The organism is Sphingobacterium sp. HSC-15S19 (genome assembly GCF_050433745.1).
GTDB classification, from domain to species: domain Bacteria; phylum Bacteroidota; class Bacteroidia; order Sphingobacteriales; family Sphingobacteriaceae; genus Sphingobacterium; species Sphingobacterium siyangense.
Genome location: NZ_JBNPWQ010000019.1, coordinates 57,672 through 114,978, shown reverse-complemented (window position 1 = coordinate 114,978; position 57,307 = coordinate 57,672). Strand labels below are relative to the sequence as shown.

Below are 57,307 nucleotides of genomic sequence, written 5' to 3'. Positions count from 1 at the left end.
GATCACTTTAGCGGCTTACAAACATAGAGGACTTAAAACATCCGCTATTGCTTACTATGATGTCGATTACACCTTGTCTTTTTTGTTTAAAGATGGAAAAATAAGAATTAATAGTCCAACTTTTAATGCTCAAATTATGAACTACAACGGCACTTGGAATAAAATGGACGTGAAAAAATTTTATTTCAAAGGTAACGGTAATCCCAAAAGGGAGAAAAGCCATCAATTCGTAAACGCGTACTTTAATGGGCTGATCAAATCCATTCTTGAAAAATCCGCCAATATTGATAATTGGTAGATGAATTTACCAAAATAAGTTGTTCGTATATACGCTTATCCTGGTATTTTTGCTTAACTGTTATTTTCAAATCGAATAGACCAATTAACTATATTTAAGTTTCCCTACACATTCCCTGGGTATCACATTAAAGGCGTCTTGGCACGGCGGATCGCCCGAGACATAGGATAAAAAAGATCCAATATTTCCATAAGGGGCTATAACTGTATTGACAAGAGTATTTAAGCACCCTTGTCAATCGTTAAGGGAGCCTTTTTGGCTAGGCGTCCCTATAGTTAAATGATATTAAATTCCAGCTTCTTTATCGGTAAAAATCTGGACTCCTGCTTTCTTTTCAATTAACTGTAGCGGATATAGTTCAGGATTATATACACCATTAAGAACTTCATTCAAAGCGCTTCTCTTGGATTTACCAAAGGTAACAATCAGAATATTTTCAGCTTTATTGATAATAGGTTCAGTCAAAGTAATTCTGAACATTGCCTGTGGCTTTAGATAGTAGGCGTCAACCCATTTTTCTTTTTCTTGTAAGATCTTTTCTCCTGGAAACAGAGAAGCTGTGTGGCCATCATCACCCATTCCTAAAAGGATGAAATCAAAAATACCTTCAGCTCTCAAAACATTTCTGATTTGGGCTTCGTATGCTTTAGCGTAATTTTCAGGCTCAATTCCCTCTTTATACATGGGGAAAATCTGATTTTTATTGACCGGAACCTTATTCAAAAGTACTTCCAAAGTCATCTTAAAATTACTTTTCTCATCTTCAAGAGAAACCCATCTTTCATCTACCCAAAAAAAATGGATTTTGTTCCAAATTATTTTATCTGCATATTCAGGAGTAGCTAATAAACTAAAAATAGCTTTCGGTGAAGAGCCACCACTCAACGCGACCACAAATTTATCATGCTTCTGAATCGCTTTTTTCGAAAGCTCAACAAATGTATCTGCTGCTTCTTTATATAAAGCATCCAGATTATTAAATATCGTAATATTCATTCTCTTTTCATTAGATTTTAAACCCACTGATGTCCCTGCCGCTCTACCAGTGCATCACTGTCATCAGGGCCCCAGTTTCCTGAAGCATAATTTGGGAAAGATGGGTCTTTGGTTTTTTCCCAGGTTTCCTGAATCGTTTTTATCACATCCCAAGCTTCTTCTACCTGATCAGAGCGCATAAACAGTGTAAGGTCTCCCACAAGGGCTTCCAATAAAAGAGTTTCATAAGCTTCGGGAGTATCGGTCTGACAGGCAAAATTATCGAAAATCATCTCCACAGGTTTAAGCTCTAAAGACAAGCCTGGTTTTTTAGACATAAACTGCAATCTGATGTCCATTTGTGGCTGGATATTAATAACCAATCGGTTTGCCGACAGAAGCGAGGTGCTTTCTGAAAACGTAGAATTTGGAAGTGGCTTAAACTGAATCGTTATATAAGAATGCTTTTCTTTCATCTTCTTACCGGTACGAACATAAAAAGGAACATCCTCCCATCTTTCATTATCCAGATAAAACTTAATAGCGACAAATGTTTCCGTATTGGAATCATGAGCAATTCCCTCTTCCTGGCGATAGCCATTTACTTTTACCCCATTTACTTTGCCTCGTCCGTACTGTCCTCTTACCGCATAATGATCTACTTTTTCGGGAGAAATCCTACGGATGGATTTTAAAACATCAACTTTACGATCCCTGATCTCACCCGATTCAAGTGAAGCCGGAGGTTCCATAGCAACCATACAAAGAATTTGCAAAAGATGGTTCTGAATCATATCGCGCAAAGCTCCTGTCTGCTCATAAAAACTGGCTCTTGTTTCCACACCTACTTCTTCGGCGACCGTAATCTGTACCGATTCTATATGTCTGTGATTCCAAAGAGGTTCAAAAATTGAATTTCCGAACCTGAACGCCAAAATATTCTGAACGGTTTCTTTACCTAAATAATGATCGATACGATAAATCTGTTCTTCCTGGAACGTTTGTGAAAGAAGGTTATTTAGCTCAATGGCAGATTCTTTATTGTGACCAAAAGGTTTTTCGATAATAATTCGATCTGTTGCAGGATCAGATGCTATTGACGTATTTTTAAGATGATTTGAAATTACAGATACAAAGTTTGGTGCAATGGACAAATAGAAAAGTCTGTTGCCTCTCATTCCGTACACCTTATCAAAATTTTCCAGTTTCTGATATAAATTCCGATAAGAGCTTTCTTCATCAAGCTGATGCTGAAAATAGCAGATGTGAGCCTGAAAACCAGCCCAATCTTCCTTGATTACAGCCTTCCGGGAAAAACTCTCTATATTTTCTTTAATATAAGCCCTGAATTTTTCATCCGTATTTTCGGCTCTTCCTAAAGCTAAGATATTAAACCCCTTTGGCATTCTGCCATCGATATATAAATTGTAGAAGGCAGGAAAAAGCTTTCTTTTTGCCAAATCCCCTGTTGCACCAAAAATAACGATCGTTGTTGGATGCAGGATTGTATTGTCACTCATTGTTGAATTCAGTTATTTGGGTTTTGCCATGACGTATGAAAGACTCCTTCTCTGTCAGTTCTTTGGTAAGTGTGTGCACCAAAATAATCACGCTGAGCCTGAAGCAGGTTTACAGGTAAAGATGCTGTGGTATAAGCTTCGAAATACCCTAGAGCCGACTGAATTCCTAAGCTTGGAATTCCGTTTGATACAGCAAAAGCCGCTGTTTTTCTTAATGAAGAAATTTTATCTTTTACAATTTCTGAAATTTCCTGATCCAATAAAATATTAGATAAGTTCTCGTATTTTGAATAAGCCAGATAAAATTTCTCCAATAAAACCGAACGAATGATACATCCACCTCTCCATATTTTAACAACATCTTTTAACGGAATTTCAAACTGATATTCTTCCGAAGCTTTTACCAATAATGCCAATCCTTGCGCATAACTGATTAAAGTAGATAAATACAAAGCATCCCCCACCTCTTTGATGAACAATTCTGTGCTTTCAAGAGTTTTTACTTCTTCTTTAGCATATAATTGCGAAGCTTTCACGCGCTCATCTTTGTAAGCGGATAAAATTCTTGATGTGACCGCAATATCGATGGTTGGAATAGACACCCCAACTTCCATAGCCTCCTGGGAGGTCCATTTTCCGGTTCCTTTTGCTCCTGCTTTATCTAAAATCTTGTCGACAAGAAAACCGTCGGTTACATCATCTTTTTGCTGGAAAATATCTCTTGTTATTTCAATAAGGAAAGAATTCATCTCGCCTTCATTCCATCTTTTGAAAACTTCATGCAATTGGTTATTGTTAAGATTAGCTCCTTTTCTCAGTAAATCGTATGCTTCACTGATTAATTGCATGATGGCATATTCTATACCGTTGTGAACCATTTTAACGTAATTCCCTGCAGCTCCTTTTCCCATATAAGCGGTGCAGGGCTCCCCCTTTACTTTTGCTGAAATAACTTCCAGCATAGGCTTCACTAAATTGAAAACTTCCAAATCTCCACCCGGCATAATACTCGGTCCTCTTCTTGCGCCCTGCTCTCCTCCAGAAACACCCATTCCCATAAAATGAAGGTTTTTAGAAGCTAAATCAGCTATACGTCTCTCGGTATCTTTGAAATAAGAATTTCCCGCATCAACGACAATATCATTTGGACTCAGAAGCGGTGTTATGCTTTCAAGAACAGCATCAACCGGTTTACCTGCAGGAACCATCAAAATAACTTTTCGCGGACTGTCTAAACTCAACACAAATTCATCTAGAGAAACAGTTCCAACAACCTTTGTACCTGAAGCAACTCCTTTACGAAGTTCAATTACCTTTTCTTCATCTAAATCGAATCCTACGACAGAAAAACCATTATCTGCAATATTGTAAAGCAGATTTCTTCCCATTACACCCAGACCAATGACCCCGTAATTATACTTTTCCATTCTTACTTAAAGTTTAGTTTATGCATCAAATTTACTGAAATGCATGCCAGCAAAAAAATTATCTAAAATTTTCTTTCAATTCTGACTTAGTTATCATCAACTGGAAAATATCATTAGTTATTTGGTTACGAGCTTCCAATATAAAAGAAGAGCGCCTTAAACAAGGCTAGTCAATACAAGTCTTAACATATCCGAATTCAAAATTATTTTATCAGGTATCGCATCAAAGCCCACATTTTCATCAACTTCTGAGAATCCTATTTGATTAGGTTCAAATTGAAAAACGTAGAATTTTTTATTAAACCAAACATCAAGCATTATTGAACCAGATGAAAACTTCATATATTCATACTTTAAATTATTCTTTTTCAAGAACTCAATCGTATTGTTGAACATCATTAAGTAATTCTCCATTTCTATTTCCTTGTTAAAAAAGTTCCCCTGAATTTCGAAGAAAAATACTGAACCCACCAGCTGATTTGATTTCAATCCTGTGTCCTATTGTCAATGCTGTAACGGAACCATTGGCATGATAAGTTACTAACTTATCATCTAAAATACCATACATTCTAACATTAGACCCCGATTCATAGTCCCATGCTGATCTCTAATCCGGTTTGGGGCACAAAGTGGGATGCTTATTTTTCTTTTATGCTGGATGTCCAGTTCAGTCATATGTAAAATCCGAAAATTTCAAAACTTCAATTTTTGCACAAGCAAAGGAAATAGCAGTGGGATTTGATGATGGCGAGTTAACGATAATAAAATCTCAATAACTATGGATCTTATCACAGTTGTTTATCGCGAAAGAGTTGATTGAAAAAAGAAGGAAAAAATACCAGATAAAGAAGGGCAGATAAAACTCATGATCTATTAATAAAAACATCAAAAAGAACAAGAATGATAACGAATATTCCTAGAGCAATTGGTCGGGTATACCAATATGAAGGTTGTCCGAACCTTTTCATAATAAGTCCAACAATAATGCTAAAAATGGCTAGAAACAAGCCCGATGCTTGATTATCATTCATACGCTAAAAATAAGTAAAAGAATTGACACGCTAGGTCCTAAATCAATTCCTAACTTTACTTGAAAAAAGAGCCCCGTTATAAGGAACATAACTGGAATCCCTAGTTTTTATTTACACATTTCGCGGGACAGTCCCGAAAAAAATGAAAAAGTTTTTTACTTGGTTAATGTATGTCGCTGCTTTTTTTTCTGGAATTATTATATTGTTGTTTATTTATTTGTCTGTTGACCCATTTCGTAAACAAAAACAAAGAAAACTTTATTATAAAAGGATCGAAGAAATAAAAAAACGTAGGAATCTTTACTGACAATCATAGTTTAAAAGCTCTACATCTTCTGCGCCAAAGGCCCATCTTTAGTGACCAGACTAGACCAACCGGGAAAAGACCCTACGGTTAGCTTTGCGATCAATCTGGACGCTAGAAATATATTGGCCACCGTTTCTTCCCCCAAATCCCAGGTTACCTCGACAGGTGAAATCGCATCAAATGCTTCAAGGTTTTCTTTGACAAACTCCGCAGGATTTAAAAACGGTAGATTCTCCCTTTTATGCCATTCAGATTCTCTGGGAGTAGGAACGCTATTGTATAACCAAATATCTCCAACTATTCTTTCCTCATTCAATAAGTATGCATAACAAACCTTATCGTCATCTTCGATAAGTACGGCGAATTCTGGATGATCGTTTGATACATATTTTGTTAAACTTCCCATAAAATAGCTAATTTAAAACAACGAAGTCTGTGCCGTATCACTCCGCAATGGCGGCAATCCCTCCCATATCGAAAGCTTCATAACCTTGACTTGTTCAAAGAGATTGTTCAGCATAGCGCTAAGATAACATTTATATCAGAAAAAAGGCTGGATGGAGCCAGCCCTGATAAAGATCTTATCCTATTTTAAACACTAAACCAGGCAATTGTGTTCCATGGAAAAACTATGCTTAAAATTATATCTTGGATTCATGCAATGGTTTTACAACTTCAATACGCTCTCCATCGGCCGGAATAAATGTCTTGTGCAGCAATCCCTCTTTCTCCAATCTTTGCTTTAACTCAAGGCGTGTGGTAGGACAATGGTTGATGGCTTCCATGTGATTTGCCAATACTTTTCCTGGCGCATCACGGATAAACTTTACAATATCGTCCATTGTCATCAATAGTGGTCTGCCGAAATCGAATTGTGCCGAACCGCAAGCTAGCACAGATACGTCGGGCTTGTAGGTAGCCAACACCTTTTTTACGTCATCGGTATAAATGGTATCTGCACTTATATATACCGATTCATCATCGGATGACTGCCATACGAATCCATACACATGCCCCATTGGTTTTCTTACCCAGCCATAGCCATGAACTGCAGGTGTCGCAGTAAGTTTGCCTTTCAGAAACGAGATTGTCTCCCAATAATCAATCGCTTGCAGGACATTTAATCCCCATTTTTTTAATTGGCGGGCGTGGTTTTCACCGCACAGGACGGGAATTTTACGGCTACGCAAAAACTCGATTCCTACCGCATCGATATGGTCGGGATGCAGGTGTGTAATCAGGCAATAATCGATTTTCTGCAACAGTTTTTCGCTTTCAATGGGTAAATCAACCAAAGGGTTGCGACGGGGTTTGAAACGGAAAAGGGTTAGCGGAACAAATGTCTTTGACTTTCCCAATAAAGGATCAACCAATATAAAGTTGTCGTCCGATTCGATAATAATAGTGGCATTACGTATTTGATGTATTGTCATAGTGATAACGTATTTAAATTCCTAAATTAGCTGGTAAATTTCGGTACAACCTTCGGCTAACGAAAGATATTTACCCAGAGGTTTCCCGGTTACAAAATTGTTACCTAATGAATTATAAGGAATTTGAAAACTGTTCCGTAAATCTTTTTTTCAGAATATTTTCCGGGAAATGGAAACCCCTGATCCTCCATCATTTTTTTTATACGGGTGATGAACGCTTCATTGAATTGTGGCGTAAAATGCCCAAGGTTTCCAAAAAAGTATTATTAGAACAACTAAAAGAAATGGAAAACGATGGAATTGTGGTTCGAAAACAAGTGAACACCTTTCCTCCGGAAGTATATTATGGCTTATCTGAAACGGGTAAAAGCCTAGAGCAATTGCTGCTTCATATTGAATCGTAGATGGAAAATTACCAGTTTCAGCATACTACCGAGTTAGACCCTATGAAAGAAAAGCAAAAATAGGAAATGGTTTAATACATGGGGGCTGTGATACTGTCCCCTGATAAAAAGATGTATCTTAACCTATTAAAATTTATTATCCGATTATGAAGCAGAACAAATATGACGAGCAAACATTCTTCGATCAATATAAAAATATGGACAGATCTATTAAAGGTCTTGAAGGTGCCGGAGAATGGCATGCGTTAAAAAATATCCTTCCGAGCTTTGATGGCAAAAATGTACTGGACCTGGGCTGCGGCTTTGGCTGGCATTGTCGCTATGCTATTGAAAACGGAGCTAAAACGGTAACAGGTGTCGACCTTTCCGAAAGGATGCTCAATAAGGCGAAAGAAATCAATGACCTCCCTGGCATCACTTATATCAGAAGCGCATTGGAGGATATCAGGTTTGATGAGCAGGAGTTCGACTGCGTCATCAGTTCCCTTACATTCCATTACATCAAAGACTTTGATCCGCTTTGCATGCATATAAACCGTTGGCTAAAACCGGGCGGCAGTTTTGTGTTTTCTGTTGAGCATCCGATATTTACTGCAAGACCCGACCAAGACTGGATTTACGATGCAGCCGGAAACAAGTTATACTGGCCCGTGGACCATTACTTTGAAGAAGGAAAGCGGGAAACACATTTCTTACAAAACAATGTAATAAAATACCATAGGACACTTACCACTTATCTTACAATCCTGCTTGCCAATAACTTTGCGATCGATTTAGTTACTGAACCACAGCCAAACATGGAAATGATTAACAGTGTCGCCGGAATGGCAGACGAACTCAGAAGGCCTATGATGCTGATCGTGTCGGCACAAAAAAGGCCGAAATAATCCAGCCCTGATATATAGTTATGATCCCAATAATGGGATAGTCGGTTTTAAAAAAATAAAAAAACCTTGAGGAGGGGGATCTCAAGGTTTTTACTACCTGTTATTAACCTAATTTATGAAAGTATTGGTATAACAATGGTTAGTTCGCTTTCGTTTGATCTTTTTATAAAAAAGTTGAGTTCGTCTGTTCGGCCTTACAATTATTTTTATTTAAAAAGTGCTTTGACCTTTCAAAGATAAATGTTGACGCATTATACAACATGGTAGCCATTTATAACGAAACGGGTCAGACCGAAAAAGCCATCGAGATCTTAAATCAATTAATTAAATTGGAGCAAGTCCGAGCACAGAAGTTCTTGAGAGAAAACATAGCTAATTCATCTTTAGAAAGTCATTCAGTCGAACAGAGGCCTATGGAATAGCTTTAACAGGATATTTAGATAATTTAGAATGAACTTTACCAGTTTTAATAACTACCACAAACTTGACGTGGTTTTTGAGTTTTCGATCTAATGACACCGATTATGTTACACAGTCTAAGATGGTCTTATATTTTTAAGCACTGGATAGGTACCTTACTATTGGGTACTACACTAGTGACTATATCCCCAGGATTTAACCCATTAAATTTTCCGGGTATTGGTCAAACGATCCTCTTTTCGCTACTTTGGCTTTGCTATAGCACAATATATTCTATTCCTACGTTGATATGTTGTACACTGGCATTCTATTGGTTCAAGAACAATACGCTCAATGTCAATTGGATCAAAATGACTTTAATACTGATTACATTGGCTGGCATTGCAATGACAATGGCACTAACAATGGGATCAATGGAGAGGGCCATATATTATTCGATCGCTGCAATAATTACTGGGATATTATTTAAGATTGAGAAGGTATGATTAATTTGCTTACTAAAATGTTAACCGGCTTTGGGCTTCGTTCTAACCCAAAAGGTCGTAAGATCAGTTGGAATAAACTAACACATATATAAGACATTTGTCATACATTTGTGCCAAATGAATAGAGAAAAGCTAATTTATAGTGCAGTAAAAGTTTTAAATGAAGACTTTCACGCTCCTTTAGAGCGAGTAGCCGAGGTTGCAAAAATCAGTAAGCGAACTTTGTATCGATATTTTAAGGATAGAGATGCACTTATAACTGCCTGCTATGTCGATATGCTTGAAACCTGGTATATCGCTATGGTTTCTGCATTTAACAGCGATACTAATCCGGTCAAACAACTGGAAGCAATGCTATACGCAGCTATCGACAGCGGTGTAAAATATATTTTCCTACACGCCCTTGAGGAGAGGCAGGTTGATGTGGCAGCGATGGACAAAGAAAAAGTTATTGCCTATCAACAAGCAAAAGAAAAGTGGTTTGCTATAGTTCCCCAGCTGCAGGCGAAACATATTATAGACAATCGCTTGTCCTCAGCCTGGATCAGACATCTCTTTGCCAGTGTGGCAAGAGCAAGTGTGAAGGCATTAAATTCTGGTGACGTCGCTCCAAATGATCTTAAAAAATTTGCCTGGCTATCATTTAGCCGTAGTATAGGAATCGTGGAGTCTTAAATATATAATAAACTATGATACAATCTTTTTTGCTAATAGGGCAATCAAATATGGCCGGCCGCGGAATTCCGGATTCAGTGCCGCCTATCATCAACGAATCAATAAAGATGCTTCGCAATGGACGCTGGCAGATAATGGCCGAACCCATACACAATGACAGGCTTATGGCTGGTGTGGGGCTCGCATCATCATTTGCTGCCTCCTGGCATGCGGATCACATTGGCGAGGAGATCGGCCTTATCCCTTGTGCTGATGGCGGTACCAGCTTAAATGACTGGCAGGTTGGTGGCGCGCTCTTTGACCACGCTATTTTTCAGGCTAAACTTGCTCAACGTAGCAGCCAGTTGACAGGAATATTGTGGCATCAGGGAGAAAATGACTCTTCCGCCGAACTGGCCGCAAAATATGGTGAAAAGTTTGATAGTATAGTCAATGAGCTACGGAAGCAATTAGGGGCTCCTGAAGTACCCCTGATTATCGGCGCGATCGGCGATTTTTTGCCTTATGGTCTATTTGGAGCGCATTTCAATGATTACCATTTGGTCAACAGCGCCTTAAAAAAATATGCAGCATCGCACAACAATTGTCACTTCGTTTCGGTAAAAGGATTAACTGCAAACGAAGACCAAATTCATTTCAACGCGTCGTCGCTTAGAAAATTCGGACTACGATACTATCAGGCATTTTTAAATGCAGCAGATGTGACCGAAGCTTTACCTGATGAAGATGAACTACTAGGGAAAATTTATGGACGTGAACTGTCCTCCAACGAAAAGAAGTTTATTTTAGATGTCAACTTTGCATCCGGGAAAATCTCGTTAAGTGAATTCCAGCATCAACTGAAATTGATCGATAAATAATTCAAGATTCATGTTATATCGGCGAGATATTAAACGATGTTATGATCTAAAGACGTTTATTCTTAAAGTATTCACAGAGTTGGATGAAAAGTTAATGAGAAGTATAGACTTGGAACAGTAAAAACAACCATGATTAATCTTATAATGATTTATTATTCGTGACTGTTCATTTATTATTCGTAGCAGATAAGCAATCCCTATTTATTAGTTTCGTGAATTATTTATTTTTAACACTATTGTATGCAAAATTCTTATTTCACTAAAATTTTCACGGTCCTTTTTCTGATACTTTTTCAATTTTCAGCGCTATCGGCTCAGGAGAAAATAAAGGTTATTTTACTCGGAACCTATCATTTCAATAATCCAGGAAACGATATGATTAAAGTACAGGATAGAAATATCCTATCCCCAGAAAATCAAAAAGACCTGGATAATGTCGTGGAAAAAATCTATTCATCTGATTATAAACCTGAACAAATATTTGTTGAAAGCAATTTTAATGAAAAGAAACAGTTAGATGCAAATTACAAGTCTTATCTAAAGAATCAATATAACGCGTTCACCGATACAATAAAAAGCGAACGGATGAGAAGATTTTTTAAGGAAGGTGAAACGGTTCAACTGGGATTTCGATTGGCAAAAAAATTGAAACATCAGGAATTGTATCCAATTGATACACTGATCGAAATGAGATTTGATATTTTGATGAAAGAGGCTAATTCCAATCCTACCTTAAAAAAAGAACTTGAAGAAATAAAATTGTCAATGTCGGATAAGTGTCTGGAAGAAAAGAATTTGAGTCAAATCTTTTTATGCATGAATGAAAAATCGAAACTAGACAACAATATTGGCTTTTATTTTTCATTCGCAAACAAAATTATGATCGGGAAAGATTATTTTGGTGCTAGACTCGTTACTGACTGGTATAAAAGAAATTTAATTATGTATGCCAATATCCAAAATCAAATTAAGCCTGGTACAAAAACCATCTTTATTTTGGTTGGAACCGGACATGCTTCAATATTTAGAACATTTTTTGAGGTTGATAAAAAGTTTGAATTAGTGGATCTAACAAAAATCTTTAATTAATATTAGGAGATCAGAGTTTATAACTCTTACTCCTTCCATTTCCATTGATCCCCGTTAGGCATTTTCGCTAATAAAACTTTATTTTCCGCCGATTTAAAGGACATGGTTTAGGAGTGTTGAGTCTAAGCTTTCGATATATTCTTTGAATTCAATCGTACCTACACAACATCTTAGGCTACTTTTCTCAAATAAAAGGCTCCCTTCTTAACCGATAAGGGAACCTTTTTTGGCTATATGTACGCTTTAGCTAAATGTTAACCGACTTTGGGCTTTGATCTAATTTAAAATTAGGTATATTTTTGGATTTCGGCTTATTCTTTCGTTAATAAAAGGGCTATATCCTGTTTTGCAAGCACATGGCCTTTATGGACAATATTACTCTTGAGATAAAGGAAACATTGATCGATACGATCGAGTTTGCCTATTAACACTTTTATAGACTTTATATCCAGTTCTCCCATTTCCGCAGGAACGACTTTATTCGGATCTGAAATTAATTTTCCATCTTTCTTAAATTCTTCGAGTTGCCAAGAGTAACCTGTCCAAGGTCCTGCGACCAATGTTGTCTGTTTGGCATCCAAACTGATCTGTCCTTTATATTCCAAGCCCAGACTATCAACCCTGACCCGCTGGTCTTTTAAATCGATGACTAGATATTTCAAATAATCGCCGAAGTCTTTAGGCTCGAAATGGATACTATTGTCCTTGCGAATGATCTTGAGCTCCATAGCCCCTATTTTGTCTAATTTGATAGATTGCGAGAACTCCATAAAAGCAGCATACTCCTCTTCACTAATACCTAGATTTTTGTGATATGGTATAGGCTCTCCCGGTTTTAACTCCTTCATGGTTTTGAAAAACCAATCTTCATTGGTTTTCATGGCTTGTTTCATCTTCCCAACAATTGCAAGCTGCGATGCATTCGGTCGGGGAATTCCCAACACCGCTGCCGTATAGTTGCCTTCAGGAAGTTGTCCGTCAACGAAGTTAATTGCCAACGCATTGCTGTCCACCCCTGATTGCTTTTGCGCAGAAACATTGAAGGAAAATATGAATGCCACTAGCACCCCATAAAAACGAAAATATTGGTATAGAAATGTCATGTTCAACGTATTTGATCGATGAAATTACGGTTTAATCCTGACAATCCGCCATTTTCAGAGCCAAAGGTACATCTTTAGTGAAGAGACTAGACCAGCCTGGCAGGATCCCTCTCCAACTATTCTTCCTCCTTCAATAAGTATGCATAACAAACCTTATCATAAAGGAATGGTCGGTTCCTAAAAAAATAAAAAAACCTTGAGGAGAGGGATCTCAAGGTTTTTACTACCTGTTATTAACCTAATTTATGAAAAGTATTCTTATAACAATGGTTGATTCCTTTTCGTTTGATCTTTTATAAAAAACTCACCGACCCGATCACGGGTCTGTTGTCCAATTCGTTCCCTTGATCGCGGTGCCGGGCGACTGAGTCGTTGTTGTCGCGATATTGCTTGAACAATACGCCCAATTGTCCTAAAAATTCCATTGTTCTATTAGAGCCCAGTTGTGGTTGTTCCAAATTTTTCTTTAAACGAAGCATAAAAATGGGATAAGTTCTCAAACCCTAGATCCAGATAAAAATCGGATGGCTTTTGTTTTTTGTGCCTGATTAAATAATGGGCTTCGTCCAAACGCTTTGCCAATAACCATTTTTTTGGCGTTGTACCAAATGCTCTAGCAAAATCTCGCTTAAAGCCGGAAAGACTTCTTCCGGTCAGTTTTGCAAAAGATGTTACTGATACATTGAACATAAAATTCTGGTTCATAAATTCTTCCAAATCTATTTTGTAGGGTTCGGAAAAATCGAACAGAATTTGTTTAAAATCAGGGTTGCACTGTATTAATAACTCGATGGCTTCCCTGATTTTTAAATCTGCCAATCGTGGCGTTGCTTCTTTTTTCTTATTGATATACGGAGCCAGTGAAACGAAATAATTTTGCAGAAAATCATCCGGTTCAAATAACAATTTCTGTTTGCCGGTGTATTTTTTGTCCACCACAATTTTGTTTTCCAAGGCATACTGTTGCAATGTTTCCTTGTCCAACGTAATGGATACAAATTGGTATTTCCCCGATTTTGCAGGATATTTTATCGTTCTTATTAATTGATTTTTACGAACCAATACGACGACGTTTTCAGGAATTACGCTATTTCCGTCAGCGTGAAAAGCGTGTGTTTCTCCCGATAATTGAAATCCTAAGAAATGCTCGGGAATAAACTCTTCATTTCCTCTATGCTTTTCAAATACACAGGAATAGACCAACTTATCAAAAATAATTTCACGCTTTGCTTCCATACCACAAATATCTTAAATTTTAATTCAACCCGACAGCTCCTGCACCCGCGATTTCTTTATCCTGTTCTGGAGAGCCCCCCGAAGAAGCTATAGCCCCAATGATATTCCCGTTTTTATCCTTCAGCACGACACCTCCAGCAATGGTCAATAGTCCGTCATTTGAATTCAGCATTCCATATCCGTGAATATCTGCTCCGGAAACGATTGTGCCCATTATGTCACTATCTACACCGAACATTACGGCGGTTCTGGCTTTTTTTACGGCAAATTCTATTACTCCAAAGACACTGTCTAATCTTGCAAAAGCAAGCAGATGCCCCCCAGCGTCAACCACTGCAATGCTTACGGGAATGTTTAAAGCTTTCGCTTTTTCTATGGAAGCATTTAAGGCTTTCGTTGCTTCGTTATAAGTTATGTTCATTTTTCAAGTTTTTATGATCCGTGCTTTATGGACTTCTATTTAGCTTTTAGCCGTCCAAGCTTCTGCCTGCAATTGTTTTACAAAATCTTCTGTTTCTTTTGGATGTACATTTCTGAAGTTCGAATTTTCATCCAACGCCACATCAACGATACACTCCGCCATCGATTGAGGATCTAACTGGTTGGCCAAAGCTTCGGCAGTACCATCGAATGCAGATGGAGGTGTAAAATTGGTTTCGGGATTGTACCAACGGGAAATTGTATCAACACCTCGATCATTAAAACCGGTTCCAAAAATACCCGGATTACAGGTTGCAATCTTGATATTGAATGGCGCCAATTCTGTTTTCAACCCCTCAGCGATTGATCCCATTGCGTGCTTGGATGCACAATAAGCGGCCACATAAGGAACGGTCCATAATTCTCCCATAGAAGTTGTGAAAACAATTTTACCAGGTCTTTTTTCGTCAATAAATTTTTTGATAAAACCTTGCGCCAGTTGCAATCCACCAAAAACATTGACATCAAACATCGAACGGATTAGGTTTACAGGCTGCTCCGCAATGGGACCACCTTCCATAATTCCGGCATTACTGATCAAAATATCGATATCGTATTTTTTAGTGATATAAGCGATATCTGTAGCATTGGTTACATCCAATTTATCCACAGTCATTTCTACGCCTTGCTCTTTGGCATCTCTTATCAAGTCGCTCATTTGCGGATAAACTTGCACTGTTGCAATCACCTTATGTCCTTTTTTTGCTAAATCAAAAGCGGCAATTTTTCCAAATCCACTTGCAGCTCCTGTGATTAAAATTCTCTTGCTCATATTTTCTGTATTTAAAAGTTATACAGCAAAATTGGACTAATTAGCGATGAAATTAATTCGTGAGAAGTTCAAAATTATATTGGCAGAAAGTCCAAGCAATTGTTGGGTGTTAGCTATTTATCATTTTTTGTTTCAGATAACCTATTGAGCAAGAAATGCAACAGCCTTCGTTAAAAAAGTCTCATAATTTTGATAAAATGCGGCGTGCCCCGAATCTGAAAATTCCAAAAGAATAGCGTTTTCTAAATTTTGTTTCATATTGTAGGCATTTTGAATGGAAATTGGAAGGTCCTGATCACCATGTACGATTAAAACAGGTTTTTTGATAGCCTTAATTTCATTCAGTGCTCCGGGGTCTGGCTGTGCCCAGGTTAGTACAGCTGTAAACTGAGCAGACGAACTGGCATCGCTAAGCACTGGATCTCTATCAATTATCCGTTGATGAACTCTAGCATAAGATGATTTTCCAGACGCAATACTTGACTGTGAATCGGTAAATCCGAATTTTAAGTAGGAATCTTCGGGGCTAAGTCCAGCACTTCCAGCAATTATATTTGGAAGATTGGAAAGACCAATAGCTCCTTTAGGCCCACTATCAGCTAAAATTATTTTATTAATTAATCCGGGATCCGTCAAAACAATTCTTTGAGCCACAAATCCGCACATTGAAAATCCCATAATATTGACCTTCCCTAAATTCAATGCTCTGATAAAATCAATGGCATCGTTAGCCATTGCCTGAATAGTATTGGGGGTAGCTCCTTTGGAAGATGCCACTCCTTTATTATCAAATATGATCAATTTGTATTCTTTCGCGAGACCGTCGGTCACGGCAGGATCCCAATCATCCATAGAACCACCTGTTCCAGGTAGTAATACTAGCGGAATTCCTCCATCTTTACCCCAACTTCGGTAAGCGAAATCTGTTCCTTTCACATTGATGAAGCTGGTCTTCGCATTTTTGTGATTTACAATGGTTGTCTCCTGCCCTATTGGTAAATCATTATCGTTGCTACACGAAAACGATACTGCGGAAAAAAGGCTTAAACATAGTGCGCCTGCGATAGTAAATTTTCTGAATGTCTTCATTTTATTATTGTTTTAATGATTATAAAGCAAACTTAAAACGATCCCCAAAGCAGTACATACCCAAAACAGTTGAACCGGACAATTTTGTAAGTGAATTAGTCAATTCCGCGGCTCATATAGTTTCATAGAAAAGTACCTCTACGTTCATTAAAGGACAATGCTTTCTATCAAAAACCTACATAGCCGGTTCTTTTATCTACCGATATCTTACTTTCAATCCGATTTATAAAAATGGAACTTCCTGTTCGAGCTTTAAAACTCCCAGCTCACCTGTGAATATGTCCACTTGAACCTATTCTCCGTTTAACACCCACGCCGACCAACATACATTTGTTGCAACAAAAGAAATCAGATCGTAAAATCTAAAACAAAAAAGAAATGAAGACAAAAATAACAACAATCCTTATGGTAGCGACATGCGCACTATGTATTCCTACAATTACAAGTGCACAGCACACCATAGCAAAAACGGAAAGCGTAAACTCAGAAACCGGTATCAGACCTTATAAGATCAATATTCCACAAGTTAAACTTGATGAACTGAAAAGACGTATTTCGGAGACCCGGTTTCCAGATAGCGAAACGGTAAACGATGAATCACAGGGCATACAACTAGCCCAGTTAAAAGAACTGATCAATTATTGGGGAAATGGCTATGACTGGCGTAAGCTTGAAAACAAACTGAACGCGCTGCCACAGTTTGTCACCAAGATTGATGGACTTGACATACAGTTTATCCACGTGCGTTCAAAGGAAAAAGGTGCCTTACCCCTTATCCTTACACATGGGTGGCCAGGGTCACCCATGGAATTTATCGATGCTATAGGCCCACTGACAGATCCCGTCAAATACGGTGGTAAAGCTGAAGATGCCTTTGATGTTATCATTCCCGCAATTCCAGGATATGGATTTTCCGAAATCCCTAAAGAACTTGGCTGGAACCCAGAGCGTGTTGCCAAAGCCTGGGATATTTTGGTAAAACGTCTGGGCTACACAAAATATGTTTCTCAAGGTGGAGACCATGGGTCTGTAATCTCCGACGCGCTTGCAAGACAGGCTCCTTCGGGGCTATTGGGTATCCACCTGACCATGCCGGCCACAATTCCTGCAGACCTGGTAAAACCGATCAACGCTGGTGATCCCGCTCCGACAAGCCTTTCTCCAGAAGAAACAAAGGCTTATAATTCAATGCGCACTTTCTTTGGCAGAAACGCAGCGTATGGCGGGATGATGGTGACTAGGCCACAAACTACAGGCTATTTGCTTTCTGATTCTCCAACTGCACTAGCAGCGTTTTTATACGAAAAGATCGCTGAGTGGTCAGAAAGTAATCTCCGGCCAGAAAAAGTAATTAGCCGCGATGCGATCCTTGACGATATAACATTGTATTGGCTAACCAATACCGGAGCATCCTCGTCCCGCTTTTACTGGGAAAATAATAACAACAATTTCAGTTCCGAACATCAGCAAACAAAGCGCATAAAAATTCCTGTAGCTATTTCAGTATTTCCGCATGAAATCTATCAAGCACCAGAAAGCTGGTCGAGAGCGGCTTATCCTTCTTTATACTATTATCATATCGCACCAAAAGGTGGGCACTTTGCGGCATGGGAACAGCCGGAGCTCTTCACGCAGGAAATGAGGAACGCTTTTAAAACGCTACGGGATCAACTGTGATGATCTTCCTTTATGATCCAAACTGTCCATTCAGGGCTTAAAACGTCTATTTCAAGCAGTTTACAGTGGCAGCAAAAGCATAATTCCAGTCTATTTGCACAAAGAATTTAAGGTTTAATTATTAAAAATATAGAAATGAACAGATTAGCAATTTTAGTAGTGACAGTTTTGATGATGTTCTGCTCACACTCAAAAGGACAGACCTTATCTGGTCAGGTGACATGGGAATGCACGCTTAAAAGGAAATCCCCCGAAGAAGGCGAAATACGGATGAAGGCCAGGATCGCCCCCGGATGGCATATGTATGCACTGGGCAACAGCCCCCTGAGCCCGATCAAGATGAATTTTAAATTCGAGCCTGACAGAACTTACCAATTGGTGGGAAATGTGAGCCAGCCCAGCCCACTGTTGAAGTTTGATAAACTTCTGGGCATGCCAGTTACCTATTTTGAAAATGAGGTCGAGTTCGGTCAGAAGATCAGATTAAAGGGCAAAAATGGAACAATCCGGGGAACCATTCAGTTTATGCAGTGCAGCGATCAGGTATGTGTTCCGCCACAGGATTTCGGCTTCTCCCTAAAAATCTTCAACTAAAAACAAACTATAAACAGCTTAAAAATTTAGATCATGAAATCAATAAAAGAAATACTATACGTTTTGAGCCTGCCTTTGATCATTGCCCTGATCATGGCCTTCAAGGGTATCAATGATGATAAAAACCTGCAAAAGATCAAAAGCAGCAACTCCGACAAAAGCTTCGCGGTGGTCGAGCTCTTTACTTCAGAAGGTTGCTGGAGTTGCCCTCCCGCAGATGAGCTTATTGCAAAACTTGAGAAGGATAACCTGAATAAAAAACTTTATATCATGGCCTTTCATGTCGATTACTGGGATCATCAGGGATGGAAAGATCACTTCAGCAAAAGCAGTTTTACCGAAAGACAGAAACAGTACGCCACATGGATGAATCTAAGTACCTTATATACCCCCCAGATGGTCATCAATGGCAAACAGGAAATGGTCGGATCGGAAACAGGCAAAGTCATCAGCAGCATCCAGTCCGCGATGCTGGAACAACATACTGAAACCCTTGCTTTAAAAGTATTGAAAGCCGAAGGCAAAAATATCCAGATCGCTTATGTATCATCCTCTAGCTCCAAAAATTCGGACATCCTGGTCGCTCTTGTCCAGAAACACGCTTCCTCTCAGGTATCTGCGGGAGAGAACGCCGGAAAAGCCCTCTCCCATGTGCAGGTTGTACGCGAGCTGAAGAGCATGGGCACTAAAGCCCAGGACAGTTTCTCTTTTAAACTTCCGGAAACCGGTCATGCATGGGAAATCATCGCTTTCGAGCAGGACAAGAAATCCGGAGAAATACTAGCTGCCACAAGCATAAACCTTTAGGAAATAGATTGTCCACTTCGGGGATCCAAAAGAAGAATTCAACCTGCAATATGTCCGGTCCAACTATTTTGAGCTTCCCTAGGGCAGTACTTTACCTTAATTTTAACATAACAAAAGAGCAAGATCATGAAACTCCTAAAGCGAATCCAACTGATACCCACCATATTCATCTGCATTGTGGTCGGTCTTATCGCCCTTCAATTTTTCAATAGAACCATTGAACAAAAAGCCGTAACCGGACATATCAGAAATGTGCCTAAACAGGTCCAGCTTATCCTAGAACGTTCCTGTTTCAACTGCCATTCCAATGAGCAGCGGCTATCTTTCTTTGATAAAATTGCCCCGGTATCGTGGATCGTAAACAGGGATATTAACCGTGCACGGGAAGTGATGAATTTTTCCGAGTGGGATAAGCTCTCCGATGCGGAACAGAAAAGTAAATTTTATGCCATTTACAATATGGTAAACGCGGGTAAGATGCCCCTGCCTTCCTATGCGCTCACACATCCGGACTCAAAACTATCTGCTGTTGAAGTAGCGACCATAAAACAGTATGCCCTTTCGCTATCCGCAAAAGATGGTTTGCTACCTGCACGTCAAGGTATTGCGAACGTAATAGAAACAACAGCTGCCCTTGCCCCGGTATCACCGAACGGAATCCCGTACAATGCCGATTTTAAGAACTGGAAAGTGATCGGCATGAGCACGCTTATCGACAATACAATACGCGTGATTTACGGAAATGACATCGCTGTCCGCGCTATCGAAGAGGAAAACTTCCACCCCTGGCCCGATGGCAGTGCAGTGGCCAAGGCGGTTTTTAAACAGACCCGAAAATCCAATGGAGATATCGTGCCCGGAGATTTCGTAAACATGCAGTACATGGTAAAAGACGGAAAAACATTTAAGGAAACCGAAGGCTGGGGCTTTGCGAAATTCAATGGTCAAGATTTAAAACCTACCGGAAAGACCGCACTGTTTGCCCAACAGTCCTGTATCAGCTGTCATAGGCAGCTCGCAGAATCGACGGGTTACCTGTTCAATGTTCCGCCGAAAGTGAGCTCCAAAAGAATGATCCAGCAATATTTAAAAACTGTCCAAAAATGAAAAAGATCTTATCCGTACTATTTCTATGTAGTTTAATCTTCGGCTCATGCAGCAAGAACATATCAGATAAAGAGAATGGAAAAATACGGTTCATGTTTGAACCCGGCGAACTGAAATTTAACTCATCATCTTTTAATACGGACAGGCAGACGATGTCGGCATTATACGGGAATAAGGAAGCCCTGTCCCTCCTGGAAGGAGCCCGACATAGTCACGACCGCGTTTCCCTCAAGCTTGTTACCTATAAAATGATGGAAGATCCGCAATATTTTGGGAGTAAAGTAAACGGTGAACTCTTGCGTGTAGAAACGGTAAAAGCCGGCGGCGATGGCAAACTGGACTATACCACAGAATATGGTGAAATACCCTCCGGGGAATCTAGAGAGCAGCGTATTGCCGACATAATGGATACTGATCCCGTAAATTTTCCACAATGATAGCTTCAACTCAATAATTTAAAATCGACAAAAAACAGATCCAATGAATACAATAGCAAATTTTGGCAAAAAGGTGATTTTCACCCTCTCGTTATCCCTGATTGCCACAGCAGGTGCATCATTAGTCCACGCCCAACAGCTTTCTCAGGATAAACATGCACAGGCTGACAACACCGTAGACTCCGCATTCCAGCATACAAAAAAAATAAGGGCAGGACTGCTTGATATAGGCTACGCAGAGGTCGGTTCAAAAACTGGAAAGCCCGTTATACTGCTCCATGGATGGCCATACGATATCCATAGTTTTGAAAAATCCGCTGAATTGCTTGTAGCAAAAGGATACTGGGTACTTGTGCCCTATCTCCGGGGTTATGGAACAACAACCTTTATTTCGCCAAAGGCTGTACGTAACGGACAGCAGTCAGCTGTGGCGCTCGATATCATCGCCTTCATGGATGCCCTGAAAATAGATAAAGCTGTTGTTGGGGGCTTTGACTGGGGCGCCAGGACTGCCGATATCATGGCTGCCCTCTGGCCGGAACGTGTTTCTGCACTCGTAGCCGTAAGCGGGTATCTGATCGGGAGCCCCAAAACAAATGAGATCCCACTTCCACCGGCTGCTGAATTCTTGTGGTGGTACCAGTACTATTTCTCAACGGAGCGGGGTTACAAAGGTTACAAAGCACATACAGCGGCTTTTAACAAACTGATTTGGAAAACAGCCTCCCCGAAATGGTCTTTTGATGAAGAAACCTATCAGCGCTCGGCCAAATCGTTTGAAAATCCTGACCATGTTGCTATCGTGATCCATAATTATCGCTGGCGGTTGGGGCTGGCTCCCGGAGAGAAACAGTACGACGAACTTGAAACAAAGCTCGCCAAATCACCGGATATCACCGTACCGACCGTGACCCTGGAAGGTGATGCCAACGGTGCGGCGTTTCCACTCCCTGAAAACTATGCTTCCAAATATAGAGGAAAGTACAAACACCATAACCTGACGGGAGGGATCGGACACAACCTACCACACGAAGCTCCCAAAGAATTTGCGGATGCCATTATTGAGGCCGACTCGCTCTCTAAATAATAAAGAAATTAATCACAAAAAATATTATGAAAAATTCAACATACAAAAAGATTTATTTTACAGGAAGTATCCTGATATCAATATGGTTTGGGCTCAGCGGCTTTTTTGAACTGACACATAACCCTGCAGTATGGGACATCACAAAAAAATTAGGCTATCCAGCGCATTTTATATACATTCTCGGTGTATTCAAAATTTTAGGTGTTACCATATTACTGATCCCGAATAGATTTAAAAGGCTTAAGGAATGGGTTTTCGCAGGTATGTATTTTGACATTATTTTTGCGTTCTTCTCAAAAATTGCTGTTCTTGGACCTTCTTCCGTAATCGATACATGCGTTGCCATTACTATCCTTTCAGTTACCTATTTTTCATTTAATAGGATAAATCATGTCATTTATACAGCAAAAGATCTAAATACTTAAATTACAAGTATCAGGTATTTAGATATAAAACATTTTTCGCTAATTTGCTGGTATTTCAAACAGCCCGAAATACCAGCAAATTATATAAAACATTATCAGCTTAACAACGGTGAGCAAAGTATGAAGACACCTTTTTATATATCCCATAAACTAATATGGATCAGTTCAATATCATTGGGTATACTAACATCTATCCCAAAGATTGTGGACCATAATTTTATTCTTTCTGAGGGTATTGCCGACTTTGGTGTAACCACGGGTTTTGCTCTTTTGATCTGGTACTACAATATCTATTCGATACCAGCCTATACAAAGAAAACGGGCAGCAAAAATGTGATATCACCTCAACTTTTCAGAGGTTTAGGAGTTGGTTTGGTATTGATGTTCCTACTTTCCTCAATACAGTATTACATCCTTTCACATCTCAATTTTGGACCTAAAATGCTGATGTATGAGGTCAGAGGTGTACTCATCAACCTGACTTTCTATATGTTTATACATCTTCTATACCAAACTTATCTCAACCAGCAGGTGGTGCGGGAACTTGAGCGTTCGATGTCCGCGAACCTCGCAGCACAGTATGAGCTTTTAAAACAGCAGGTAAATCCGCATTTTCTGTTCAACAGTCTCAACACGTTAAAATACATGGTGGAAAGCAATGACACTCAGTCAGCGGAATTTATCATCAAGCTTGCTGATTTTTACAGGTTTACTTTGGGCAGCCTCAAACTGAACCTACTTCCACTCGGAGAGGAGCTACAGATCATGGACTCCTATATTTACCTATTAAAAGCACGTTTTGAGGAAGGTTTAGTTGTTTCAATGAATCTAGGACGTGAAATTTATGGAAGTTTTATTCCTCCTTTTACATTGCAGCTCTTGGTAGAGAACTGCATTAAACATAATATAGTTTCACTTGAGAAACCCCTACATATATCCATTGGGCAGGAAGGTGATTACCTTATTGTCAGCAATAATATGCAGCCCAGAAAAATATCGGAACCTTCTACCGGTTTAGGACTTGAAAATATCAACCAGCGTTATCTTCATCTATCCGAAAAGGAGATTAGTATCCTAATGGATACTGAAACATTTACTATAAAACTTCCCATTATATATGAACATACTAATAATTGAGGACGAGATTAAAGCTGCCCGTTCCCTCGAGAACCTGATATTGAAACTTCGTCCAGAGTCTAAGATCATGGCAAAGATCCAGAGCGTTGAAGGAGCTATAGATTACCTCTCTGACAGCGCCAGCCCGGATCTTATCTTTATGGATATACAACTTTCTGACGGAATCAGTTTTGATATATTCAAGTCGGTAAAGGTTATATGTCCTGTCATCTTTTGCACAGCATTTGGTGAATACGCAATGGAGGCTATAAAAGAGAACGGAATTGATTATCTACTTAAACCCTTTTCAGAAACAGACCTAAAAAACGCTTTTGAAAAGGTAGATAATTTCAAGAATTTCTTTCAGAAAACCACCGAAAATAATCTTGTTGAACTGATCCAGAAGATCAGTGGCGAAGACAATAAAAAGAAGAGCTTTCTCGTGTTCAAAAACAATAAGTACATGACGGTGAAGACAGAAGATATTGCCTTTATCTATATTAACTACACCTCTCCGACCATGGTGACTTTTAAGGGTGAGCATTTTGATCTCAGTCAATCCCTGGATCAGCTGGCCACCCAATTATCTGGCAAAGATTTTTTTCGGCTGAACAGACAGTATTTAATCAGTTTTTCGGCCGTTAAAGAGGTTGAACATTATTTCGCCAGGAAGCTATATGTCAAATTGACTGTCCACACAGACCATAAGCTGCTTATAGGCAAAGAAAAGACCGCCCAGTTCCTCAGTTGGCTGGAAGATCGTTAAGAAACAAATGTCCGCTTTATGCTTGAATATGTCCACTTAAAAGTTAACCTGTTTTGGTCTTCGATCTAATTTAAAGTTCGTAAGATCATTTGGAATAACAGATTAGATCCTTGCATTAGGAATTATAGCTTGATCTGATAAAGCTGCTTACGCATGCCAACCAATTGCTGCATTAGCTTATCCTGATCTGGCACTGCCGGAAGTAAACTGTGCAAGCAGAGTTCCTGCACTTCCTGAAAGAGCTCTTGCGACCAGACAAAAAGTTCATCATAGCTATAAGCACCATTTTTGATGCGCAGGAGCTCTTCCCTATTGACACGTTGTACCTGTAGTTCACTTTTAGACAAAATCTCTTTTGCCTGTTGCAATAGACGTATGGTATGCATCATATTTTTGGCGTCATAGCCCTGCCCGTGATTCATTGTCCCTAGAAAGCGCGCTTCATTGCGTTCTGAAACCCAACTAAAATATTCATTATAGGACTTACAATACGAAGAGTAAGCTTCGTGATTAACAAAGAGGTACGCACAAAGTGTTTCTTCCTTACGGATAGAACTGCAGGAAACCTCAGTGCTCTCTGGTGTAGCAACGATGCCTTTGTAACCCAAAGTCTGAGTCTCATCATAATACAGGGCATACATCCCCTTTGCATGTTCGATCTTCGCTAAACCACAGTTTTCCTGTTTCCACAACTGCTTGCTTAACCAGGCTCTTAACGATAAACTACCATTACCAGCTATGATAAAGCAGAAATCCAGTAAACTTTTACGTTCTCGATCCATCGGATTGTTGATTTTCTTGTTCAATCCTTTTGCCTTCCGCACCTGTACCATGGCGTATTGCGCAAAGGTCATTGCGGCCTCTCTGGTGATAAAATCCTGCATTTTAAATTGATCAAACAGAGGATCTTTGTATAATATGCAATCGGTAGGACTAGCCAAAAGCTCCAATACAGTAGGATTACTCTTTGAAAGAAGCTTCACAAAGCGCCCGAGCTCATAGTAAACTTCATCATTGCTTGCATTTGCAACCTGCGCAATATATTGACCGCCCAAGTAATATTCCAGGGGCAGATAAAATACCCCCCTGATATCGGTATCGGAAGATGCTGTCGCCAATCCATATGCTCGGCTACCTACAACGGCCTCAAACAGGATCAGCCCGCTATCTCGAAGTTCGTCTATAGTCATCTTAATACGGTTTTAAAGTAATTCTCCAGTCCTTCCTTATCCGATACGGATACGGGAACCTGTTTTACTTGATGCTCTAAATCTATTAACCTTGTTTCAATATAATTCCTTATGGACGCTGAACAGTTGTATATAAACCCCTCATCTACTTGACTCTTCAACAGCTGCAATTCCAACACTTCGATTTTTACAACATCAGGCAATAATACGGATAGTTCTGCCAATGTCATAGGCGCATAACTGCGATAGGTGATATTCCAGTCTGCTGAAAGTAAAGATCTTAGGATATAAAATAAGCTCTTGAGCTTCATCGTTTCTCGTTGGAGATCTTCAATTTTGCTACGAACAATCCCTAAATAATGATGGGCGTGCCTACGTGCGTCAAAATAATTTTCGACCATTGTCCTAAAACTTGTTTTGAATCCGTTAAACTCGTAATAGACGACTGGCGACTGTATCCATTCAAATGGACTCACATTACTCCTATACAATAATGTGAGTACTTTAAAAAGGTCCCAACCTACCATATCGAGGTCATCGATTATTGGAAATCGCATTTCGGTCGCCAGCGGAAACAAGCGGGTGTAGTCCTCCGCTTTTCGCACATAAAAAAAACGTACGTCGTAATCACTGTCGATGGATGGGAAACCCCAACCCCGACTTCCTGATTCACAGGCAAAAAGTATACGTATCCCTTCACTCGCTTCTATTTCCATTAGCTTTTTAATGATATGTGCTTTCATTTCTTCGTGTTTTTTAATTTTTCATTAACACAAAGATCGATTGCGATACTGAAGCCTTTTTGCGCATTAAAAAAAGAACATAAAAACAACAGGAGATTACTCAATATCAGGCATATAATTTTTCGTGAAAAATCGACCCTTACATAGGAACATAAAAGTACGCAGATAGATTGCGTAAAATAAGGTAGCAACTCTTCCATTCGTCAAACCTAAAACACCGACTTGCATTAATACTCAATAATATATAGATTTGAGTTTCCCAATAAAACCATATATGAAATTTTTATTTCCAGTCATCTTTATAGTCTCTTTTTTTATCGGATGTAAAAAAAACGAAGAAAAAGAAAACGGCATAGGTACAATTACAGTAAACAAAGCTATTTATGCCTTTGATAAGGGATCTAAACAAACATCGATCGGAAATCTAATTGTTGATGGTAAGCTAGTAGACGGAATAAATCATCTGTACACTTTTAGCTCTACGACTAGTAAAAATAGCATAAAATTACTGTTCTTTACCCGTAACAATCAACTTTCTTCTGGCAGCTATTTTATCAATTCTGTCTCAACGATTGTGAAAAATAATGCTATAGATGTATCCTATAAATTAGAGGAAGATTACGGACAAACCGACAGAATCAACGTAACCAAGGGAACATTGGTAACCAAAAAATATGGGAATAGAGAAATTTTAGAATTCGAGACCAATACAGAGAACAGAATCACTTTAAAATGGGATGGTGAATTCAAATAACAGTCAAAAATGAACATTGTTAAGCTTAGAACAAAGTGCCTTAAAATTTGGTTGATCGTTATCTACCTATTATTCTATACTGAAGGATTTAGTCAGACCAAATATTTCCTTTTTGAAGAAGATAGCAAAGAGTTCGTAACGTCATCCTTTAGGTTAAACACGTATCCGCTATATAAGATTAAGCGTGAAGTGCATCTTTTTAATGTAATCAGTAGGGTACAGACGTTTATTGGTAATAAGGGTATATATAATGGACAACATGATTATAATATCATGCTATTTTCCATTCTCCCTGATTTAGATGGTTCAGAAGATTGGTATGAAATCAACCCCGATACTGTACGTTCTTCAATGATTAACTTTAAAGATCTGGAAGAGCTTCATAAAAAAAATACGTTATCGTACTTCAACACCACTGTGAAGCAAACAACAAAGTATTTTAATGCGTATAAGCTAATTATAAAAAGAGGAGATACTTACTATGCACCAAAGTATTGTTTGTTACAGTTTTATGCAGTCCGCAATCGTCCGCAAGCTTTTACGAATGTCTATGGGACTATCAATACCCAAGATTCGGCCTATAGTGTACTTCAATTCGAAAAAATATTTAAAGGAGCTTACCCTAGTTTACAATTCCCTTTATATCGAACAGGTGAAGACCCGCTCTCCTTTTTAGATTGGTCCCGGGACAGAAGAGAATATCTATCCAAAAAAATCACCTTAGCACAGCATGCAACGGGATATCAGTTTTGGACCTATGTGGATTGGACACAACATGAGTATAATTATGATTTTGAGCGAGGAATTGATCGATTTGTATATACTCCGGAAAAGGGAATCATCGGGGGCTCATTTGACTTCTATTTTTATTACCACAGAAAAATGCTACCCATAAAATACACGGATTTTCTAAATAATATCAGGGAGGAAAAGGTGATGATCGCTGAGTAATTTAATTTTAATGCCTAAATTTAAAAGCGGACTCCTAAGTTTAACTATTGGTTATCTATTCGAATTACCCTTCAAGATTGATATGATTTAAATCAAGAAGTATTGTCAAGAAAAAATTCCGATAAGTTGCGGCTTCCAGTTCTTCTGACCAAAACTCATATCAGTTTATTATTCCACTTCAATAATTTCTTGATGAATTATAGCGCCATAGTAATCTCTCTTGAGATATCTATATATTCCCTTTGGAAGCTCTATCTGTACCGAATCCTTTTGGGAAGGTGACAAGTAAACTGGGATCGCTGTTTTATCAAATTGATATTCCTTCTCATGATAGATGTAAATGGCAGATTTGCCTGATTTGGTCGAATCAGTACTTAATAGAAGATATCTTCGATTGAAATCATTGGATCCAATCACTATTTTATCGCTATTCAGATTATTTGATAAATACAAGTCATTACCATTCAACACCTTGTTATCCATAACGTATATTGAATCGTTAATTTCTTGCATAGCTAAAAATTTAACTTGATTAATCGTATAGGGATCAATTTTAGTCAGTTTCTTAAAATACTGAGCCATACTTTTATTTTCTCCAGTATCCCCCTCTTCAATATGTCCTCCTCCGGCTAATACAATAACTTTAACTTGATTTTTTGTAGCGATTTCACTTTTTTGAATAAGATTCTTAGCTTGTTGGAGATCTCTTTGACTTGCATTGCCAAAATCTTCATAGCCAATCACTTTTAAGCCATAAATTCTTGCCGTTCTAATGAGATTCGCCATATTAGGGTCCCTAGTGTAAAATCCACTCTCAACATTTGGGAATCCCAATCTATTAATCCGGTCTTCATCTTCGGATAGACTTTCTAAAGCCAGGACATTAAAACCTTCTTTGGAAAGTTTTGGTAGCAAAAGATTGATTAACAAACGGCAGCGTGGTTGTAAATGATTCTCGTTAAACATAAGCACTCGATGTGCCTTAATTTTTTCGACTATCTCGTCGATTGTAACAGCCGTTTTTTCGACTGCTTGTTGTTCTTGTTTAGTCGCGCTATCATATTGAACACTTTCACCAAGAAACGAACTATATGATTTAAATAATTCGTTCGCAAATTGGCTGTTTTCGTTTTGCAGAACAAGCTTTTCTAAGGTATCTCTTGGGTATACATAGTTAACATATCCCCTATCTTTAAAAGCTGACTCAGCTATACTAAAATAATCGGGTTCTTCATCTGGTTTTTGCTCGACAAATTTTGCTCCGTAAGCCAAAGAATTGTAGGAAGTTTTTATGCTTTTTAAAACATCCTTAGCACTTTCTTGCATATCGGTGATTTCCGTCCTAACCTCGCTAATCAAAAGAAATGAACCTTTTTTATATGGGATCGCTACACTACTTATTATATTATCTCTATTTTTCTGAATACTTCGATAATAAATACAATGATACATAGAAGTATCTGCAGTGAACTTTGAGACATCTAAAAAAGTTTCCAAACTACCCACAAAATACATCGGGTTTCTTGTCACATCATATGTACCCCACAAAACAATATTCTTTGATGGAAACTTTATTTTTCTCTTTCGAAAAACAGACCTGACATCTTTTAAATCTATATACTTAGATCCGAGGTTTGCGTTCCCATAGAAATCAATCTTTAGTCCTAATGAATCATTTGTCAATTGATTCATTCCCCCTTGAGCAAACTTATTTAATTTAGCTATTGGTCTATTTACAATTGTACAGCTAGAAAGAAAAAAAATAAATACCAAAATCTTATAGTGTATATTTAGCTTGAGATAGATCATAATTACAAGATTTTGGTTTAGAATATTTATTAACTGGACTTTGAATATTTACTCGTTAATATATGTATATCAGATGAAATTCGCAATGAGTTTATTAAATTAATTTAAAATATTAACCAATACTATGACGAATGAATTATTTGAATTTGAAATTTTAAAAGCCAGCAGAACCAGATTATTACAATTAATAGAAACAGCTGATAATAACATATTATTTAAGATTCCAGAAAGCTTTAACAATAATATCGTTTGGCAAATTGGTCACTGTATCACTTCCCAACAGCGACATATGTATATGCGTAGTGGCCTTCCAATGCATATATCACAGGATTTTATGGAAACGTTCAAAATTGGAACTGCACCGCATACATGGAAAAATACGCCAGACCTTGATGAAATAAAACATCTATTGCTTTATACAGTAAACCAACTTAGTAAAGATCTAGCATCGGGTATATTTGTTAAATACCAACCATTCAGCTTACCAATTGGCTTCTCCATTAATAATCACATCCAAGCACTTAAAGCTGCTAACTTTCACGAAGCCGAGCACAGCGGAATAATATTAACTTACTTAAAACTTCTTAGGCAATAAGATGTTCCCAGTTTTCATAAAAGTCCTGAATTTGAAAAATTCACTAGAGCATCGCAAGAAATAAGGAACTTCTTATTTTGTTTTTTACTTTCATACAGGGGCCGTGGTTCGCGAATTGAACAACGATACGCATTCCGCTACAAATTGCTCAAACTTTCGGTCCGTATTTCGCATCACCGGGCCATGACCGAAACATATGATGGAGGGATTCAGTCCTGCCAACTTCTGAAGCGATCTAATATTGTGCTGTTGATCCGACGTGAATATTTTTGGAGGGAGCCCTAGGCCAGTCACTGTTGTGAGCAGATTCATATTTGTAGCGCCATCCCCGATTATCAATACACCATCTCGCTCACGAAATAAAGAAATATGACCGCTTGAATGACCTGGAGTTTCTATGACCCGAAAGTTTCCGATGCTATCATTTTCAACGAGTGTACCGTCGACTTTGTGGCCCTGTCCTGCCCAATATTTTTGTTGAAGTTTTGCAATCCAATGTTTGGGATTTGGATAATCATTGGTTACCATACCTGTTTCTGTCCTAGCCACTTCATTTCCATGGCAAAGTAAAGGTATTCCAAACTCATCACAGAGCTGATCACTACAACCCTGATGGTCTGCATGCGCATGCGTAAGTACATGTTGGTGGACAGGTATTTTCTGAAGGGCATCCTTCAGCACATTGTATGAACTTCGTATCCCACAATCAACTAATACACCCTCTACGATATAGCAGTTGATACTGTTTCGTGGCATCAATGGAACATGGAACACTTCTTGGGCAATTTGATGTAACATAGCTTTTTTGTGCAAATCTATATCACTGAACAGAAATACATAAGGACATTTGTCCTATAATACTTTGGGGCTGTGTATTTGTCCCTTCGCCCGTGTAAGAGATCTCTGTGTAATGCCCAAATAGGATGCCAGGTCCTGTGTCGCTATGCGCTGAACGAGCTTGGGTTCATTCGAAAGAACATAGTGATATTTATCCAGAGCTGACTTATTATTGTAATTCAGGAGATATTGTTCCTTTTGGCTATATTCCCGTTCCATCACAGCTTGTATAACCTTGTGCCAAGAATTCACTTGACCAAGAAGGTATTGATAATCAGTATAGCTTATCCTATGGATTATACTATCTTCCACAGCCCTGATGCTCCTTCTGGATTTTTCCTGAGCGACAAACTCAGGGAATGAGGTTACAAATTCATTTTCAAATTTAAAGCAGGTTATATTTGCTTTGCCCTCCTTGTCAATAGCATATGCTTTTACCGCACCACAGGATATGAATCCAATATGACGACAAGGTTCGTCCATATGAATAAAAAAATCACCCTTCTTCAAACCAAGTGATTTGAAGAACTGAACAGAAAAATTTATTTCGTCAGCAGACAACATCCCTATCGAGAATAGATATTTTTCAAGCACATCCGTCATATCATCTTATTTTGTCCTCTATTGCTGATCTTAAAAAATTTGGAGCCTATACCAAATCCGGCATACAAAATTAAGAATAATTGCATTAACACGTTTGACTGCTAAAAAAGGCGTCATTACGACAAATTATTTATAAAATTTCGGATCAGAAAATTTCCTTCAAACGAAATCGGTTGCGTAATCTTGTAGCCCATAGGCTCATGCGCCAAGTGTTCGATCCCGGCCTTGGAATTACATAATACTTTGCTTTGATAATTTCTGAAATAACAATACCTTAATAAGGAACATTTCCTTTTCTTAATCTCAAAACAACATGTTGAATTTGAGGCAAAAGCAGCAGAATAATGATGACAAAAATCAAACCTGTCAACATCAGATCATAATAGTCCCTGATAGCGCGAGCCAATATTTGCTGACCGATCATTTGATTAAAATAGCCGGAAGATACTGTTTTTGACGTATACATATCACTGCCTGCATTTATGTACTGGTTTTGAATATCCAGTAAGGTAACAGGCAATTGAGGGCTGGTTTCGGTGAGCGATTCCCGCACCTTTTCCCTTACGGATGATTTTGCAAATAATTGAAGCTCATTATTAAGTGCCAGACTAGCTGTAAAGCCTATGAACCTTGAAAATATACCAATCAGAGAGGCATGGACGGCGATTTTGGAAGGCGCTGACGATGCCGCAAATGAAACAATCGGGACAAACAATACACCTGTTGCCACACCATAAATAAACATGGGCAAAAAGAAATCGGCCGTTTCGCCCTGTACAGAAACAAATAGTATCATATAGGCATAATATACTGCCATCAACCCAAAACCAACAATAATCATCCGGATCAGGTTATAGCCCATCAAGACAAATCGGGAAATGATAAACATGCTCAAAACAGTTCCAACAATTACCGCAATCCATATCGGAATGGTACTCAGTGGATGGTTTCCTAAAATCGCTTCAAGATAACCATAGGCAAGCCCAGTACTTCCTTTAAAGATATAAAAGGTAAAAAGAAGCAAAAGCCCAAAAACGAAATTCTTTGTTCTAAAGATCTGTAAATTGATTAATGGTCGCTTAAGTTTCAATTCTCTGCTAATAAAAAGAGAAAGAATAATTAAATTAACTAAACAAAGTGTGCTGATTAATGAACTATCAAACCATCCCAATTGTCGTCCGTACACAAGGATGTATCCAACTATCAAGATAAAAGACACATAAAATAAATAGCCTATCCAGTCCACCTGATACAGTGGTATTTTTCTGGTAAACCGGGCCTTACTGTTCATGGTAAGTAAAACAACACCTGTCAGCATAATGACTACAATAATAAATCCGTAGAATATCCAGTTGAAATCAAAGAAATGAATGACGACACTGATATAGATGGAGTAAAATGGTACAGCTATTTGTATACTGCCATAAAGGAGACTATAAGCAATCACACGGGCACGTACAGACTGTAACCGTGGAAAAATAAGCTGTAACACAATTCCCGACATCAATGCACAGGTAATACCCTGCAAAAACTGACAGAAAACAAATAATGCCCAATCTCTGAAATAAAAACAGACCACAGCACATAGTACATTTACCGCAAGTGCCAGCAGTAGATATTCCCTTGGTGCAAAATATTTTACGATTCTAAAATCCAGAGCCAGAAAGGCTACGGTAGAACCATAAATAACGACCATACCATATTGTACATCGGTAGCTTGTATTCCGTAAAAGCCCATCGCAGCAACCGGACTTCCGTAAAAGGCAAAACTAAACAGACTGCTCATGAGAATAGCAAATATGACGGACCTTGCCATCCATTCTGATACCCAGGATTTAAAAATTGGTATTTTATGTGCTTGCATCGTTAGTTTTTTAAAACGTAAACATTCGCATTCATTCCGGCAGAAAGCTTAATTAATTTTTCGGACATATCGGTCAGTTTAATCCGAACAGGAATACGTTGGATGATTTTAACAAAATTACCGGTAGCATTATCTGGCGGAAGCAGCGAATAACGGGATCCTGTGGTTGGCGAAAGGGACTCGATTTTACCGGTGAATTTTTCATTTGGAAAAGCATCGACTTCAACAGATACCGCTTGACCGATTTTGAACTTCCCAATCTGTGTTTCCTTAAAATTTGCTATTACCCACTTTTCCTCGGCTCTGTTCACCAAGAATGCCAAAGTCTGTCCGGGCTGTATCAGTTGTCCTGTCTGAATGGTCTTCTTCCCGATTTGTCCATCAAAAGGTGCTGTGATAACGGTATATCTAATGTCCAATTCTTGTCTTTCGAGAAGTGCTTCTTTTATCTTTATCTCTGCCTCTATGGCATTGCGCTGTACCCTGAAATCGTTTAGTTTAGATTCGGCGACCTGTAAAGAAGCTTTTGTCTGGTCATAATCTGATTGGGTGATGGATAAAGTAGCACTGATGTTGTCGAATTTTTGTTGTGTGGTCGATTCGTCCGCCAGTAGATTTTTATACCGATCAAATTCTTTTTGCTGCTGGTTCAATCGCGCTTTAGCACCTCCCAATTGGGCTTTGATGACTGCAATGCTCTTAACATGCGTTTCTTCACTTGCCGCCAAGATCGGTAATTTGGCCTGTGAGCTCATGAGTTCTGCGGACGCAGCATCTCTTTTCAGCCCGTACTCATCCAATTCAATCACCACAAGTGTATCGCCCTTTTTAATCTGCTGATTGTCCTTATAATATATTTTACGGATATAGCCCCCTACTTTTGCGTTTATCGGGGAAAGATAGGCATCAATCTGAGCGTCGTTGGTCTGTTCATAGCGATATCCCTCGAAAAAATAAGCTGCTGCCCAAATAATGATTCCTACGAATAATGTGATACCAAACCATTTGGTTAAGCTTACAACAATTTTATCTGTTTTATTTTTGTTCATGATATTTGTATTAAAGAATTCCGATAATTGCCAATAGCCTAATATGCGTAAGTTTGACGTTTGTTTGTGCCGTTGTCAGATTAAATTTAGCTTCCAGTAAAGCATTTTCGGCTTCTAGAAGATCGGTAAGAAGTGATTCCTGGTTTATGTAGCTACTTCTGATAACACGAACAGTTTCGGCGGTTTTAATGATATTTTGCTCCGCTGTTTCCATACTCTCCAAAGCCTGTTGCCGCTGCAAATAAGCTTCTTTTACCTGAAGATAGATTTCATCTTTTTTAATGTTCGCTTTTTCTCTTGCCTCATTACTGACCACTTGGGCATGAGCGATGGAATGCTTGCTTTTGTATAGATTATCGATAGAAAACTGGACTTTAACCCCCGTCTGACCAAATCCCCATAAATCATTAGAATACGGATAGAATGAAATCTGCGGATAGGTGTAATTGTAAGTTGAATACAAGGAGACTTTAGGTAACAGCGTCGCTTTTACCTGTTTGATGTTCATTTCGCTCAATTTGACAGTGCTATAGGCAATCTTGTATGCCGGCGATTTGTTAAAAGCGATGTCTACATAATCCTCATAGTCACCTTCAGTGATAGCGCTTAACTCGATTGTATCTTGGTATTTTATTGCCAGCTCAGCATCATTTTCACGCCTCATCAGAATATTGAGCCGTTGTTTAGCGATTTCAATCTTCTTCGTAACATCAGAAAGGCTGAGCTCCAGTTGCGCTAATTTTACGGAGGTTCTCAGTACATCGCTCTTTAGCACAGTGCCGTTTTTATGCAGGCTTTCTACGAGTGCCAGTTGTTTTTTTTCTGCACCAATTTCTGCATCAAGAAAATCATGGAAATGCAGAAACTTGTATAGATCAAAGTAAGCAGCTGCAACATTATATTTTACGCTGTGCTTTTGCAGATCAACTTCATATTGTATGCGTACCGCTTCTTCCTTTTTCATGACAATGTTTCTTTTGTCTTTACCACAATTGTAAAGATTGACGTTCAGGTTGTAACCCACGCCATAACCATAACCTTTTACAGGCACATCCTGTGGAGAAGAAAATAATCCATTGTCATAGATCAGGAATTTGGAATTGAGTTTTGCATCTCCACCAACCGAAAGCTCCGGCAACAAACGGTCTTTCGCTTCCAATATTTCTAAATTGCTCTGCTGGAGATGTAGGTCGGATAGTTTCAGTTGACGGTTATTTGTTTCGGCTACTTTCCAAATTTCTTCCAAACTTAATACCCGCGCATTTTCTATATGCTGGGCATAGAGTGATTGTACAAATAGGGCTAACAATATGCCCAAAATAGGGACTGTTCTATATTGTTTCATCGGTTTTCTTTATATATTTCTTTCCTTTTACTGGCCATGGTCTTACGATCTTTTTCAATTCATCAAAGGCAAAAGTTAAATCTACCATTGGCATAAAAGCATAGTTATACCCATAAGCAAACCAGAAGATATATGCACTGTCAATTTCTTCATCTGAATGATGTGATTTATTATCAGATTTTTGAGCTTGTGTTTCAAGTTTAAAATCTTTGTGAGATGTTATAATTTTATATTTCATAATGACTTTACTATTATTTACACTGCAAAATTATCCAGCATGGCGAAGTATGGTTTTATATAATTAGCCTAATATTTATTAAATTTGGCCACATGGAAATTCTTAGTCAAATAATACATATTGTTGATCAAAACCCTGATTCAATCCTCGTGATGCGACAGCAAACGGAGCAGCGTTTGCCTGCTCACCAGCACAATAAAGCTCAGTTGTTATTAGTTTATGGCGGGATTGCTTACTTGCAGACTGACGAAAAGGACTTCTATATTCCCTCAAATCATTATATTTGGATACCAAAAAATTATCGGCACAACCTGATGTTCAATACGCAGGACCTGTTTATTATCAATATCTATTTTCCGGAAGAAAGTGCTGGTAATTTTTATGAGGAATTGGGCATTTATCCAGTGAGTAAGCTCCTGGCAGAAATGCTCTCATTTAGTGAGAAGTGGCAAGGTGATTATTACAAAGGTTCGTGGGAGTATGAATTTTTAAATACGCTGAAAGGCGTATTATCAAAAGAAAATCTCAAAAAATTCTCCATACAACTTCCTACAACAGACGATCAAAGGCTCAATACCATAATCGACAGTTTTAGAAATCGGTTAAATGAAAATCTAAGTTTAGCGATGATTGCTCAGCAATCGGGAATGAGTGTTCGCAGTCTCACCAGATTATTCCAGCATAAATTGCACATTACATTTGTTCAGTACTTAAAAATGCTACGAATTATTAAGGCAATGGAATTAATCAACGATACAGATTTCAATATGACTGAGATTGCCTACGAGATTGGCTATTCAAATATAGCGGCTTTTAGCAATAACTTTTATCTGCTCACCAATATGAGACCTACGGAATTTAAAACGAAATAGCCTCTTTCCATTATGCAAAGCAACAATTGGTTCAAGAAGTTTAAAAACATTCAGCGAAAAAGAACATTTTTGTTAATTACATTATTAACTATTTTTCACCATATAAGCTCTGCTCAAAAAGATCCGCAGCTTAAGGAAGCACTTTCAACCATGACAAAAGCGTCTATTTCCGGAGATATCGAAGGTATTCTAAGTCAAACATCGCCCCATATAATTGAATGCATGGGCGGCATTGAGCAAGCAACAAAGGTGACCAAAGAACTTTATTCTTCTCTTATAAAATACGGGGTTAAAATTGATTCCATGATTAACTATGTCGATATGGATATCTCGAAGATTGATGGAATAGCGTATTGCTTTATTCCCCAAGTACTGGTCATGTCCATGCCCGAAGAAGACAAAATGGCGATCACCCTCAATCGATAGCATCTTTATCGATACAGCATCTTTTATTTTAAACGATTGAAACTTAGTTTCGTTTATAAGACATTGGTTGCGGTTTCAGCTGGAGCAGTGCTTTTTATTCAGAAGAAAGCGATTGCGCACTTTCGCTACAACCGCTTTCTGTGGTCTGTTCGATTAATTCTCGTAAATCACACCTTCGTAGCAAGCGCTATAAAGGTCTTTTAGGTCCTGTAGGCTAGGCTTACGCGGGTTAAAGCCAGTACATGGATCTTGCAAAGCATTTTGGGCCATATAATCCAGATTTTTTTCCCAGTCTTCCTTGGAAATGCCAAATGCCTTAAGGGAGCCAATATTGTTGACCGCAGCTCTTAGTTTTTCAATTTCCTGTGCCAATCCTTCGGCCGAATCTCTACCGACAAGTTTAGCCAAATCAGGATATCTTGTTGTAGCTGTCTGATTAAAACGGATCACATTAGGCAAGAATATCGCATTGGAAGCTCCGTGAGGGACGCCGTAGAGTGCACCTACCTGATGCGAGAGAGAGTGGACAATACCCAACCAGGCATTGTTGAAAGCCAGTCCGCCCATAAAAGATGCATCGTGCATATTTTGGCGTGCTTTAATGTTTGTCGGGTTATTGACCGCCTCTTCCAGATTTTCGAAAACAATTTGCAGTCCCCCTTTAGCCAAGGCATCGGCATAGTTGTTTTCGATGTTGGACACATAGGCTTCCACACAGTGTGTAAGAGCATCTAGACCAGTATTGGAGGTAATATGTGCAGGCATCGTGGCACAAATTTCACCATCGACAATAGCGATATCCGGTGTCAATTCATACGATACGATTGGATACTTCACCCCTTTTTCCCGATCGGTGATCACAGCCAATCCTGTGGTTTCCGTACCTGTACCGCTTGTTGATGGAATGGCAATGAATTTAGCCTTTTGACGCAATGTTGGAACGTTAAAAGGTTGGGTCATCGCTTCAAAATTTGCATCTGGATATTCATAAAACACCCACATCATCTTTGCCGCATCAATTGCAGAGCAACCTCCTAGACCAATGATCCAATCGGGCTGAAAATCAGTCATCACTGCAGCACCTCGAAGGCTTGTCGCCGATGATGGATCTTCTTCGACACCGTCAAAAACAGCAGTTTTCAATCCTGCTTCGGTCAAATAACTTATGGCACGGTCCAAAGTTCCGCTTTTTTTCATGGATTGACCACCAGTTACGATGATGGCTTTTTTTCCAGTTAGATTTTTCAATTCCGACAATGTACCAGCCCCGTGGAATACTTCGCTGGCAACAAATAACTTGCTCATATATTTTACATTAAATTTCTGATGCAAAGTTACAGTGCCCGGGAAGGCAAATGTTATACTTTACTTACGATATGATATACATTTGATCCAAACAACCACAGGACAGAAACGCATCAAATCGCATAATAGACTTAAGTCTTATACATTTGCGCCAATTGTTGCTGCAGATTGGTTGGCGTTTCATCCAGTTTGGCGCGCACAAACTTGTTCAGTGCCGCAGGTGAATTGAATCCGAGTTCAAAGGCAATCTCCTTATGCGAGTAGTTGGATAACAGCAGCAATTGTTTGATTTCATTCATAATCCGCGCATGAATGGTTTCTATAGAGGTCAATCCTGCAATCTTGCGGGTAATTTCATTTAACTTTTTTGGAGACAGCTGTAATTTTTCTGCATACCAGCCCACGGTACGCTCCATTTTATAATGCCTTTCCAGCAATTCCAAAAATTTACCATAGATCTTCGCGTTTTCATTGCTGAGCTGGCTGTTTCCCCATTTGGTATGGACAAATTCCACCAATTTGAGTAAGATGATTTTAATGTAGAAACGCGCTTGCTCCTTCTTGATCGATGTTAAATCCTGATATGATTTTTCGACCTGCTCAAGCAGCATCTCTATTTCTGAGGTTTCTGCCTCGGGCAATTCAATATGGTTGAGTTTTACGGAGATATTGTAGTTGTAAATACTCAATTCGTTTTTCAGGATATCCGAACAGAATAGTACTTCGTCAAACAGGATCAATTTGCCTTCAAAGTCGTCGCTTAGCAACTCTTTGGAGGAGAGCTGACCGGGAAAGATGACACTTATATGAGGTGCATTGACGGTATAACGGCGGTCTTCCACCTGCAGATTGAGCCGACCTTTTTTAACAAACAAAAGGCAAAAATGATCTTTTGTATGAGGTTCTCTATGAGCTGCGAGAGCTTCCCTGTCCAAATCAAAAATATGAAAAGGGGTGATCGCCCTTTCAGCTTTATATTGTATATCTTTTAGATGATAAACTATCATAGAGGCCATGATAAGCATTTATTCTGAATTCGTCAAATTTACTTTTTCGTCAAGCTAGCGTGAATAGAAAGCCTATTTTTCTCCTTCATATCAGAACATCCGAAGCTCTTCAATGAACGTTATCCAGTGAGAATTGTTCATTAATTTTAAAAAAAAGGACTAATCTTTCGACTAGCCCCTTAACTAAATTATAAACGAATCCTTAATGGATCGGAGTATACTTTCTAAAAGCCCAGTCCCTAAACCTAAGCTTAAAAATGGCCAGGCATTAAACCTGACCATACAATTAAATCAACCGAAACTAAACTTCCTAAATTGAATCGATCGTCAATACATAGACAAATGCTTGAAGTGATTGGTTTGATAAAAATAAAAAAGGTCGAGTTTAGCACTGTGATAATACAGCCGTTGAGATAATACAGCCGTTTATTTAGGTTGTTTTTGCACTAAATACAACGTTATATTTGAATTTCTTAACTTTGTTCTATGGAAACAAAAATTGTCCGAAGTGTCTCTGAATTCAATAGTGAACTGAGATTGCAGGGTTTTAAAGCATTTCAGATTGAGGATGACAGTAATGCTACACGTGTTTATAGTCGTAAAGATTTCTTTAAAATATGCCTTACAACCGGTAAAAGCAAGATTCATTACGCAGATAAAAGCTTTGAACAAGAAGGCACGATACTATTTTTTGGGAACCCGCATATCCCCTATTCCTGGGAAACCATTTCTACGACCTATGCAGGTTATACATGCTTGTTTTCGGAAGACTTTTTAAAACAGGCCGACCGCGCGGAAAGCTTGCAGCAATCGCCGTTCTTTAAAATCGGAGGTACGCCGGTCTTAAAAATCACTGAGGATCAACGCTTGTTCCTTAACACACTTTTCGAGAAGATGATCGAAGAGCAAAAAAGTGATTATACGTTTAAAGATGAACTCATACGAAATTATATCAACCTGATCATTCACGAAGCCCTTAAACTTCAACCGTCAGAAGTGTATACCCCTACCAAGAATGGTACAGCACGTATCGCATCAGTGTTTTTGGAACTATTAGAACGTCAATTTCCAATCGAAACACCTGCAAGTCCACTCAAAATGAGAACAGCGCAAGATTATGCGCAAAACCTCAACATCCATGTCAACTATCTGAATCGTGCTGTAAAAGAAATTACGGGCAAATCTACAACGACGCTGATTTCAGAAAGAATCTTGACAGAAGCAAAAGCCCTACTGCAACATACAGACTGGAATATTTCAGAGGTAGCCAGTGCACTGGGATTTGAATACCCTACTTATTTCAATAACTTCTTTAAAAAACTGACAGGAACAAACCCGAAATCGCTCCGGAAATCTGAGATTTGAAATTCTTAAGTTTTGGTTTGATAATCGTTAACACCTCCCCTTTATCCTGATCTACCTTTGTATCTGTAATAATTAACATAATACAGATATGAAAATAGCAGCAACATTATTGGTATTGTCTTTCCTGTTTTCTGATAGGACTTCCGCACAGCATGTACAAGCAAACCAAAATTTAAAACCAATGAATAGTTCGTCAGATCATTATACTTTTCAATTAAGCGATAAGGTAACCCGCAAAAAAGTAAGATTTAAAAACCGTTATGGCATCACACTTTCTGGTGATTTGTACATCCCTAAAAACACAGACAACACAGTGCTACCGGCACTTGCCATCAGTGGCCCTTTTGGTGCAGTGAAAGAACAATCTTCTGGATTGTATGCCAACCAAATGGCGGAAAGAGGATTTATTGCCTTGGCGTTCGACCCTTCCTACACTGGTGAAAGCAGCGGTTCACCTCGTAACGTAGCATCGCCAGATATCAACACCGAAGATTTCAGCGCAGCTGTAGACTTTCTAGGGCTGCAGAAAAACATTGACAGGAGCAAAATCGGAATCATTGGCATCTGTGGATTTGCTGGTTTTGCATTAAATGCAACGGCAGTAGACAAACGTATTAAAGCAGTAGCAACGACCAGTATGTACGATATGACGCGCGTCATGTCAAAAGGCTATAACGATGTGATAACTGCTGCGCAACGTACACAAACATTGGAACAATTAGGCCTGCAGCGCTGGAAAGATGCCGAAAGCGGATCTTACGCATCTTCAACAAACAATTTACCGGAAAAATTGACTGGCAGTGAGCCTCAGTTTGTCAGGGAATATTTTGATTATTATAAAACAGCTCGTGGATTTCATCCTCGTTCTATCAATTCAAATGCTTCATGGACGGCAACTTCCCCCTTGTCGTTTATGAATATGCCGATTCTCTCTTATATCAAGGAAATTGCACCTCGCCCCATGTTAATCATTGCAGGTGAAAATGCTCATTCAAGATATTTCAGTGAAGACGCTTATAAAGCTGCTACCGAACCAAAGGAGCTAATGATTATCCCCAATGCAGTTCATGTTGACTTATATGATCAATTCGACAAAATTCCATTCGATAAACTGACAGCATTCTTTATTGCTAATTTAAAATAACGTACTTATTTCATTAAATTACATATAAAATTTAACTAGCTATTCTATGAAAACATCCGATAATAGTTATCAGGAAGATATTTTTGAACGATTGAAAAAGAATAAAAATATTTCTTCCGGTGATCCCCAAGGATACCGTTTGCAGCAAGCTTCTTTTGCTACAAAAGCATTATTGGTGCCTATGAACAATTCGGCTGATCCCAATGAGATAAGAAATCTATTAAGTCAGATTACCGGTTCAGCTATAGATGAAAGTACAACTGTATTTACACCATTATATATCAACTATGGCAGGAATACAACGATAGGAAAAAATGTCTTCATCAACTTTGACTGTGTATTTTTGGATTTAGGTGGTATAATCATAGAAGATGATGTTTTAATAGCTCCCAAAGTGAGTTTATTGACAGAAGGCCATCCAATTGAGGCTGAAAACAGACAATCATTAACTGTGGCTCCGATCCATATAAAAAAGAATGCCTGGATCGGGGCAAATGCAACGATCCTGCCCGGCATTACGATTGGAGAAAATGCTGTGGTAGCAGCTGGCTCCGTTGTCAGCAAGGACGTACCGGATAATACAGTTGTCGGTGGAATTCCGGCAAAAATCATTAAAAACATATAATAAAGAATTCGGATCATCTTTATATCGGATGGTCTTTATAAAGACCAAATTGCAAACTATATGAACGAGTTATTCGTTATCCCAATTATGGCGATAAGTTTATTCGCCTGCAATACTAAAACAGATCATACAATGAACACAGCAGAAATATTTCCCAAAGGGGAACCATTGCCTAAGGAATGGTTTACTGGAGATACATTTTTAACCCCTTTGGTAGCAAAGGATAAAAACAATGATTTCTCGGCAGGTAGCGTAACTTTTGCACCTGGTGCGAGAACAAACTGGCATACACATCCTAAAGGTCAGGTTTTACTGGTAATCGAAGGAAATGGACTATATCAGGAAAAAGGAAAACCGGCACAAGCAATCAAAAAAGGTGATGTTGTCAATATTCCTGAGAATATAGAACACTGGCACGGCGCAACTGCTACTACGAAAATGGTACATGTTGCCATCACTAATTTTAAAGAAAATGTTCAGGTTACTTGGCTAAATCCCGTAACAGAAGAAGAATTCAGTTTGGCCAATAAATAATAAAGCCTATACTTGTTTTGAACAGCGCTTTATTGTCAGAACTCCGCCATAGCTCGATATCGATAGGCTCATGGTTACCTACAGTCGACTTCTAATCCTTGAAAACTAATTGGGTGAATTTAGCTTAGCGAAATTCTTGATCCATGTCAATCTTTTTTTTCGAAAAATAAAAGAACTTAGTTTATATATAAAAAGAAATAATATAAACAGATTTAAAAGGAATAGGATGAAAAAGATAGCAATTAATGGATTTGGTCGCATCGGACGTGCTGCCTTAAAAATAATATCAGAAACTGCCGATCTTGAGGTCGTTGGAATTAATGATCTAATGAGTATTGAAAACGCCGCATATCTGCTTAAATACGATAGTAACTATGGGAAATATGAAAAAGATGTGCGTATCGAGGGAGATACAATTGTGGTCGATGGAAAGGTGGTTAAATATACAAGTATCAGGGAGATTGAAAAGCTACCTTGGAAAGATATCCAAGCGGATATCGTTATAGAGAGTACGGGTATTTTCACGAACAAAGCGGACGCTGAAAAACATTTAACCTCCGGAGCAAAATTTGTCGTCATATCGGGTCCTACCAAAGATACGCCGACAGTGGTCCATGGGGTAAATACCGAAGATGGAAAGGTTTCTGTCTTTTCGTGCGCAAGCTGTACGACAAACAATATAAGTCCAGTAATCGAAATATTGGGCAGGAGACTGGGAATAAAAAAAGCAATACTAAATACCACACACGGTTATACAGCTTCACAAGCATTGGTCGATGCTCCATCAAAAAAAGAGCCGCGTATGGGAAGGGCTGCAGGTATTAACCTTGCCCCCGCGGCCACGGGTGCTGCAATAGCGACTACAAAAGCACTTCCACAATACGCCGGAAAGTTTGACGGTATAGCGGTGAGAGTTCCTGTTCCAGTAGGATCCATCTCCGATATTACGTTTATTGCAGAAAGGTCCACCACAATCGAAGAGATCAACCAAATCTTGATCGAAGAATCAAAAACTGATCGCTATAAAAAGGTGCTAACGGTAACCGACGAGCCCTTGGTATCTACCGATATTATCAAAAGTCCATTTGCAGCAACAGTAGATCTAGAAATGACTCGAGTTGTCGATGGCGACCTGGTGAAAGTGATGGCTTGGTATGACAATGAATGGGGATTTACCAACCAAATGGTCAGACAAATTCAATCGATTTAGCGCGATAGCGAACGAAAAGCTGAATATACAAGTGGCTATCTAAATGGACTGCCCCCAAAAGATTGGACAAATTTAGTTAATTAGATTTGTAATAATGAGCTCGATATTCTGTCGAGCTCATTCCATTTAAATTTAGTTTTATCCGTTGATTATTGTAATAGGAGATATAATTACTCGGCCTTATTAAAGTCTTTCAGTTCAAAATAACACTCTTCACAAACAAGTTTGATCGTCGCAAATTCTTCTGAGTCTTCGTTCCAATCATTATATTTCATTCTGACTCTTTCACATTCGTCGCACCAGGCCGCAAAATCATCCTCTTCATCAAAAAAGTACCTATAGGAATATATTTTAGATAAATCTGATCTCCATCGTTATTGTATAACCTCAGAAGCGCAAGTTCAGCGTCATAATACCATTGCTGATAGTTGCCTAGCTCAAACTGAGCTCTAAATCTTTCCTGGATCTGTATAAGTTCCTGACATTTTTTACCAGCAAACTGTTCGTAATCTATTTTTTTCAACCTTTTACATTTTAAATTTATAGCAGTTAAGAAAATATTTCTATCACATGATTTAGGAATCGATATAAAAATGATGAAAATAAATAAGCGCAGCAATACTTGTATGATGTATTTAAGATCGTTTTACCTTATTTTAAATGTTTGCCGGAACCGTAAGTTTCCACCATCAATATGATGTCCGGATTTATTTCTCTTATAATCTGTACCGCAAGGGCTTTGCCATCCTCACTATCATTTGCTCCGTGCAATATATTCCATGACATCACCTTGAAGATTTCAGCTTGCTTTTGGGCTTCGCAGTTAAAGCAAAGAAATGTTAATGTGAAAAAGAAAATAGTAAACTTCATGTCGTGTCTTTATTAATTTATAGATTTCAAATTTAGAAGATTCATCAATGTATTGCAGGGCCAATATTAAAAAATAAATATGTACAAACGGTGCCGATATCTTATTGTATACGGCCGCTTTCGCTTTCGAGAGCCGATTTGCGATTACGTTGATCGTTAGTCGCTCCACTGCTGAACCTATAGTTGAAACTCAGACGTACCTGTCTTGATTCGTAGTATCCATAACTTGATGAAAGCAGCCCTGGTAAATTTTGCGTGTATTTAACTTGGTTACCTTTATAGATGTCGGTGATAGCCAGTCGTATTGTTGCTTTGTCTTTTAATACAGATTTTTGGAACGCGATGTCCGCTTGACTAACCGGTCTACTGATGGTATTGGCCCCTCCGAGTCGTTTTGAATTGTAGACCACCGAAACTTCTGCCTTCATCTGAAAGGGGACTTTGAAGGTCTGAAGAAGACCGGCACGTCCCGCAGTCTGCCTCAAGTTGAGATTTTGGTACTGGTCAAAGGAAACGTCATTATGGATATAATACAACAGGCCATTGAAAGTCATGTCCCACCAGGGCCTAGGCGAATAAGTCTGCGTCAGTGACAGCGACCAATGTTGCTGTGTCCCCACATTTTTACTGATCATCATGATTTTATCCTGTTCCAGTGTATCTGTTACTTTTGCATTCAATTGGTCTGTATAGGCATAGTTTATGCCTATTATTGTCGAATTTCTCACGGAATAAAGTAACGAAAACCGCTGGGTCAATGAAGGTACCAAGAAGGGGTTCCCTTTCCAGAATGAAAGCTCGTCAAGCATATATACAAAGGGATTGAGATCCTGATATGCTGGTCTTTCTATACGTTTGGCATAAGACAAAGACAGTGTCTGTTTAGCAGTCAATTGTGTGGCAATGGAAAAAAAGGGGAAAAAGTTAGTAAACTTTCTATTGATATGTTCGTTGAGACCTGCCCCATACTCCTGATAAAGTAGGGTACCATTGGAACTAGCATATTCTAGTCGCAGCCCGCCCTGTAGGGACCAGACACCAATGGACCGTTTGTAGTCAACATACGCACTGCTGATATGCTCATCAAAGTGAAAATCATTTGAACGTCTGTTGTCTAGGCTATCTTCCGATTGTTTAACATGATAAAAGTTTGCGTTATTTTTCGAGCCTACTGCGGAGTATTTGGCACCTGTTTCCAACTTCCCACCCCATAACCGCGTCGCATAGTCTATTTTTAATCCTTTTAGATCAATATCGATATCATTAAGAGTACGGTAAAGATTTTCGTCAGTAACGACATACTGATTGTCACGGTAAATATTTGACTGCAAGTTTTTGTTCCATTTACCGAAGAGACCGTAATCGGCATCAATATTTAGACTATGCCCTATTGTATCTTCGTATTTGTAGTTCAGGTTAAAATTGTAGCGTTTCGTATTCTGTCCGTAATAATCGTTAATGGCATCCAGCGTTTCCTCAACCGTGGTGGAAGGCGGTGTCGTAATGGCTGTAGCGGTATTGGTGAGACCTCCTCCAAAGATAAAATTGCCATTTGCCAAAAAACCGACCGTATTTTTCTCGTCAATAAAATAGTCGACCCCAACTTGAGCCGCCATTTTCTGACGTTTGTCCACGTCGATCGTATGGCTGTCATACGACTTTCCATTTTGCTGGCGATCCGTACCATAAAGGTAATTGTAATACCCCAATGTATGATTGTAAGTTCCATAAACATTAATCCTTTTAACCCGATAGTTAAATGCAAGGTTTTCCAATTGTTTGGGACTGACACCATAGGCAAAGGCCGTGGAAATGTTTCCATTTAATCCTTTTGTCTGATTTTTTTTGGTTTTGATATTGATTATACCTGTAGCTCCAGTGGCATCATATCTGGCACTTGGATTATTGATAATTTCGATGGATTTGAGGTTATTGGATGACATCGATTTCAATAGATCACTAAGTTCTTTTCCTGAAAGAAAAGTTTGTTTTCCGTCCAGGAGGATCTGTACGCCACTTTTCCCATTGAGTGTAATGTCTGTATCGTTTTCTATCTGCACACCAGGGGATCTCTTCAAAGCATCGAAAGCTGATATATCCTGTGAACCTATGCTATTCTCTACCTGATAGACGACTGTACCTCCATCTACAGAAAACAACTTCTTTTTACCTTCGACTTCTGCCGCTTCCAGTGTATTCTCCTGTCGGAGAAGATGTAGTGTCCCAACGTTGCAATTGGACGGATTAAACGAACTGCTTCTCAACTCTTTATAACCAAGGTGCTTAATCAACAAATAATAGTTACCCGTTAGTCTATGCGCAATCCGAAAACAGCCCGTGCTATCTGTCATCGAACTAGCTATCAGTTTGCTATCAATACTATATAAGCTTATTGTAGCCAGGAAAACAGGTACGTGATCAGGATTGACGACCTTACCCTGCACGATATTTTCCGTAGCCTGCCCATAAAGGGCTCCGCTCCATAAGAAGAATACCCCAATTAATAAGAATTTTGGTAAAGAAGTCATTCGGTTTATAATAAAATCGTTGTTTTCACTTGGGTTAACGAGATCATATCCTGTGACCTAGAATGGATGTTCATATTCTCCAACTAATATGCTTTAAAAAAGCTATTTTATTTCAAAAATGCCAATTGTAATCAATTATTTTTGCAGATGGATATCTCATAATACGTCTATAAATTAACAATAACAAAATCTATAATACTTAAGATTCATTAAAGTTGCCAATTCTAAAATCCATCCAATCTTCTGCTTTCGTATGTTCAATTACAGTTTGACACCTCATCCTTTCTCTGGCAACTGGCTCAAGCGTGTCATCGGCACCTTCCCTTTCATCTTATTGGTCCATACGATTGTTCTGTTACCGCGATGCAGCAACAGAACTGGGTTTACGATCAAACATAACTGGTTTTTCACTACCGTCCAACAGAATTCCTATACCTTGAATCTGACCGTCCACATCGCTAAAGAAGTTAAAGAGAAGATTACTTGGTTCAGTATCTGCTACCCCATTTTTATCGACAGACCGTGGGTCAAAAACATCATAATGTCGGTGGATAAGAACAACCCTCTCATAACCGAGTTCACTGTATAACTTGTTATCCTTAAGCCTTACCTCAATAATTCCATATGCAGGGTTTTCAAAAGAACCAGTATACTGTTTTAAGGAATGGGAAGGTTTCGTCGCTGTAACGGGCAACTTTTCTTCTTCTTCTTTTTTAATATGGCGCAGTGAGTCGATTTCAGCCTTTTTTTCACCATTCCAGTCGATTGGATTCAAACCAAGTAGTATATCCGCTATAGAATTTCTGACCACCGTAGGAACTTTAGATACGTTTTGATTGGTTAATACGACAATTCCGAGTGTATCTGTTGGAAAAAATGCCACATTCGCAGAAAATCCGTTAATATTTCCACCATGTTCTACTTGATAATGTCCTCTATAGGAGCCAATCATCCAGCCTAAACCATAATTGGAAAGGAAGACATCTTTATGTTTGTCTGGTAAAGCTGCATCCATCACCATTTGGGAGCTCGCAGCCTCATTTATATAATTTGCAGGAAGTATTTCTTTTCCATTGAAATAACCTCGGTTGAGCCAAACCTTGAGCCAATTAGACATGTCATTAGCACTGCTATTTATGCTTCCTGCTGGCCCCATACCACTAATATTATAATAATCAATCAGTTTTATCGTGTTATCTTTGGAAAGTGTATAGGGCAAAGAAGCATCGCTGTCTAGTTGAAATGCTAAGAGATCGGTATTAGAACGGGTCATTTGTAAGGGGGTAAAAAACTTTTCTTGTATATTTTGTTCCCATGTCTTACCACTCAATCGCTCCACAATCATTCCTTGAGCAAGGTACATGAAGTTATTATAGAACCATTTCATTCGCAGGCCTGAACTGGGTTTCATAAATCTGACCCGTGAAATCAGACTATCTCTATTTTTGCTATTGAACAGAAACCAAGATAAATCATAGCGGGACAAGCCTGTCCTATGCGCCATTAGGTCTTTAACAACGATTTGATTATCCATCTCATCATTGTAAAACCGCAGCGTTGGCAGTAAAGATACCGCTCTGTCCTCAAATGTTAGTTTGCCATCTGCTCTCAACAAACCTAACAATGAAGCAGTAAAAGCTTTGGAGCTTGAACCAATTGCAAAAAGCGTATTGGGTGTGACGGGTTTTTTATTCGCGAAATCACGATAACCAAATCCCTTATTATAAATTATTTTATCGCCTTTCACAACAGCAACAGCAAAACCCGCCACATGATGATCTTTTAAAACTTGGCCGAGAACAGAATCAATTGCTTCAAATTGATCTTTCTGCCTGCCTACTTTCCCAACCTGAGAAAATAGTGAAAAAGAAAACCAGGAACAAAAAATAAAGGTTAAAAGGAATTTCATATCAAGTTGGAATTTATACGAAAATACTTATTCAACTTGATTCCCGCAAACTCCTGAAGATATTAGCTTTAGCTATTTTATCCCCCGAATGCTCCTAGTAAAAGAAAGAAGAATACTGGCGCTACAGAAGATTAAACTTCGTTAATTCTAACGCTCATTCTTATCCCGCGATCTTACAAGTCAAACAATTCAGAAGTTTTAAAATGATTTTAAACTCCTGCATGACGATTTTTGTTTATTGAAGGAATTATAAATGGTTAAGGTACCAAAGAGCAACTCTTCGGTTGATGATAAGATTGTTTAATAGTCAATTTCATACGGCCTGTTCTTTTTAGCAACTAAGCTTTCTACCTATTATAAAAGCATTGACTTCCAATCGCGCCACCACCAAATTCCAGCACAAGCCTGTCATTTACCATAATGTAAGTACAACCGTCATTATAAGCCGTTTTTAAGCTATCGGCAATTGGTTTATCAAACAAATTAAAGGAATACCTCCCCATTCCGCTTCGTTGAAAGCTTATATTACAAGGTTCTCCGCTTGTAATACCGATACAATTAGCATTATCTAACTTCTCTTTGAGAGTCCTTAAAGTCCCTCTTGTCCAACCAAGTTCTTGCAATAAAGAGTCTGTTGTATTCGAACTAATTTTCACATCCCAGTTACTGTCAAGCCTGCCTCCACGTTCAAATGAAAAATACCTAAAGTATTGTTTTTGCTAAATTCTATTTCAACAGATTTATCTCGTGGAATTATTTTGTTTATATAATTTTTGACTTCATAAATCTCGGCTCTTTTTTTCTCAAAGTGTTCTTTAAGTTCCGTTACGGAATAATCTTTGTCAAAACCACCAAAAGCGGCCTGAATCATAACGATAAAACCCACGAAAATTGCGATCCCAATCCCACATATAACTAAAAGTATTTTTAGAATAACTTTCATTTGTCTGTTATCTAATATTAAATTAATACCTGGTTTCTCAAACAATTATACGATAATAAATGGTCTATCGGTCTACAAAATCTAATAACCTATTCTTTCGTATAATTCGACTTTCCGTTTACATCCACCTCCTTACCTAAATACTTTGGTTTTCTATTTCTCATTATATCCAAAACGGCTTTCGTAACTGATAGGTTTTCTCTCAATACATAATATTTATACCCCGGGTAAGCGCCCCGATCTGCACTATAGCCGAATGATTTTATGCCCAATTTATCGCCCAGATAAACACATCTATTTAGATGATATTTCTGAGTTACCAAGATTGCCGTATCAACATTAAATATATATTTTGCCCGGTACATGGTCGAATAGCTATCGAACCCAGCATAGTCAATGTAAATTTTTGCGGTATCGATGCCATTTTTCTGACAGTACAACTTCATTACGCTAAGCTCATCGTACTCGTCTCTTCCGTTGTCTCCCGACAGCAATATTTTATCCACTTTGTGGTTTTTGTACAATGAAATCCCAGCATCGAGTCTATCTTTCAAATATCTACTTGGCTGATCACCATTGATACCAGCGCCAAAAATGATGGCGACCTTGGTTCTTGGCACATCTTTAAGTTCAGTGAAAATCACCGAATCTGTTTTAGCCCTTACATTGCTATTGGTTATCACCACAACAACCAGGGCTACTACACATAGAGCGACGACCACTAAAACGAACCTTTTAATCTTTTTCATTAGCTTGATTTGTTCATGATAAACTTATCATTTTAAACACAAATTTAACAGTACAACCTATTAAAAATCGAACCAATTATAATTCGCTGCAGATAAATTATCATTCGTAGGCACTTACGGTCATTTCGGTATATTTCATATGGCTAATAATGCACTAGAATTTAAACATAACCAACATCGCTTTATGATCGGTTGGCCACACACCTTCGGGCAGCAGGAAGTTATCTTCACTATCTTTTTCCTGCTTCTGCCCATACTTTACGGTTTCCACAGGACCGACTATGTTAGCTTTTACTGGCTTCAACGGCTTTTTGCTGCGGTAATAAACGTAATCGATCCGATCCCGAACATCCGCTGTGGGTGCCCATGCCAATTTCTCAATGGGAACATCCTTGTTAAAAGCAGGGTAAGTAAAACCAGGATGACTGACCGGATTGGGATATAATTGACGGAAGCTATCTATAAATCCGGCTTTTTCTAATAAAACCGAACAGTCCCAGGGAACCACTGCCCCACGATGGTCAAAAAGATCTTTTGTCGCCAATGTCCAATCCAAATGCGAAGGCTCATTAAAATCACCTGCAATAATAAACGATTGTGATTGATCCCCTTTCTCTACATCGCTCAGGATATCCTGGATAGCTTCATCACGTTTGCTTTTCCGATTAGCCTCGATAATGGTACCTACGTCTGAAACAGGACGATCTAACTTTTTCCAGGTCACACCATCATAACCACGTGGCAAATAGCAGGCATAATTCGTGTAGTCCAAGTGTAAAGAATAACATACAAAAGAACGCTTTCCAATCTTGATCTTACTTTTTAAAACACCGCCCATCGTACTGTCTTTTTCATAAAGCGCATGCTGTGATTCAATCGGATATTTGGAAATAAAGCCGACATCCAGTTTTGCGTCACTGGACTGGCCAAAATATATGGCCCCCTTAGCTTTGAGTTCCGTGAGTATACGCTGAATAAAATCTGTTCCCTTGTAATTGCGGACTTCACTAAAGAGAACGACATCTGCATGCTTGGCAATAATTTCGTCTGCAATCGGAGGAAACCCATTCGGCACGATAGTCCCCTCCTGCCAGATATTGATTTGCAGTACCTTTACCTCATCTTTTGCCTGAGCGAAGAGCGTATGCCCTAAAAGGGTAATCACCAAAAGAAATATAATTTTTCTTAATTTCATTGGAGTTGTCTATTTCTATGAACAAGCATTACCACAACGTTCTTATCGAAATGCGGTTTCTACCATTATCTTATAAGCGAGTTTCTTACTTATTTCTGTAATAACCAAATAATTTTATCCACATTATCAACTCCACCCCATTGTCGTAGACTTGCTTCATCAACTTTTTCGCGATTTGTATCGAATTCAGAAGTAGGATACATCCAACGCAAAGGCATTTTCGTATTTGTAACATTATGATCAGCTTCAATTGAATAGCATTATATTTAGCAGCATTCCAAAATTTATTAAATAGCGAATTATTTAATATCTTAGCCATACAAAGTTTTAGTATAACGGATAGCAAGCCAAAAGTGGGTGGCATATTCATAAATGGTCGCCCGAATGATGAATGGAACTATTGTGCCGGTCCCTGGGTAAAGGCACAAAATACCGAAATAAATATTGAGACACCACTGGTCATTAACAATTAAAAAAGCATTAGCTCCGATATCGCCTTTTCACTTAAACGCCTTTAAGCAGTGTGTGAATATGCTGCTAAAATCAGATCAGCCTGAGTCGGGAAGCCTAACAAGCAAATACGATGAGTTTGAAACAAACGTTTTATAAAGTACGAAGTTCTAAAATAGTTCAGGGCATTCTAATAGCCAACATTTTTGCATTTCTAATTATTGGTATGCAATCTTCATTGCTGCCCAAGGATGTGGGTGTACTTGTCTTTTCTGAATTTGTGATTATTCCACTGTTGATGGGTATTATTATGGCTTGGTGTTGGAAAGATACCAACATGAGAGGAACACAAATAACGGCATGCTCTACCTTGGGTAGTCTCATGGCTATCTTACTGAGCTTTATATTCTTAGGTGAAGGCATTATTTGCCTCTTAATTGTTTCCCCCTTATTTTTGGTTTTGTTATCGCAGGCGCCTTTATTGGAAGGTCAATGTTTAAAAAGAGCAATCAAAAATTGAATATAAGCATTGTTAGCCTGTTACTTGGAATTTTTATTGTTGACTCCCTGAGTGATCATCATCACGAAAATATGGTCTCCGATGAGATCTTGATTCATGCGAGCCCAGCACAAGTATGGCAGCACGTGGTCGCCTTCGATCCGATATCTCAGAAGGAAAGCTATTGGCTCTTTAATATAGGAATGCCGAGCCCAATGGTCACAACGGTAAGTGAGCATAAATTGGGCGCAAACCGAAAATGCATTTTCAGCAACGGATATATTTTCGATGAGAAGATTGTAAAATTTGACGTCAATGAAAACTTAGTTTTTGATATCATTGATCAACCCAAAGACCCTGAAATTATGGGACATATAGATATCAAAAGAGGTCAATTTATGTTGAAAGACAGTGGAAATGGTACCACTACCCTTATCGGGAACAGTTGGTATAATCTCCATGTCTTCCCGACTTGGTATTATGACCTTTGGGCAGAAAGTATCACTAGGAATGTGCATTTCCGAGTAATGGAGCATATTAAACTATTAAGCGAGCGATAACCTATGTTTTCTTTTGTGGTAAGAAAACTTGGCTTTTTAAAGGATATCCCTTTATTAGCCATCCTATTTGATAGTCTTATGAGACTTTGGATGTTCATTGCGAAGCCCGAACTGCTACATTGGATCGATGACCTGGAAGAAAATGTCGAACGTATGACCGGGACGACCGTTGGGATACATAAATATGGCAAGACTGCGTTCAATTATTCGGGAAAGGAATTCGCACATGTACATAGCAATGGTTTAGTGGACATTTTATTAAATAAAGAGCTAAAAAAATCATTAATGATGGACGGAAAAATCAAGGACCATCATCTATTTAAAAATTCAGGATGGATCAGTTTTTACCTTTACAATAAGCAAGATGTTGCCTATGCCTGTTACCTCTTGCAAAAGGCTTACGACCGTGCTAGAGAAAAACAGAATTCTGTATTCTGTTAGACAGGCTTTGATCTTCCTGAATTGTTCAGTCACTGCAATAATTAGCGAGCCTAGTTCGACAGCAACTGATTTTTCCATCAACATGGTCATTCCGAAAACGCTTTGACCATATGCAGGACCTTTCCATAATTTGGAAAGTCTTTATCTTTTATAATTAATATCTTTGCCGTATGAATATTGAACAGATCAAACAACCTTTCCTCAAAAAATTCCCTGGAGATTTTTCCAATAATCCTACACAGCGAGGCACGCCAAAAGTGTTATTTGCTACGATCGAACCTACTGGGTTTGAACAGCCTCAACTGATTGCTTTCAACGAGGCTCTTTCTGAGGAAATAGGGCTGGGTAAATTTGAAGAAAAGGACCTTAACTTTTTGGTAGGATCTCACCTACCCGACAATATTCAGACCTACGCTACAGCTTATGCGGGACATCAATTTGGTAACTGGGCCGGACAACTGGGCGATGGTAGGGCTATTCTTGCAGGCGAAATTACAAATGCCGCAGGTAAGAAGACCGAAATTCAATGGAAAGGAGCTGGCGCAACACCCTATTCAAGACGTGCAGACGGAAGAGCCGTATTGCGGTCTTCTGTACGTGAATACCTGATGAGTGAAGCCATGTATCACTTGGGCATACCTACTACCAGGGCCTTAAGCCTGGCCTTTACGGGAGAAGATGTTCTTCGGGATATCATGTACAACGGCAACCCAAAATACGAAAAAGGAGCCGTGGTGATCAGAACCGCTGAAAGCTTCCTTCGCTTTGGACATTTTGAACTGATGTTTGCTCAGGGGGAGCACAGCTTATTACAGGATCTGCTTGATTTTACTATTGAAAATTACTTCCCTGAAATTGTTTCATCCGATCAGCAGAAATATAAAGATTTTTTTGAAAATGTATGTAACCGCACGGCAGACTTAATGGTAGAATGGTTTAGAGCAGGTTTTGTGCATGGGGTAATGAATACAGACAATATGTCGATCTTAGGCCTAACGATCGATTATGGCCCCTATTCAATGATGGATGAATATAATTTAAATTTCACGCCCAATACCACGGATCTACCAGGGAGGAGATATGCATTTGGAAAGCAGGCACAAATTGCAAACTGGAATTTATGGAAACTTGCGAATGCCCTCCAACCTATCATCAACGATGAAAAATTCCTTGAAAACACCCTAAATAATTTTGGCGTTTATTTTTGGGAAGCTCATGACAAAATGCTCTGCAAAAAATTCGGGTTTGATGGGCCAAAAAAGGAAGATGAGGTGTTTTTTAGCAACTGGCAGGTTTTAATGCAAGAACTCGCATTGGATCATACCTTATTCTTCAATCAATTGGAAAAAATAACTCCAGAAACTGATTTACATGAACATTTTAGCCCAGTAGCTTACGCTGTTTTAAATGAAGAAAAGCTTAGCAGACTTAAAGACTTCATGGAACAGTATCAATCCCGCTTGCATTCAAATTCAATTTCAAAAGCTGAGTCCCTGGATTTAATGAAAAAAACAAACCCCAAATTTATTCTGCGGAACTATCTGCTTTACCAATGTATTGAAGAAATTAATGCTGGAAAAACAGCGATGTTAATGAAACTAACGCAAGCATTAGAAAATCCATACCAAGAGTTATTTCCGGAATTTTCCGTCAAACGTCCTTCTAGCTATGACAACACCGCAGGATGTTCTACACTTTCATGCAGTTCATAGTACGAAATCCCTCTCTCATTAAGCATTCAGAGGGGAATTAAAGTTTAGGATTTGTAGATTGTCTAAAAATAATAATACTTAGTTGCCAGCCAACAGGTAAGCCTACTAAGAGATAAGACTCTAGATGCATATCTTGAAACCGAACGCTGGGTATATCACCATCCGAAGTAAACTCAGCCCTTCTTAACAGGTCTCGTATCTGAGCAACTTTAAATTTTAAATAAACCACGCGCACCCAACACAATATAAGTCCCGAAGTACTGATAATTAGAAGGGAAAGCCGTTGATTTCTTACCGAAGATACTTTACAATAATTTTTGACTGACAGATACAGAAATGCGAGAATTCCAAAAGAGAAAATAAAAATCAGTGTTGGTAAAACCTGGCCAGGTAGACGCCAGCTATCCTTAAACAAGGGGCTTTCACCTATAATTTGGGTTGTAACCGATCTCTAATAAAAAAGGCAATTAGACACAAT

General features: G+C 38.7%; 60 protein-coding genes and 1 pseudogene (1 of these 61 running past the window's edge). 31 read left to right on the top strand and 30 right to left on the bottom strand.

The genetic code is table 11. The features are described 5' to 3' along the window. Positions 1 to 298, top strand: partial view of a hypothetical protein gene (locus L1283_RS16645; protein WP_286848454.1) — the 3' portion only. 131 nt of this gene lie to the left of the window's left edge; 298 of the gene's 429 nt are visible here — the last part of the coding sequence; the start codon falls outside the window, past its left edge; its stop codon occupies positions 296 to 298. A 285-nt stretch (positions 299 to 583) separates the two neighbouring features. Here L1283_RS16645 and pgl read toward each other — a convergent pair whose 3' ends face one another. The 6 genes from pgl to L1283_RS16615 form a co-directional block, all read right to left on the bottom strand. Beyond that, on the bottom strand, positions 584 to 1,294 hold the full coding sequence (gene pgl / locus L1283_RS16640) for a 6-phosphogluconolactonase (RefSeq protein ID WP_286848453.1): 711 nt from the start codon (positions 1,292 to 1,294) through the stop codon (positions 584 to 586). A 17-nt stretch (positions 1,295 to 1,311) separates the two neighbouring features. After that, positions 1,312 to 2,793, bottom strand: a complete 1,482-nt coding sequence (gene zwf / locus L1283_RS16635; protein ID WP_145327329.1) for a glucose-6-phosphate dehydrogenase — start codon at positions 2,791 to 2,793, stop codon at positions 1,312 to 1,314. 8 nt (positions 2,794 to 2,801) lie between these two features. Next, positions 2,802 to 4,220 (bottom strand): NADP-dependent phosphogluconate dehydrogenase, encoded by a 1,419-nt coding sequence (gndA, locus tag L1283_RS16630; protein WP_145327330.1) that lies wholly within the window; start codon positions 4,218 to 4,220, stop codon positions 2,802 to 2,804. Positions 4,221 to 4,376: 156 nt separating this feature from the next. Then, complete coding sequence (locus L1283_RS16625; protein ID WP_145327331.1) at positions 4,377 to 4,709, bottom strand: hypothetical protein; 333 nt, start codon at positions 4,707 to 4,709, stop codon at positions 4,377 to 4,379. Positions 4,710 to 5,577: 868 nt separating this feature from the next. Further along, positions 5,578 to 5,964 carry a hypothetical protein gene (locus L1283_RS16620; RefSeq protein WP_286849228.1) on the bottom strand — a complete coding sequence of 129 codons (387 nt, stop codon included), beginning with the start codon at positions 5,962 to 5,964 and terminating at the stop codon, positions 5,578 to 5,580. Between the two features lie 235 nt (positions 5,965 to 6,199). After that, positions 6,200 to 6,991: an MBL fold metallo-hydrolase gene (locus L1283_RS16615; protein ID WP_145327333.1), complete on the bottom strand. Its 792-nt coding sequence runs from the start codon at positions 6,989 to 6,991 to the stop codon at positions 6,200 to 6,202. Positions 6,992 to 7,098: 107 nt separating this feature from the next. On the opposite strand from L1283_RS16615, the gene L1283_RS16610 reads away from it, so the two are divergent. The 7 genes and pseudogenes from L1283_RS16610 to L1283_RS16580 all read left to right on the top strand — a co-directional run bounded on the left by L1283_RS16610 (position 7,099) and on the right by L1283_RS16580 (position 11,811). Beyond that, a complete protein-coding gene (locus L1283_RS16610; RefSeq protein WP_286849232.1) occupies positions 7,099 to 7,395 on the top strand; it encodes a winged helix-turn-helix transcriptional regulator in 297 nt (98 codons plus the stop codon). 146 nt (positions 7,396 to 7,541) lie between these two features. Next, positions 7,542 to 8,282 carry a class I SAM-dependent methyltransferase gene (locus L1283_RS16605; RefSeq protein ID WP_145327335.1) on the top strand — a complete coding sequence of 247 codons (741 nt, stop codon included), beginning with the start codon at positions 7,542 to 7,544 and terminating at the stop codon, positions 8,280 to 8,282. 218 nt (positions 8,283 to 8,500) lie between these two features. Then, positions 8,501 to 8,704: pseudogene (locus L1283_RS16600) on the top strand (hypothetical protein); the annotation flags it as partial. 102 nt (positions 8,705 to 8,806) lie between these two features. Continuing rightward, positions 8,807 to 9,187, top strand: a complete 381-nt coding sequence (locus L1283_RS16595) for a hypothetical protein (protein ID WP_343570738.1) — start codon at positions 8,807 to 8,809, stop codon at positions 9,185 to 9,187. Positions 9,188 to 9,304: 117 nt separating this feature from the next. Then, the gene (locus L1283_RS16590; RefSeq protein WP_145327336.1) at positions 9,305 to 9,862 is read left to right on the top strand and encodes a TetR/AcrR family transcriptional regulator; all 558 of its coding nucleotides are present in this window, start codon (positions 9,305 to 9,307) and stop codon (positions 9,860 to 9,862) included. A 14-nt stretch (positions 9,863 to 9,876) separates the two neighbouring features. Continuing rightward, positions 9,877 to 10,722 (top strand): sialate O-acetylesterase, encoded by an 846-nt coding sequence (locus L1283_RS16585; RefSeq protein ID WP_286849236.1) that lies wholly within the window; start codon positions 9,877 to 9,879, stop codon positions 10,720 to 10,722. Positions 10,723 to 10,962: 240 nt separating this feature from the next. Then, positions 10,963 to 11,811, top strand: a complete 849-nt coding sequence (locus L1283_RS16580; RefSeq protein ID WP_145327338.1) for a DUF5694 domain-containing protein — start codon at positions 10,963 to 10,965, stop codon at positions 11,809 to 11,811. A 311-nt stretch (positions 11,812 to 12,122) separates the two neighbouring features. On the opposite strand, the gene L1283_RS16575 is transcribed toward L1283_RS16580, so the two are convergent. The 5 genes from L1283_RS16575 to L1283_RS16555 form a co-directional block, all read right to left on the bottom strand. Next, a complete protein-coding gene (locus tag L1283_RS16575) occupies positions 12,123 to 12,914 on the bottom strand; it encodes a hypothetical protein (RefSeq protein ID WP_145327339.1) in 792 nt (263 codons plus the stop codon). A gap of 432 nt (positions 12,915 to 13,346) precedes the next feature. Beyond that, entirely contained in the window at positions 13,347 to 14,150 is an 804-nt protein-coding gene (locus L1283_RS16570; protein ID WP_145327340.1) for a helix-turn-helix domain-containing protein, read from the bottom strand. Between the two features lie 19 nt (positions 14,151 to 14,169). Beyond that, positions 14,170 to 14,571: a GlcG/HbpS family heme-binding protein gene (locus L1283_RS16565; protein ID WP_145327341.1), complete on the bottom strand. Its 402-nt coding sequence runs from the start codon at positions 14,569 to 14,571 to the stop codon at positions 14,170 to 14,172. A gap of 39 nt (positions 14,572 to 14,610) precedes the next feature. Then, a complete protein-coding gene (locus L1283_RS16560) occupies positions 14,611 to 15,402 on the bottom strand; it encodes an SDR family oxidoreductase (protein ID WP_145327342.1) in 792 nt (263 codons plus the stop codon). Positions 15,403 to 15,543: 141 nt separating this feature from the next. Then, positions 15,544 to 16,491, bottom strand: coding sequence for an alpha/beta fold hydrolase (locus tag L1283_RS16555; protein WP_429626347.1), 948 nt, complete (start codon positions 16,489 to 16,491; stop codon positions 15,544 to 15,546). A 378-nt stretch (positions 16,492 to 16,869) separates the two neighbouring features. Between L1283_RS16555 and L1283_RS16550 the strand changes: the two genes are divergently transcribed. The 9 genes from L1283_RS16550 (at position 16,870) to L1283_RS16510 (ending at position 24,507) form a co-directional block, all read left to right on the top strand. Continuing rightward, the gene (locus L1283_RS16550; RefSeq protein ID WP_286733379.1) at positions 16,870 to 18,168 is read left to right on the top strand and encodes an epoxide hydrolase family protein; all 1,299 of its coding nucleotides are present in this window, start codon (positions 16,870 to 16,872) and stop codon (positions 18,166 to 18,168) included. A 135-nt stretch (positions 18,169 to 18,303) separates the two neighbouring features. After that, positions 18,304 to 18,762, top strand: coding sequence for a protein-disulfide reductase DsbD N-terminal domain-containing protein (locus L1283_RS16545; protein WP_145327345.1), 459 nt, complete (start codon positions 18,304 to 18,306; stop codon positions 18,760 to 18,762). Between the two features lie 33 nt (positions 18,763 to 18,795). Continuing rightward, positions 18,796 to 19,569 carry a DUF1223 domain-containing protein gene (locus L1283_RS16540; RefSeq protein WP_145327346.1) on the top strand — a complete coding sequence of 258 codons (774 nt, stop codon included), beginning with the start codon at positions 18,796 to 18,798 and terminating at the stop codon, positions 19,567 to 19,569. A 126-nt stretch (positions 19,570 to 19,695) separates the two neighbouring features. Further along, entirely contained in the window at positions 19,696 to 20,676 is a 981-nt protein-coding gene (locus tag L1283_RS16535) for a heme-binding domain-containing protein (protein WP_286849865.1), read from the top strand. Next, entirely contained in the window at positions 20,673 to 21,113 is a 441-nt protein-coding gene (locus L1283_RS16530; protein WP_286849867.1) for a hypothetical protein, read from the top strand. Before L1283_RS16535 ends, L1283_RS16530 begins: the two co-directional genes overlap by 4 nt. 43 nt (positions 21,114 to 21,156) lie before the next feature. Further along, positions 21,157 to 22,200: an alpha/beta hydrolase gene (locus tag L1283_RS16525; protein WP_286849868.1), complete on the top strand. Its 1,044-nt coding sequence runs from the start codon at positions 21,157 to 21,159 to the stop codon at positions 22,198 to 22,200. Between the two features lie 26 nt (positions 22,201 to 22,226). Continuing rightward, positions 22,227 to 22,625, top strand: coding sequence for a DoxX family protein (locus L1283_RS16520; RefSeq protein WP_286849870.1), 399 nt, complete (start codon positions 22,227 to 22,229; stop codon positions 22,623 to 22,625). A gap of 120 nt (positions 22,626 to 22,745) precedes the next feature. Beyond that, complete coding sequence (locus L1283_RS16515) at positions 22,746 to 23,762, top strand: sensor histidine kinase (RefSeq protein ID WP_286849873.1); 1,017 nt, start codon at positions 22,746 to 22,748, stop codon at positions 23,760 to 23,762. After that, positions 23,743 to 24,507, top strand: coding sequence for a LytR/AlgR family response regulator transcription factor (locus L1283_RS16510; protein ID WP_286849876.1), 765 nt, complete (start codon positions 23,743 to 23,745; stop codon positions 24,505 to 24,507). Before L1283_RS16515 ends, L1283_RS16510 begins: the two co-directional genes overlap by 20 nt. 122 nt (positions 24,508 to 24,629) lie before the next feature. Here the strand turns inward: L1283_RS16510 and L1283_RS16505 are convergent, their stop codons facing one another. Together L1283_RS16505 and L1283_RS16500 are read right to left on the bottom strand one after the other, a co-directional pair. Then, positions 24,630 to 25,697 (bottom strand): nucleotidyltransferase domain-containing protein, encoded by a 1,068-nt coding sequence (locus L1283_RS16505; RefSeq protein WP_286849879.1) that lies wholly within the window; start codon positions 25,695 to 25,697, stop codon positions 24,630 to 24,632. Next, positions 25,694 to 26,440, bottom strand: a complete 747-nt coding sequence (locus tag L1283_RS16500) for a nucleotidyltransferase domain-containing protein (protein ID WP_286849881.1) — start codon at positions 26,438 to 26,440, stop codon at positions 25,694 to 25,696. Before L1283_RS16500 ends, L1283_RS16505 begins: the two co-directional genes overlap by 4 nt. 274 nt (positions 26,441 to 26,714) lie before the next feature. Between L1283_RS16500 and L1283_RS16495 the strand changes: the two genes are divergently transcribed. Beyond that, complete coding sequence (locus tag L1283_RS16495; protein WP_286849883.1) at positions 26,715 to 27,194, top strand: hypothetical protein; 480 nt, start codon at positions 26,715 to 26,717, stop codon at positions 27,192 to 27,194. Positions 27,195 to 27,203: 9 nt separating this feature from the next. Further along, positions 27,204 to 28,145 carry a hypothetical protein gene (locus L1283_RS16490; RefSeq protein ID WP_286849885.1) on the top strand — a complete coding sequence of 314 codons (942 nt, stop codon included), beginning with the start codon at positions 27,204 to 27,206 and terminating at the stop codon, positions 28,143 to 28,145. A gap of 168 nt (positions 28,146 to 28,313) precedes the next feature. Here the strand turns inward: L1283_RS16490 and L1283_RS16485 are convergent, their stop codons facing one another. Next, entirely contained in the window at positions 28,314 to 29,954 is a 1,641-nt protein-coding gene (locus tag L1283_RS16485; RefSeq protein ID WP_286849887.1) for a hypothetical protein, read from the bottom strand. A 124-nt stretch (positions 29,955 to 30,078) separates the two neighbouring features. On the opposite strand from L1283_RS16485, the gene L1283_RS16480 reads away from it, so the two are divergent. Further along, complete coding sequence (locus L1283_RS16480) at positions 30,079 to 30,549, top strand: DinB family protein (protein WP_286849889.1); 471 nt, start codon at positions 30,079 to 30,081, stop codon at positions 30,547 to 30,549. Between the two features lie 90 nt (positions 30,550 to 30,639). Here the strand turns inward: L1283_RS16480 and L1283_RS16475 are convergent, their stop codons facing one another. From L1283_RS16475 to L1283_RS16450, 6 genes are all read right to left on the bottom strand, one after another. Continuing rightward, entirely contained in the window at positions 30,640 to 31,347 is a 708-nt protein-coding gene (locus tag L1283_RS16475) for an MBL fold metallo-hydrolase (RefSeq protein WP_286849891.1), read from the bottom strand. A gap of 54 nt (positions 31,348 to 31,401) precedes the next feature. Further along, entirely contained in the window at positions 31,402 to 31,989 is a 588-nt protein-coding gene (locus L1283_RS16470) for a Crp/Fnr family transcriptional regulator (protein ID WP_286849893.1), read from the bottom strand. Positions 31,990 to 32,263: 274 nt separating this feature from the next. Further along, a complete protein-coding gene (locus L1283_RS16465; protein ID WP_286849895.1) occupies positions 32,264 to 33,853 on the bottom strand; it encodes an MFS transporter in 1,590 nt (529 codons plus the stop codon). Positions 33,854 to 33,855: 2 nt separating this feature from the next. After that, positions 33,856 to 34,902, bottom strand: coding sequence for an HlyD family secretion protein (locus tag L1283_RS16460; protein ID WP_286849898.1), 1,047 nt, complete (start codon positions 34,900 to 34,902; stop codon positions 33,856 to 33,858). A gap of 10 nt (positions 34,903 to 34,912) precedes the next feature. Then, the gene (locus L1283_RS16455; protein WP_286849901.1) at positions 34,913 to 36,247 is read right to left on the bottom strand and encodes a TolC family protein; all 1,335 of its coding nucleotides are present in this window, start codon (positions 36,245 to 36,247) and stop codon (positions 34,913 to 34,915) included. Then, entirely contained in the window at positions 36,234 to 36,485 is a 252-nt protein-coding gene (locus tag L1283_RS16450) for a hypothetical protein (RefSeq protein ID WP_286849903.1), read from the bottom strand. The genes L1283_RS16455 and L1283_RS16450 overlap by 14 nt, the downstream gene beginning before the upstream one ends. Positions 36,486 to 36,577: 92 nt before the next feature. Between L1283_RS16450 and L1283_RS16445 the strand changes: the two genes are divergently transcribed. Both L1283_RS16445 and L1283_RS16440 read left to right on the top strand, forming a co-directional pair. Then, complete coding sequence (locus L1283_RS16445) at positions 36,578 to 37,357, top strand: AraC family transcriptional regulator (protein ID WP_075992143.1); 780 nt, start codon at positions 36,578 to 36,580, stop codon at positions 37,355 to 37,357. Between the two features lie 12 nt (positions 37,358 to 37,369). Next, positions 37,370 to 37,783, top strand: coding sequence for a hypothetical protein (locus tag L1283_RS16440; RefSeq protein ID WP_429626346.1), 414 nt, complete (start codon positions 37,370 to 37,372; stop codon positions 37,781 to 37,783). Positions 37,784 to 37,936: 153 nt separating this feature from the next. Here L1283_RS16440 and L1283_RS16435 read toward each other — a convergent pair whose 3' ends face one another. Beyond that, complete coding sequence (locus L1283_RS16435; protein ID WP_312352716.1) at positions 37,937 to 39,088, bottom strand: iron-containing alcohol dehydrogenase; 1,152 nt, start codon at positions 39,086 to 39,088, stop codon at positions 37,937 to 37,939. A 131-nt stretch (positions 39,089 to 39,219) separates the two neighbouring features. Further along, a complete protein-coding gene (locus tag L1283_RS16430; protein WP_312352715.1) occupies positions 39,220 to 40,104 on the bottom strand; it encodes an AraC family transcriptional regulator in 885 nt (294 codons plus the stop codon). Positions 40,105 to 40,581: 477 nt separating this feature from the next. On the opposite strand from L1283_RS16430, the gene L1283_RS16425 reads away from it, so the two are divergent. The 5 genes from L1283_RS16425 to L1283_RS16405 all read left to right on the top strand — a co-directional run bounded on the left by L1283_RS16425 (position 40,582) and on the right by L1283_RS16405 (position 44,973). Next, complete coding sequence (locus L1283_RS16425; RefSeq protein WP_429626345.1) at positions 40,582 to 41,460, top strand: helix-turn-helix domain-containing protein; 879 nt, start codon at positions 40,582 to 40,584, stop codon at positions 41,458 to 41,460. Positions 41,461 to 41,548: 88 nt separating this feature from the next. Next, the gene (locus tag L1283_RS16420; protein WP_312352712.1) at positions 41,549 to 42,604 is read left to right on the top strand and encodes an alpha/beta hydrolase; all 1,056 of its coding nucleotides are present in this window, start codon (positions 41,549 to 41,551) and stop codon (positions 42,602 to 42,604) included. 46 nt (positions 42,605 to 42,650) lie between these two features. Beyond that, positions 42,651 to 43,229 (top strand): sugar O-acetyltransferase, encoded by a 579-nt coding sequence (locus L1283_RS16415; protein WP_312352711.1) that lies wholly within the window; start codon positions 42,651 to 42,653, stop codon positions 43,227 to 43,229. Between the two features lie 132 nt (positions 43,230 to 43,361). Continuing rightward, positions 43,362 to 43,763, top strand: a complete 402-nt coding sequence (locus tag L1283_RS16410; protein ID WP_312352710.1) for a (R)-mandelonitrile lyase — start codon at positions 43,362 to 43,364, stop codon at positions 43,761 to 43,763. Positions 43,764 to 43,989: 226 nt separating this feature from the next. Next, positions 43,990 to 44,973 carry a type I glyceraldehyde-3-phosphate dehydrogenase gene (locus L1283_RS16405; RefSeq protein ID WP_312352750.1) on the top strand — a complete coding sequence of 328 codons (984 nt, stop codon included), beginning with the start codon at positions 43,990 to 43,992 and terminating at the stop codon, positions 44,971 to 44,973. Between the two features lie 76 nt (positions 44,974 to 45,049). Here the strand turns inward: L1283_RS16405 and L1283_RS16400 are convergent, their stop codons facing one another. From L1283_RS16400 to L1283_RS16365, 8 genes are all read right to left on the bottom strand, one after another. Beyond that, positions 45,050 to 45,139: an IS3 family transposase gene (locus L1283_RS16400; protein WP_429626349.1), complete on the bottom strand. Its 90-nt coding sequence runs from the start codon at positions 45,137 to 45,139 to the stop codon at positions 45,050 to 45,052. 105 nt (positions 45,140 to 45,244) lie between these two features. Then, complete coding sequence (locus L1283_RS16395; RefSeq protein ID WP_312352749.1) at positions 45,245 to 45,496, bottom strand: DUF6882 domain-containing protein; 252 nt, start codon at positions 45,494 to 45,496, stop codon at positions 45,245 to 45,247. A gap of 128 nt (positions 45,497 to 45,624) precedes the next feature. Next, complete coding sequence (locus L1283_RS16390) at positions 45,625 to 45,843, bottom strand: endonuclease/exonuclease/phosphatase family protein (protein ID WP_312352748.1); 219 nt, start codon at positions 45,841 to 45,843, stop codon at positions 45,625 to 45,627. A 101-nt stretch (positions 45,844 to 45,944) separates the two neighbouring features. Beyond that, on the bottom strand, positions 45,945 to 48,371 hold the full coding sequence (locus L1283_RS16385) for a TonB-dependent receptor (RefSeq protein WP_312352747.1): 2,427 nt from the start codon (positions 48,369 to 48,371) through the stop codon (positions 45,945 to 45,947). A 355-nt stretch (positions 48,372 to 48,726) separates the two neighbouring features. Then, a complete protein-coding gene (locus L1283_RS16380) occupies positions 48,727 to 50,280 on the bottom strand; it encodes a serine hydrolase (RefSeq protein ID WP_286850192.1) in 1,554 nt (517 codons plus the stop codon). 652 nt (positions 50,281 to 50,932) lie between these two features. Next, entirely contained in the window at positions 50,933 to 51,223 is a 291-nt protein-coding gene (locus L1283_RS16375) for a hypothetical protein (RefSeq protein ID WP_286850194.1), read from the bottom strand. An 89-nt stretch (positions 51,224 to 51,312) separates the two neighbouring features. Then, positions 51,313 to 51,972, bottom strand: a complete 660-nt coding sequence (locus tag L1283_RS16370) for a SanA/YdcF family protein (protein ID WP_286850197.1) — start codon at positions 51,970 to 51,972, stop codon at positions 51,313 to 51,315. A gap of 154 nt (positions 51,973 to 52,126) precedes the next feature. Continuing rightward, complete coding sequence (locus L1283_RS16365) at positions 52,127 to 53,167, bottom strand: endonuclease/exonuclease/phosphatase family protein (protein WP_286850199.1); 1,041 nt, start codon at positions 53,165 to 53,167, stop codon at positions 52,127 to 52,129. Positions 53,168 to 53,750: 583 nt separating this feature from the next. On the opposite strand from L1283_RS16365, the gene L1283_RS16360 reads away from it, so the two are divergent. From L1283_RS16360 to L1283_RS16345, 4 genes are all read left to right on the top strand, one after another. Then, positions 53,751 to 54,137: a hypothetical protein gene (locus L1283_RS16360; RefSeq protein WP_286850202.1), complete on the top strand. Its 387-nt coding sequence runs from the start codon at positions 53,751 to 53,753 to the stop codon at positions 54,135 to 54,137. After that, positions 54,134 to 54,676 carry a hypothetical protein gene (locus tag L1283_RS16355; RefSeq protein WP_286850205.1) on the top strand — a complete coding sequence of 181 codons (543 nt, stop codon included), beginning with the start codon at positions 54,134 to 54,136 and terminating at the stop codon, positions 54,674 to 54,676. Before L1283_RS16360 ends, L1283_RS16355 begins: the two co-directional genes overlap by 4 nt. Before the next feature lie 15 nt (positions 54,677 to 54,691). After that, positions 54,692 to 55,117, top strand: a complete 426-nt coding sequence (locus L1283_RS16350) for a luciferase family protein (RefSeq protein ID WP_286850207.1) — start codon at positions 54,692 to 54,694, stop codon at positions 55,115 to 55,117. A gap of 170 nt (positions 55,118 to 55,287) precedes the next feature. Further along, positions 55,288 to 56,829 (top strand): protein adenylyltransferase SelO, encoded by a 1,542-nt coding sequence (locus L1283_RS16345; protein ID WP_286850210.1) that lies wholly within the window; start codon positions 55,288 to 55,290, stop codon positions 56,827 to 56,829. Positions 56,830 to 57,307: the final 478 nt, after the last annotated feature.

What these genes read in the sequence shown, in the direction of transcription:
- L1283_RS16490 (WP_286849885.1), top strand. Translation starts at nt 27,204, where the DNA reads ATGAACATTGTTAAGCTTAGAACAAAGTGCCTTAAAATTTGGTTGATC.
- L1283_RS16515 (WP_286849873.1), top strand. Translation starts at nt 22,746, where the DNA reads ATGAAGACACCTTTTTATATATCCCATAAACTAATATGGATCAGTTCA.
- L1283_RS16580 (WP_145327338.1), top strand. Translation starts at nt 10,963, where the DNA reads ATGCAAAATTCTTATTTCACTAAAATTTTCACGGTCCTTTTTCTGATA.
- L1283_RS16555 (WP_429626347.1), bottom strand. Translation starts at nt 16,491, where the DNA reads ATGAAGACATTCAGAAAATTTACTATCGCAGGCGCACTATGTTTAAGC.
- L1283_RS16430 (WP_312352715.1), bottom strand. Translation starts at nt 40,104, where the DNA reads ATGGCCTCTATGATAGTTTATCATCTAAAAGATATACAATATAAAGCT.
- L1283_RS16610 (WP_286849232.1), top strand. Translation starts at nt 7,099, where the DNA reads ATGAATTATAAGGAATTTGAAAACTGTTCCGTAAATCTTTTTTTCAGA.
- L1283_RS16590 (WP_145327336.1), top strand. Translation starts at nt 9,305, where the DNA reads ATGAATAGAGAAAAGCTAATTTATAGTGCAGTAAAAGTTTTAAATGAA.
- L1283_RS16495 (WP_286849883.1), top strand. Translation starts at nt 26,715, where the DNA reads ATGAAATTTTTATTTCCAGTCATCTTTATAGTCTCTTTTTTTATCGGA.
- L1283_RS16365 (WP_286850199.1), bottom strand. Translation starts at nt 53,167, where the DNA reads ATGAAATTAAGAAAAATTATATTTCTTTTGGTGATTACCCTTTTAGGG.
- L1283_RS16510 (WP_286849876.1), top strand. Translation starts at nt 23,743, where the DNA reads ATGAACATACTAATAATTGAGGACGAGATTAAAGCTGCCCGTTCCCTC.
- L1283_RS16455 (WP_286849901.1), bottom strand. Translation starts at nt 36,247, where the DNA reads ATGAAACAATATAGAACAGTCCCTATTTTGGGCATATTGTTAGCCCTA.
- L1283_RS16415 (WP_312352711.1), top strand. Translation starts at nt 42,651, where the DNA reads ATGAAAACATCCGATAATAGTTATCAGGAAGATATTTTTGAACGATTG.
- L1283_RS16620 (WP_286849228.1), bottom strand. Translation starts at nt 5,964, where the DNA reads ATGGGAAGTTTAACAAAATATGTATCAAACGATCATCCAGAATTCGCC.
- L1283_RS16525 (WP_286849868.1), top strand. Translation starts at nt 21,157, where the DNA reads ATGAATACAATAGCAAATTTTGGCAAAAAGGTGATTTTCACCCTCTCG.
- L1283_RS16375 (WP_286850194.1), bottom strand. Translation starts at nt 51,223, where the DNA reads ATGAAAGTTATTCTAAAAATACTTTTAGTTATATGTGGGATTGGGATC.
- L1283_RS16585 (WP_286849236.1), top strand. Translation starts at nt 9,877, where the DNA reads ATGATACAATCTTTTTTGCTAATAGGGCAATCAAATATGGCCGGCCGC.
- L1283_RS16500 (WP_286849881.1), bottom strand. Translation starts at nt 26,440, where the DNA reads ATGAAAGCACATATCATTAAAAAGCTAATGGAAATAGAAGCGAGTGAA.
- L1283_RS16545 (WP_145327345.1), top strand. Translation starts at nt 18,304, where the DNA reads ATGAACAGATTAGCAATTTTAGTAGTGACAGTTTTGATGATGTTCTGC.
- L1283_RS16420 (WP_312352712.1), top strand. Translation starts at nt 41,549, where the DNA reads ATGAAAATAGCAGCAACATTATTGGTATTGTCTTTCCTGTTTTCTGAT.
- L1283_RS16575 (WP_145327339.1), bottom strand. Translation starts at nt 12,914, where the DNA reads ATGACATTTCTATACCAATATTTTCGTTTTTATGGGGTGCTAGTGGCA.
- L1283_RS16605 (WP_145327335.1), top strand. Translation starts at nt 7,542, where the DNA reads ATGAAGCAGAACAAATATGACGAGCAAACATTCTTCGATCAATATAAA.
- L1283_RS16570 (WP_145327340.1), bottom strand. Translation starts at nt 14,150, where the DNA reads ATGGAAGCAAAGCGTGAAATTATTTTTGATAAGTTGGTCTATTCCTGT.
- L1283_RS16450 (WP_286849903.1), bottom strand. Translation starts at nt 36,485, where the DNA reads ATGAAATATAAAATTATAACATCTCACAAAGATTTTAAACTTGAAACA.
- L1283_RS16480 (WP_286849889.1), top strand. Translation starts at nt 30,079, where the DNA reads ATGACGAATGAATTATTTGAATTTGAAATTTTAAAAGCCAGCAGAACC.
- L1283_RS16485 (WP_286849887.1), bottom strand. Translation starts at nt 29,954, where the DNA reads ATGATCTATCTCAAGCTAAATATACACTATAAGATTTTGGTATTTATT.
- L1283_RS16440 (WP_429626346.1), top strand. Translation starts at nt 37,370, where the DNA reads ATGCAAAGCAACAATTGGTTCAAGAAGTTTAAAAACATTCAGCGAAAA.
- L1283_RS16565 (WP_145327341.1), bottom strand. Translation starts at nt 14,571, where the DNA reads ATGAACATAACTTATAACGAAGCAACGAAAGCCTTAAATGCTTCCATA.
- L1283_RS16595 (WP_343570738.1), top strand. Translation starts at nt 8,807, where the DNA reads ATGTTACACAGTCTAAGATGGTCTTATATTTTTAAGCACTGGATAGGT.
- L1283_RS16540 (WP_145327346.1), top strand. Translation starts at nt 18,796, where the DNA reads ATGAAATCAATAAAAGAAATACTATACGTTTTGAGCCTGCCTTTGATC.
- L1283_RS16345 (WP_286850210.1), top strand. Translation starts at nt 55,288, where the DNA reads ATGAATATTGAACAGATCAAACAACCTTTCCTCAAAAAATTCCCTGGA.
- zwf (WP_145327329.1), bottom strand. Translation starts at nt 2,793, where the DNA reads ATGAGTGACAATACAATCCTGCATCCAACAACGATCGTTATTTTTGGT.
- L1283_RS16425 (WP_429626345.1), top strand. Translation starts at nt 40,582, where the DNA reads ATGGAAACAAAAATTGTCCGAAGTGTCTCTGAATTCAATAGTGAACTG.
- L1283_RS16405 (WP_312352750.1), top strand. Translation starts at nt 43,990, where the DNA reads ATGAAAAAGATAGCAATTAATGGATTTGGTCGCATCGGACGTGCTGCC.
- L1283_RS16380 (WP_286850192.1), bottom strand. Translation starts at nt 50,280, where the DNA reads ATGAAATTCCTTTTAACCTTTATTTTTTGTTCCTGGTTTTCTTTTTCA.
- gndA (WP_145327330.1), bottom strand. Translation starts at nt 4,220, where the DNA reads ATGGAAAAGTATAATTACGGGGTCATTGGTCTGGGTGTAATGGGAAGA.
- L1283_RS16390 (WP_312352748.1), bottom strand. Translation starts at nt 45,843, where the DNA reads ATGAAGTTTACTATTTTCTTTTTCACATTAACATTTCTTTGCTTTAAC.
- L1283_RS16615 (WP_145327333.1), bottom strand. Translation starts at nt 6,991, where the DNA reads ATGACAATACATCAAATACGTAATGCCACTATTATTATCGAATCGGAC.
- L1283_RS16460 (WP_286849898.1), bottom strand. Translation starts at nt 34,902, where the DNA reads ATGAACAAAAATAAAACAGATAAAATTGTTGTAAGCTTAACCAAATGG.
- pgl (WP_286848453.1), bottom strand. Translation starts at nt 1,294, where the DNA reads ATGAATATTACGATATTTAATAATCTGGATGCTTTATATAAAGAAGCA.
- L1283_RS16520 (WP_286849870.1), top strand. Translation starts at nt 22,227, where the DNA reads ATGAAAAATTCAACATACAAAAAGATTTATTTTACAGGAAGTATCCTG.
- L1283_RS16410 (WP_312352710.1), top strand. Translation starts at nt 43,362, where the DNA reads ATGAACACAGCAGAAATATTTCCCAAAGGGGAACCATTGCCTAAGGAA.
- L1283_RS16445 (WP_075992143.1), top strand. Translation starts at nt 36,578, where the DNA reads ATGGAAATTCTTAGTCAAATAATACATATTGTTGATCAAAACCCTGAT.
- L1283_RS16560 (WP_145327342.1), bottom strand. Translation starts at nt 15,402, where the DNA reads ATGAGCAAGAGAATTTTAATCACAGGAGCTGCAAGTGGATTTGGAAAA.
- L1283_RS16360 (WP_286850202.1), top strand. Translation starts at nt 53,751, where the DNA reads ATGAGTTTGAAACAAACGTTTTATAAAGTACGAAGTTCTAAAATAGTT.
- L1283_RS16385 (WP_312352747.1), bottom strand. Translation starts at nt 48,371, where the DNA reads ATGACTTCTTTACCAAAATTCTTATTAATTGGGGTATTCTTCTTATGG.
- L1283_RS16550 (WP_286733379.1), top strand. Translation starts at nt 16,870, where the DNA reads ATGAAGACAAAAATAACAACAATCCTTATGGTAGCGACATGCGCACTA.
- L1283_RS16370 (WP_286850197.1), bottom strand. Translation starts at nt 51,972, where the DNA reads ATGAAAAAGATTAAAAGGTTCGTTTTAGTGGTCGTCGCTCTATGTGTA.
- L1283_RS16530 (WP_286849867.1), top strand. Translation starts at nt 20,673, where the DNA reads ATGAAAAAGATCTTATCCGTACTATTTCTATGTAGTTTAATCTTCGGC.
- L1283_RS16475 (WP_286849891.1), bottom strand. Translation starts at nt 31,347, where the DNA reads ATGTTACATCAAATTGCCCAAGAAGTGTTCCATGTTCCATTGATGCCA.
- L1283_RS16470 (WP_286849893.1), bottom strand. Translation starts at nt 31,989, where the DNA reads ATGACGGATGTGCTTGAAAAATATCTATTCTCGATAGGGATGTTGTCT.
- L1283_RS16465 (WP_286849895.1), bottom strand. Translation starts at nt 33,853, where the DNA reads ATGCAAGCACATAAAATACCAATTTTTAAATCCTGGGTATCAGAATGG.
- L1283_RS16435 (WP_312352716.1), bottom strand. Translation starts at nt 39,088, where the DNA reads ATGAGCAAGTTATTTGTTGCCAGCGAAGTATTCCACGGGGCTGGTACA.
- L1283_RS16505 (WP_286849879.1), bottom strand. Translation starts at nt 25,697, where the DNA reads ATGACTATAGACGAACTTCGAGATAGCGGGCTGATCCTGTTTGAGGCC.
- L1283_RS16535 (WP_286849865.1), top strand. Translation starts at nt 19,696, where the DNA reads ATGAAACTCCTAAAGCGAATCCAACTGATACCCACCATATTCATCTGC.